Origin of the sequence: Rhizobium sp. CFBP 8752, from assembly GCF_014842035.1 — a bacterium.
GTDB classification, from domain to species: Bacteria; Pseudomonadota; Alphaproteobacteria; order Rhizobiales; family Rhizobiaceae; genus Neorhizobium; species Neorhizobium soli.
In genome coordinates, this window is sequence record NZ_JACYUZ010000004.1 from 168403 (window position 1) to 225874 (window position 57472).

General features: G+C 59.9%; 50 protein-coding genes (1 of these 50 cut by a window edge). 21 read left to right on the forward strand and 29 right to left on the reverse strand.

Features of this window, described 5'->3' with window-relative positions:
• From IFT59_RS19365 to IFT59_RS19390, 6 genes are all read right to left on the reverse strand, one after another.
• On the reverse strand, positions 1-572 hold the 5' portion of the coding sequence (locus tag IFT59_RS19365) for an ABC transporter ATP-binding protein (protein ID WP_192087871.1). The gene continues 130 nt to the left of window position 1, outside the view; the window shows 572 of its 702 coding nt (coding positions 1-572); it begins with the start codon at positions 570-572; its stop codon lies beyond the left edge, outside the window.
• A complete protein-coding gene (locus IFT59_RS19370) occupies positions 565-1311 on the reverse strand; it encodes an ATP-binding cassette domain-containing protein (protein WP_174197880.1) in 747 nt (248 codons plus the stop codon). The genes IFT59_RS19365 and IFT59_RS19370 overlap by 8 nt, the downstream gene beginning before the upstream one ends.
• An 11-nt stretch (positions 1312-1322) precedes the next feature.
• Positions 1323-2297 carry a branched-chain amino acid ABC transporter permease gene (locus IFT59_RS19375; protein WP_192087872.1) on the reverse strand — a complete coding sequence of 325 codons (975 nt, stop codon included), beginning with the start codon at positions 2295-2297 and terminating at the stop codon, positions 1323-1325.
• Positions 2294-3166, reverse strand: a complete 873-nt coding sequence (locus IFT59_RS19380; RefSeq protein WP_192087873.1) for a branched-chain amino acid ABC transporter permease — start codon at positions 3164-3166, stop codon at positions 2294-2296. The genes IFT59_RS19375 and IFT59_RS19380 overlap by 4 nt, the downstream gene beginning before the upstream one ends.
• A gap of 82 nt (positions 3167-3248) precedes the next feature.
• Complete coding sequence (locus tag IFT59_RS19385) at positions 3249-4475, reverse strand: ABC transporter substrate-binding protein (protein ID WP_092664423.1); 1227 nt, start codon at positions 4473-4475, stop codon at positions 3249-3251.
• Positions 4472-5272 (reverse strand): GntR family transcriptional regulator, encoded by an 801-nt coding sequence (locus IFT59_RS19390; RefSeq protein WP_244473911.1) that lies wholly within the window; start codon positions 5270-5272, stop codon positions 4472-4474. Before IFT59_RS19390 ends, IFT59_RS19385 begins: the two co-directional genes overlap by 4 nt.
• Before the next feature lie 150 nt (positions 5273-5422).
• Here IFT59_RS19390 and IFT59_RS19395 point away from each other — a divergent pair, with 150 nt between their 5' ends.
• Both IFT59_RS19395 and IFT59_RS19400 read left to right on the forward strand, forming a co-directional pair.
• Positions 5423-7408, forward strand: a complete 1986-nt coding sequence (locus tag IFT59_RS19395; RefSeq protein WP_192087874.1) for an oxidoreductase — start codon at positions 5423-5425, stop codon at positions 7406-7408.
• Between the two features lie 22 nt (positions 7409-7430).
• On the forward strand, positions 7431-8402 hold the full coding sequence (locus IFT59_RS19400; protein ID WP_192087875.1) for an NAD-dependent epimerase/dehydratase family protein: 972 nt from the start codon (positions 7431-7433) through the stop codon (positions 8400-8402).
• 1 nt (position 8403) lies between these two features.
• Here IFT59_RS19400 and IFT59_RS19405 read toward each other — a convergent pair whose 3' ends face one another.
• Entirely contained in the window at positions 8404-9150 is a 747-nt protein-coding gene (locus IFT59_RS19405) for an SDR family NAD(P)-dependent oxidoreductase (protein WP_192087876.1), read from the reverse strand.
• 125 nt (positions 9151-9275) lie between these two features.
• Here IFT59_RS19405 and leuC point away from each other — a divergent pair, with 125 nt between their 5' ends.
• Both leuC and leuD read left to right on the forward strand, forming a co-directional pair.
• Positions 9276-10694: a 3-isopropylmalate dehydratase large subunit gene (gene leuC, locus IFT59_RS19410; protein WP_192087877.1), complete on the forward strand. Its 1419-nt coding sequence runs from the start codon at positions 9276-9278 to the stop codon at positions 10692-10694.
• A complete protein-coding gene (gene leuD, locus IFT59_RS19415) occupies positions 10691-11311 on the forward strand; it encodes a 3-isopropylmalate dehydratase small subunit (protein ID WP_192087878.1) in 621 nt (206 codons plus the stop codon). Before leuC ends, leuD begins: the two co-directional genes overlap by 4 nt.
• Positions 11312-11367: 56 nt before the next feature.
• Here the strand turns inward: leuD and mce are convergent, their stop codons facing one another.
• From mce to denD, 4 genes are all read right to left on the reverse strand, one after another.
• Positions 11368-11769 (reverse strand): methylmalonyl-CoA epimerase, encoded by a 402-nt coding sequence (mce, locus tag IFT59_RS19420; protein ID WP_192087879.1) that lies wholly within the window; start codon positions 11767-11769, stop codon positions 11368-11370.
• Positions 11770-11775: 6 nt separating this feature from the next.
• Positions 11776-13920, reverse strand: a complete 2145-nt coding sequence (gene scpA / locus IFT59_RS19425) for a methylmalonyl-CoA mutase (protein WP_249407655.1) — start codon at positions 13918-13920, stop codon at positions 11776-11778.
• Positions 13921-14002: 82 nt separating this feature from the next.
• Positions 14003-14887: an NAD(P)-dependent oxidoreductase gene (locus IFT59_RS19430; RefSeq protein ID WP_192087881.1), complete on the reverse strand. Its 885-nt coding sequence runs from the start codon at positions 14885-14887 to the stop codon at positions 14003-14005.
• Positions 14884-15867, reverse strand: coding sequence for a D-erythronate dehydrogenase (gene denD / locus IFT59_RS19435; protein WP_192087882.1), 984 nt, complete (start codon positions 15865-15867; stop codon positions 14884-14886). Before denD ends, IFT59_RS19430 begins: the two co-directional genes overlap by 4 nt.
• Positions 15868-16040: 173 nt before the next feature.
• On the opposite strand from denD, the gene IFT59_RS19440 reads away from it, so the two are divergent.
• The gene (locus IFT59_RS19440; RefSeq protein ID WP_192087883.1) at positions 16041-17477 is read left to right on the forward strand and encodes an FAD-binding oxidoreductase; all 1437 of its coding nucleotides are present in this window, start codon (positions 16041-16043) and stop codon (positions 17475-17477) included.
• Between the two features lie 26 nt (positions 17478-17503).
• A complete protein-coding gene (locus tag IFT59_RS19445) occupies positions 17504-18223 on the forward strand; it encodes a FadR/GntR family transcriptional regulator (RefSeq protein ID WP_113165028.1) in 720 nt (239 codons plus the stop codon).
• A gap of 56 nt (positions 18224-18279) precedes the next feature.
• Here IFT59_RS19445 and IFT59_RS19450 read toward each other — a convergent pair whose 3' ends face one another.
• From IFT59_RS19450 to repA, 10 genes are all read right to left on the reverse strand, one after another.
• Complete coding sequence (locus tag IFT59_RS19450) at positions 18280-19194, reverse strand: TIM barrel protein (protein WP_192087884.1); 915 nt, start codon at positions 19192-19194, stop codon at positions 18280-18282.
• A 14-nt stretch (positions 19195-19208) separates the two neighbouring features.
• A complete protein-coding gene (locus IFT59_RS19455; RefSeq protein WP_192087885.1) occupies positions 19209-19967 on the reverse strand; it encodes a glycerophosphodiester phosphodiesterase family protein in 759 nt (252 codons plus the stop codon).
• Between the two features lie 20 nt (positions 19968-19987).
• Positions 19988-20869: an ABC transporter permease gene (locus IFT59_RS19460; protein WP_192087886.1), complete on the reverse strand. Its 882-nt coding sequence runs from the start codon at positions 20867-20869 to the stop codon at positions 19988-19990.
• Positions 20870-20883: 14 nt separating this feature from the next.
• Positions 20884-21810, reverse strand: coding sequence for an ABC transporter permease (locus IFT59_RS19465; RefSeq protein ID WP_062458560.1), 927 nt, complete (start codon positions 21808-21810; stop codon positions 20884-20886).
• Between the two features lie 11 nt (positions 21811-21821).
• Positions 21822-22820: an ABC transporter ATP-binding protein gene (locus IFT59_RS19470; RefSeq protein WP_192087887.1), complete on the reverse strand. Its 999-nt coding sequence runs from the start codon at positions 22818-22820 to the stop codon at positions 21822-21824.
• Entirely contained in the window at positions 22817-23830 is a 1014-nt protein-coding gene (locus IFT59_RS19475) for an ABC transporter ATP-binding protein (RefSeq protein ID WP_192087888.1), read from the reverse strand. The genes IFT59_RS19470 and IFT59_RS19475 overlap by 4 nt, the downstream gene beginning before the upstream one ends.
• Before the next feature lie 72 nt (positions 23831-23902).
• Positions 23903-25537 carry an ABC transporter substrate-binding protein gene (locus IFT59_RS19480; RefSeq protein WP_113110141.1) on the reverse strand — a complete coding sequence of 545 codons (1635 nt, stop codon included), beginning with the start codon at positions 25535-25537 and terminating at the stop codon, positions 23903-23905.
• A gap of 332 nt (positions 25538-25869) precedes the next feature.
• Complete coding sequence (gene repC, locus IFT59_RS19485) at positions 25870-27198, reverse strand: plasmid replication protein RepC (protein WP_192087889.1); 1329 nt, start codon at positions 27196-27198, stop codon at positions 25870-25872.
• 157 nt (positions 27199-27355) lie between these two features.
• On the reverse strand, positions 27356-28381 hold the full coding sequence (repB, locus tag IFT59_RS19490) for a plasmid partitioning protein RepB (RefSeq protein ID WP_192087890.1): 1026 nt from the start codon (positions 28379-28381) through the stop codon (positions 27356-27358).
• A 3-nt stretch (positions 28382-28384) separates the two neighbouring features.
• The gene (gene repA / locus IFT59_RS19495; RefSeq protein ID WP_062458574.1) at positions 28385-29581 is read right to left on the reverse strand and encodes a plasmid partitioning protein RepA; all 1197 of its coding nucleotides are present in this window, start codon (positions 29579-29581) and stop codon (positions 28385-28387) included.
• A gap of 385 nt (positions 29582-29966) precedes the next feature.
• On the opposite strand from repA, the gene IFT59_RS19500 reads away from it, so the two are divergent.
• From IFT59_RS19500 to IFT59_RS19510, 3 genes are all read left to right on the forward strand, one after another.
• The gene (locus IFT59_RS19500; protein WP_192087891.1) at positions 29967-31055 is read left to right on the forward strand and encodes an RHE_PE00001 family protein; all 1089 of its coding nucleotides are present in this window, start codon (positions 29967-29969) and stop codon (positions 31053-31055) included.
• A gap of 127 nt (positions 31056-31182) precedes the next feature.
• Positions 31183-32385 carry a mandelate racemase/muconate lactonizing enzyme family protein gene (locus IFT59_RS19505; RefSeq protein ID WP_113165038.1) on the forward strand — a complete coding sequence of 401 codons (1203 nt, stop codon included), beginning with the start codon at positions 31183-31185 and terminating at the stop codon, positions 32383-32385.
• 11 nt (positions 32386-32396) lie between these two features.
• Positions 32397-33311: a DMT family transporter gene (locus IFT59_RS19510; protein WP_249407656.1), complete on the forward strand. Its 915-nt coding sequence runs from the start codon at positions 32397-32399 to the stop codon at positions 33309-33311.
• Between the two features lie 56 nt (positions 33312-33367).
• Here IFT59_RS19510 and IFT59_RS19515 read toward each other — a convergent pair whose 3' ends face one another.
• From IFT59_RS19515 to IFT59_RS19530, 4 genes are read right to left on the reverse strand one after another with little or no spacing between them, the layout of a single operon-like run.
• Complete coding sequence (locus tag IFT59_RS19515) at positions 33368-34372, reverse strand: TRAP transporter substrate-binding protein (protein WP_062458586.1); 1005 nt, start codon at positions 34370-34372, stop codon at positions 33368-33370.
• A 50-nt stretch (positions 34373-34422) separates the two neighbouring features.
• Positions 34423-35700 (reverse strand): TRAP transporter large permease subunit, encoded by a 1278-nt coding sequence (locus tag IFT59_RS19520; protein WP_062458589.1) that lies wholly within the window; start codon positions 35698-35700, stop codon positions 34423-34425.
• Positions 35701-36234, reverse strand: a complete 534-nt coding sequence (locus tag IFT59_RS19525; RefSeq protein ID WP_192087892.1) for a TRAP transporter small permease — start codon at positions 36232-36234, stop codon at positions 35701-35703.
• Positions 36235-36263: 29 nt separating this feature from the next.
• On the reverse strand, positions 36264-37424 hold the full coding sequence (locus IFT59_RS19530) for a fumarylacetoacetate hydrolase family protein (protein ID WP_062576644.1): 1161 nt from the start codon (positions 37422-37424) through the stop codon (positions 36264-36266).
• A 397-nt stretch (positions 37425-37821) separates the two neighbouring features.
• Here IFT59_RS19530 and mdoH point away from each other — a divergent pair, with 397 nt between their 5' ends.
• The 5 genes from mdoH to IFT59_RS19555 are packed head-to-tail and all read left to right on the forward strand — an operon-like array spanning position 37822 to position 42962.
• Positions 37822-39726, forward strand: coding sequence for a glucans biosynthesis glucosyltransferase MdoH (gene mdoH / locus IFT59_RS19535; protein WP_192087893.1), 1905 nt, complete (start codon positions 37822-37824; stop codon positions 39724-39726).
• Positions 39723-40700 carry a zinc-dependent alcohol dehydrogenase gene (locus IFT59_RS19540; protein WP_192087894.1) on the forward strand — a complete coding sequence of 326 codons (978 nt, stop codon included), beginning with the start codon at positions 39723-39725 and terminating at the stop codon, positions 40698-40700. Before mdoH ends, IFT59_RS19540 begins: the two co-directional genes overlap by 4 nt.
• Positions 40701-40720: 20 nt before the next feature.
• On the forward strand, positions 40721-41119 hold the full coding sequence (locus IFT59_RS19545; protein ID WP_062458601.1) for a 6-pyruvoyl trahydropterin synthase family protein: 399 nt from the start codon (positions 40721-40723) through the stop codon (positions 41117-41119).
• Positions 41116-42180, forward strand: coding sequence for a glycosyltransferase family 4 protein (locus IFT59_RS19550; protein ID WP_249407657.1), 1065 nt, complete (start codon positions 41116-41118; stop codon positions 42178-42180). The genes IFT59_RS19545 and IFT59_RS19550 overlap by 4 nt, the downstream gene beginning before the upstream one ends.
• Positions 42177-42962, forward strand: coding sequence for a class I SAM-dependent methyltransferase (locus IFT59_RS19555; protein WP_192087895.1), 786 nt, complete (start codon positions 42177-42179; stop codon positions 42960-42962). The genes IFT59_RS19550 and IFT59_RS19555 overlap by 4 nt, the downstream gene beginning before the upstream one ends.
• 16 nt (positions 42963-42978) lie before the next feature.
• Here IFT59_RS19555 and IFT59_RS19560 read toward each other — a convergent pair whose 3' ends face one another.
• The gene (locus IFT59_RS19560) at positions 42979-44364 is read right to left on the reverse strand and encodes a hypothetical protein (protein ID WP_192087896.1); all 1386 of its coding nucleotides are present in this window, start codon (positions 44362-44364) and stop codon (positions 42979-42981) included.
• A gap of 314 nt (positions 44365-44678) precedes the next feature.
• On the opposite strand from IFT59_RS19560, the gene IFT59_RS19565 reads away from it, so the two are divergent.
• The 5 genes from IFT59_RS19565 to IFT59_RS19585 all read left to right on the forward strand — a co-directional run bounded on the left by IFT59_RS19565 (position 44679) and on the right by IFT59_RS19585 (position 49371).
• Positions 44679-45986: an ABC transporter substrate-binding protein gene (locus IFT59_RS19565; RefSeq protein WP_192087897.1), complete on the forward strand. Its 1308-nt coding sequence runs from the start codon at positions 44679-44681 to the stop codon at positions 45984-45986.
• A gap of 122 nt (positions 45987-46108) precedes the next feature.
• Entirely contained in the window at positions 46109-46990 is an 882-nt protein-coding gene (locus IFT59_RS19570) for a branched-chain amino acid ABC transporter permease (RefSeq protein ID WP_062458623.1), read from the forward strand.
• On the forward strand, positions 46987-47949 hold the full coding sequence (locus IFT59_RS19575) for a branched-chain amino acid ABC transporter permease (protein ID WP_192087898.1): 963 nt from the start codon (positions 46987-46989) through the stop codon (positions 47947-47949). Before IFT59_RS19570 ends, IFT59_RS19575 begins: the two co-directional genes overlap by 4 nt.
• Complete coding sequence (locus tag IFT59_RS19580) at positions 47937-48671, forward strand: ABC transporter ATP-binding protein (protein ID WP_192087899.1); 735 nt, start codon at positions 47937-47939, stop codon at positions 48669-48671. The genes IFT59_RS19575 and IFT59_RS19580 overlap by 13 nt, the downstream gene beginning before the upstream one ends.
• A gap of 1 nt (position 48672) precedes the next feature.
• Complete coding sequence (locus tag IFT59_RS19585; RefSeq protein WP_192087900.1) at positions 48673-49371, forward strand: ABC transporter ATP-binding protein; 699 nt, start codon at positions 48673-48675, stop codon at positions 49369-49371.
• Positions 49372-49409: 38 nt separating this feature from the next.
• On the opposite strand, the gene IFT59_RS19590 is transcribed toward IFT59_RS19585, so the two are convergent.
• The 3 genes from IFT59_RS19590 to IFT59_RS19600 all read right to left on the reverse strand — a co-directional run bounded on the left by IFT59_RS19590 (position 49410) and on the right by IFT59_RS19600 (position 54177).
• Positions 49410-51128: an ABC transporter ATP-binding protein gene (locus tag IFT59_RS19590; protein WP_192087901.1), complete on the reverse strand. Its 1719-nt coding sequence runs from the start codon at positions 51126-51128 to the stop codon at positions 49410-49412.
• Positions 51129-51285: 157 nt separating this feature from the next.
• Positions 51286-52713 carry a mannose-1-phosphate guanylyltransferase/mannose-6-phosphate isomerase gene (locus tag IFT59_RS19595; RefSeq protein WP_192087902.1) on the reverse strand — a complete coding sequence of 476 codons (1428 nt, stop codon included), beginning with the start codon at positions 52711-52713 and terminating at the stop codon, positions 51286-51288.
• A gap of 39 nt (positions 52714-52752) precedes the next feature.
• The gene (locus tag IFT59_RS19600; RefSeq protein WP_192087904.1) at positions 52753-54177 is read right to left on the reverse strand and encodes a phosphomannomutase; all 1425 of its coding nucleotides are present in this window, start codon (positions 54175-54177) and stop codon (positions 52753-52755) included.
• Between the two features lie 244 nt (positions 54178-54421).
• Between IFT59_RS19600 and IFT59_RS23385 the strand changes: the two genes are divergently transcribed.
• Both IFT59_RS23385 and IFT59_RS19610 read left to right on the forward strand, forming a co-directional pair.
• Entirely contained in the window at positions 54422-55960 is a 1539-nt protein-coding gene (locus IFT59_RS23385) for an O-antigen ligase family protein (RefSeq protein ID WP_192087906.1), read from the forward strand.
• Between the two features lie 225 nt (positions 55961-56185).
• Positions 56186-57388, forward strand: a complete 1203-nt coding sequence (locus IFT59_RS19610) for a polysaccharide biosynthesis/export family protein (protein WP_174197882.1) — start codon at positions 56186-56188, stop codon at positions 57386-57388.
• Positions 57389-57472: the final 84 nt, after the last annotated feature.

The following is a 57472-nucleotide window of genomic DNA, read 5'->3' on the forward strand; positions in this document are numbered from 1 at the left end:
TGCTCCACCAGCATGATCGGCAGGCCATCGTCGCTCAGGCGGCGGATGAGCGAAAACATCTCTTCGACCAGAAGCGGCGACAGGCCGAGCGAAGGCTCGTCGAGGATCAGAAGCTTCGGTTCGCTCATCAGGCCACGACCGATCGCCAGCATCTGCTGCTCGCCGCCCGAAAGCGTGCCGGCGAACTGCCGGGTCCGCTCCTTCAGCCGCGGAAAGATCGAGAACACCTTTTCGATATTGGCGGCCCGGCCCCGCTTCGGCCGGCAATAGCCGCCGAGTTCGAGATTTTCGAGAATGGTGAGGTTGGGGAAGATCTTGCGACCTTCCGGCACGTGGATCAGACCGGATGCGACGATATCGCGGGCGCTGGTGCCCAGTATCTCACGGCCGTCGAAACGCACCGAGCCGCTGCGGGCGGGCTGCACTCCTGACAGCACCTTGTTGAGCGTGGTCTTGCCGACGCCGTTCGAGCCGAGCACGGCGACCACCTCGCCCTTGCCGACGGAAAGGCTGAGGCCGCGAAGGACTTCGGTTCCGCCATAGCCGGCGCGCAGGTCTGCGATCTCAAGCATGGGCTGCCCCTTCCGCCTTGATGCGCGCTGCAGCGCCGTGGCCGAGATAGGCCTCGATGACAGCCGTATCGGTGCACACCACCCGCGGCTCGCCGCTTGCGATCATCTTGCCCTGAGAGAGCACGTAGACGGTGTCGCAGAGGTTCATCACCGCCTGCATGATGTGTTCGATCATCAGGATCGTGACACCCTCTTCGCGGATCTGCCGGATGATCGGCAAAACGTCACGGATTTCGGATGGGTTGAGCCCCGCCAGCACCTCATCGAGTAGCAACAGCTTCGGCTGCGTCGCGAGTGCCCTTGCCAGTTCGAGCCGCTTGCGGCCGGCAATCGTGAGGCCCGAGGCAAGCTTGTCGAGTTCGTGGCCAAGACCGACTTTCTCAGCCGTCAGGGTCGCAAGACGCCTCGCCTCGGCCGGATCCTTGGTGTGCAGGAAGGCACCGACGGCGATGTTGTCGCGAACGTCGAGACCCGCAAAAGGCTGGACGATCTGGAACGTCCGCGCCAGTCCGCGACGCGCCCTCAGGTGCGGTTTCTCGCCGGTAATGTCCTCATTCTGAAACGTGACGGTTCCCGCATTGGGGCTGAGGAAGCCGGCGATCATTGCAAACAGCGTCGTCTTGCCGGCCCCGTTTGGACCGATCAGCCCGGTGATCGAACCCTCCGCCACGTCGATCGTTGCATCGTCGACGGCGAGAAGCCCGGAAAATCGCTTGGTGAGATTGTGCGCTTTCAACATGGTCATGCCCCTCACATCGCCTTGCCGCGGCTCTTGCGCCGATACCAGAGATCCGCCACGAAGCCTCTGATCCCGTTCGGTGCGAAAGCGACGCAGAGAATGAGAATGATGCCGAAGACGACGAGATCGACGCCGGCGATGCCGCCCGAAAACGACTTGGTGATTTCGCCGAGACCCAAAAGCAGGACCGAGCCGATCAGCGGACCGAGCATCGTGCCTGCGCCACCGACGATCGCCGCAAACAGCGCCTCGATGGAGATCCACGAGCCGTAGGCGACATTGGCATCGATGAAGAGGAAGTTCTGCACGTAGAGGCAGCCGGCAAGCGCGGTGATTGCGGCAGACAGCGTGATCGCCTGCATCTTGATCTTGAAGATATCGACGCCGAGCGCCTGCGCCGCCTGATCGTTTTCACGAAGCGCGATGAGATAGGCGCCAAAGGCGGATCGTTCCAGCCAGCGGGTCAGAAGCAGGCCGCCTGCCACGAAGCCGATGAGGATCAGCAGGAACCAGCGGCGGTCGGAAAATTGCAGATAGGCAAAGCCGTTGTTGATCGAGACCATCATGCCGGCAGCGCCACCGGTGAAATCCCAGCTGTTGGCAAGGATGCGCAGCACTTCCGCAAATGCCAGCGTGATTAGCGCGAAATACGACCCTTTGAGGCCTGCCCGGAAACTCAGAAAGCCGATCAGGGCGCCGACGGCCGCACCGAGAATGACGCCGCAGACGAGGCCGACCCAGGCATTGATACCGAAGCTGGTCTGCAGGATCGTCGTCGTATAGGCGCCGGTACCGAAAAAGGCCGCGTGTCCGAAGGAGGAGAGCCCGCCATAGCCGCCGAGAACATTCCAGCCCTGCGCTGTGAGCGCGATGATCATCATGAAGATCAGGAGGTTGAGAATATTGCCCGGCAGCCCGGCAATGGCGGCGATGCCGACCACGCCGAGAAAGGCAAGGGCCGCGATAAATTCGAAGTTCTTCTTCATGCGCGTGCTCCAAACAGGCCGGTGGGCTTCACCAGAAGCACGAGAATGAAAATGAGGAAGATGCCGATCTGGCCGAGGCTATCGCCGAGGAAAAGGCTGGAGATGGCTTCGACGACGCCGATCAGCAGGCCGCCGATCAGTGCGCCGGGGATCGATCCCATGCCGCCGAGAACGACAATGGTGAAAGCGACCAGAACGAAGGCCGCCCCTGTGGTGGGGCTGACATAGAACGAGGGCATCAGCAGGCCGCCTGCAATCGCCAGACAGGCGGTGCCGATTGCAAACGTCATGGCATAGACATGCGCGACATTGATCCCGACAAGGCTGGCGCCGAGTTTTTCCTTGGCAACGGCGCGGATCGCCTTGCCGATATCGGTGCGGTTGAGGATCGCCCAGAGCAGGATGGCGGTCACGAGCGAGACTCCGAGCCCGATCACCCTCGGCAGTGAGAGGAGGAGCGAACCGAGCGGCACGATCTCGAACGCGTAATCTGTCGCAATCGTGCGGGTGTCGGAATTGAACCCGGCGAGAAGCAGGTTCTGGATGACGATCGACAGACCAAGGGTGGCAAGCAATATGCCGTTGTCGGAGCCGCGGCTGGCCGGACCGATGATGAAGCGCTGCAGACAATAGCCGATCGCGAACATCATAGGCGTGACGACGAGGATGGCCACGTATGGATCAAGGCCGAACCTGTCTGAGGCCAGCCAGACGAGATACATCGCGACCGTCAGCAACGCGCCGTGGGCGAAGTTGACGATGTGCAGCACGCCATAGATGAGGGTAAGCCCGAGGGCGATCAGCGCATAGACGGCACCGAGCATCAGGCCGTTCATCAACGCTTCGAAAATGATTGTCGGCGAATACATGATGTTCCTTCGAAGAAGGGCTTGCCGGAGTGGCCCGGGACAAAAACGCCGCCCCGGGCCTGCCGCACTCGCTGGGTATGGATTAGCCGTTGGCCGGGAACTTGGGCTTGGCCTGGGCGAACTGGTCCGGATAGATGACCTTGATCTGGCCACCCTGAACCTGGGTATTGAGCGGAAGCGCGTTGACGTTCTGGCCGGTAGCATCGAACTTCGACTTGCCGTAGGGCATCACACCGCTGTCGAACTCGTTCTTCTGCAAGGCTTCGATGATCGCGCCGCTTTCGGCACTCTTCGCAAATTCCAGCGCCTGCGCTGCGACCTTGACGACCGAGTAATTGATCGGCGCGTTGTAGGCGTAGAACTTGCCGGCGGCCTGAACGGCCTGCATCAGCTTGTCGTTGGTCGGGTTCTTGGGATCGCCCCAGTGGTTGACGTCCATCACGCCTTCAGCCGCTTCCGGGAACTCCTTGACGAACCGGTAGCTGGAAGCCGCACCACCGAAGAGAGCATAGATACCGCCCTTCGGCTTGACCCGCTGCTGTTGCAGGGTCCGGGCGAACAGCACGAATTCGTTGAAGTAATGCGAGGGAATGATGAGGTCGGGCTGCAGCGAACGCAGGCGGAGCACCACATTCGACATGTCGCGTGCCGGTGTCGGGTGCGAAATCGCCTCGACCACTTCGAAGCCGAGGGCAGGCAGGCGAGCCTGCATCAGCTTGGCGAGACCCGAGCCGAGAAGACCGTCTTCATGGACGATCGCCACAGTCTTTGCGGCCTTGCCGGAAGCGTCGTTGATAGTTACGAGGTTCTTCAGCGCGACGTCGGCCGCCATCGAGAAGCTCGGGTTGAAACGGAAGACGTTTTTAAGGTTGCGGGTCATCAGCGCGTCGGAGACGGCGCAATCGATGATGAAGGGAAGCTCGTAGCGGGCCGCGGCCTGGGTGGCGGTCATCGAGATGCCGCTGGCAAAACCACCGACGACGATCGCAGCGCCATCCGCCTTCAGCTGTTCGGTCGCCTGGGCGCCGGCTTCGGCATTCGAACGGCTGTCGCCGATCAGAAGTTCAAGCTTGGCGCCGCCGAGCGACTTGATGCCGCCGGCATCGTTGATTTCCTTGATCGCATATTCCGCGCCGATCCGTGCCAGATCGCCGTCTCCGGCAAAGCCACCGGTCATCGGCTGCAGCAGACCGATCTTGACCGTCGGTGCCTGTGCCCGGCTGAGACCGGGTGCCGCAAGGACCATCGCCGAGACACCGCCAACTTTCAGCACCGTGCGCCGGGAGACCGAGTTCGTGAGCTTCTTCATTCCTTCACCACCCTCTTAGGATTGCGGGGGCCGGATGCCCGCTCGTTACGGTAGACCTCGGACGTAGGGCTCCAGTGCCGGCTCCCTTCAGTGCCCTTGCGTACGAGGTTCATTTGCAGGCTGTATCTATCGGGACGGTAGAGCGCTTGGAGATACTCCATGCCGCGCCCTCCCTTGCCGTAGACGACGCGGGTCAGCGCGATGAGGGGCGAGCCCACACCGATACCCAGCGCCTCGGCCACTTCCGGATTGGCAAGAACCGCACCCACTTCCTGCCACGCCGTTTCAGCACGCAGGCCGGCTCTCTCCATCAGCTCAAGGAGAGCCATATGGGCAAGGTCTTCACGCGAATATTCTCGACCGACACGTTCGGGCACGTAGGCTGTCAGGTACGAGAAGGGAAGGTCGTCGAAGGAGCGCACGCGCACCGACTTCTGAACCCGCTCGTCGTCTTCGAGATGCAAGGCCTCGGCAACCTTCTCGGGCGCCTCGATATAGTCAAAAGAGATCAGCTTGACCGCCGTTGTCCGCCCCATTTCAATGAGGTGCGCAAAGGCATTCGACAGGTCGGCCGTGGCCATCTGGGCAAAGTTGGAGCCCCGCACATAGGTGCCGGATCCGACCCGCTTGTCGACGAGGTCTTCTGCGGAAAGCAGATCGAGCGCGAGCCGGACCGTGACCCGCGAAACCCCGTATTGTTCAGCCAGCGCAAGCTCGCTCGGCAGGCGCATGCCGGCCTTCAGCTCGCCCGAAACGATCTTGTCCCGCAGCAGAAGATAGACCTTCTGAGTCTTCAAGGGTTCGGTCGCCGGCCTCAACGTGAGCTCCCAATCTATCTTATTTTTAATACAGGTTTTGTATAAAACGGCTGACAGATCTCGTCAATGCCCATATAACACTCAGCAGACGTATTTGCCTATATGCAGTGCAACATGCGAGATTGTGCGATGCAAGATAGATCTGCCGAAACTGATTTTTCACACGCAATGACGCCGCTTGCCGTCGGCAATCTCACGTTTCGCAACCGCATTATCGTTCCGGCGCACACGACCAATTTCGGCGAAAACCACCTGCCAAGCGAGCGCCACCTTGCCTACCACCGCGAACGTGCCAGAGGCGGCGTCGGTGCGATCATCTTTGAATCCATCCGCGTTCACGCGAACTCGCTCGGCCGGCCGCAGGCCGTCTGTGGCTTCGACCCTGTCTGTATCGAACCGTTCCGCAGGATTACCGATGCTGTCAAAGCGGAAGGCACGCGGATCCTTGGCCAGATCATCCATCTCGGCCGGCAGGTTGAGGGCGATTTCGAGCGGACCGTCTCCTGGGGCCCATCGCCGATCCCGTGGGCGACATCGGCCCTGCCGCCGCGCCCGATGGATCGCGCCGACATGGATGCGGTCATCGAAGGGCATGTGCTGACTGCGCGCCATCTCGTGGCTGCGGGCTTTGAGGGGATCGAGCTGCAGATGGCGCATGGGCACCTTCTGCAGCAGTTCCTGTCCCCGCTTTCGAACAAACGTGACGACGAGTTCGGCGGCTCTGCGGAAAACCGGACGCGCTTTCCGCTGGAGGTGCTTCAGGCTGTCCGCGCGGAAGTGGGTCGCGAATTCTGTCTGGGTATTCGCCTCAGTGGCGATGAGTATGTCGAGGGCGGGATCACAATCGATCAGGCCGAGAGGACTGCGGTGTCACTTGCGGCGGCCGAGAAGATCGACTTCTTCAATGTCTCGCATTCCGCCTATCACGCCTCCTATTCGCTCGCTTCGCAGATGGCCGACATGGCAATCGATCCCGAACCATTCCGGTCGTTACCGGCGCGGATCCGCGTCGCTCTGCGTAGCGAGGGCTACGATATTCCCGTCTTCGCCGTCTGTCGGTTCAACACACTGGCGGAGGCCGACGCGATCATTTCGGCCGGTGGTGCGGATGCGGTGGGTATGGCGCGCGCCCATCTTGCCGAGCCGGCCATCGTCAACAAGACGGTCGAGGGACGGATGAACGAAATCCGCACCTGCATTGCCTGCAACCAGGGCTGCGCCGGGATGCTGGAAAAGAACCTGCCGATCCGATGTCTGGTCAATCCGCGCGCCGGGCTGGAAGGCGAATGGGCGGAACTTGCCGCGACAGGCGCACAACAACCCAAACGTTTGCTCGTGATCGGCGGCGGACCGGCCGGGTTGGAGGCGGCGCGTACGGCAGCGGAGCGCGGCCATATCGTGACGCTGTGGGAGAAGCACCAAAACCTCGGCGGTCAGTTTCGCGACGCGATCAAGATGCCGAAGCGGGCCGAATTCCGGACGCTGATGGAAGAGCAGATTGCCGATCTTGGTCGCTTCGGTGTGACGGTGGTAACAGGCAAACACGCCGATGCCGCATCGATTGACGATTTTGCCGCCGATGCAGTGTTTCTGGCGACCGGTTCGATGCCGGTTCGCGCAGAACTTTCCGGTGGAGGAAAGGCCTTCACAATCGTGGAGGCGCTTGACGATCCGGCAGCCCTTGAAAGCGACGTGGCCCTGTTCGACCGCACCGGCGAATGGGCCGCACTGACGCTTGCGGAACATCTTGCCGACCTCGGCAAAAAGGTGACGTTCTTTTCGCCGGCTGGCGGCATCGCCTGGCGCACGACCATCTATTCGACACTCGCAAACCTGAAACGGCTGCGCGAGAAAAAGGTGAGGATCGCCACGCTCCGGAAGGTTACAGCCTTCGACGGCAAGACCCTGACGGTCGAGGATCTTTCGACCGGCGAGAGCGAGCTGCATATGGGGTTCACCGGTCTCGTTGCAGCCGAGCACAATTTCGCGGACCAGTCCCTGTTCCAGCAGCTCCGTCATCTTGACGTGCCCGTCCGACAGATCGGCGACAACCTTGCGCCCCGCACGGCCCTTGAAGCCGTCTATCACGGCCATCTTGCCGCTCGAGACCTATGAGATCTGGAAGGAGTAAAACTCGATGAGCATTCTGATAACGGGTGCCGCCGGCTTCCTCGGGTTGAACCTGATCGAGGTGCTGAATGCCTTGGGCGAACCGGTGGTTGCCCTCAACGATCGCGCCCTTCCCGCAGCCTTTGCCGCAAAGCCGGGTGTCACGGTCGAATTGGCGGACGTGCGTGATCGCGTGGCGATCGCCGACATTCTTTCGCGCCACGACATTACCTCCATCATCCATGCCGCCGCGATTACCCTTGGGCCAAAGAGTGCCATCGCATCGGCAAGCGACGCCTTCGACGTCAATACGGTCTCGGTCGCGATCCTGCTTGAGGAGGGTCGAAAAGCCGGCATCCGCCGCTTCGTCTACCCGAGTTCATCCGCCGTCTACGGCACGGCGCCCTTCGATGGCGCAGCCGTGACCGAAGAGACGAACCCGATGCCAACAACGCTTTACGGCTTTACCAAGCTTGCCAGCGAAAGACTGGTTGTCGAGGCGGGGAAAAGCTTTGGCATGTCCACTGTGCGGGCGCGCATCACGGCGGTGTTCGGGCCGCATGAGCATGAGACCGGCGTGCGCGAGACGATGAGCCCGCCGTTTCAGATCGCCGCCAAGGCCGTCGCGGGTGAGGATGTTCTCCTGCCTATAGGCGGTGCCCGCGACTGGACGAGCAGCCGAGACATAGCAAAAGCCCTGGCGCTGCTTGCAACGCGAGAAAGCCTGCCGTCAGATCTCTACAATCTCAGTGTTGGCGAAACCTGGCATGTGAACCGCCTCAGCGTTCATCTGGCAAAAGCCTATCCCGGCTGGCGCTTTGCTGACGGAAAGGCCGATGGCAGCGACAGCGCGATCGCCTTCAACGACGATCTTTCTCGACGTCGCCATGCGGTCTCGGCCACGAAATTCGAAACGGATTTCGGCTTCCGCTTCATGGCGCCGGACGAGGCCTGCGCAGATTATGTCGGCTGGCTTGCCGATCAGACCCATGCCTCGTGAACTACCGCGCCGTATAGCCGCCATCGGCCAGCACGTCGGTACCGGTGATGAAGCTTGCATCATCCGAGACGAGGAAAAGCGCCGTCGCAGCAATTTCCTGCGGTGTGCCGATCCGGCCGATCGGATGAAGCGGAGCGAGCATTTCGATGACCGCCGCCTCGCTGCCGGCCTGTCGGGTGACGCGGCTCGTCAGCACCGCACCCGGCGAAAGACTGACGGCACGAATGCCCTGGTCAGCATGATCGAGCGCGAGACTGCGGGTGAGCGAAAGCAGCCCAGCTTTGCTGGCCGAATAGGCGGCACGCCCGGGCGTCGTCACATGGCCGAGCTGGGACGCGATATTGAGGATGACCCCGCCCTGTTTTCCGAGATGCGGCACGCCGTATTTGCAGATCAGGAAAGCGCCCGTGAGATTGACATCCAGCGTCTTGCGCCAGCTTTCGAACGGTATGTCGCAGACGGTGCCAAGCGGCGTCTCGGTTGCCGCGTTGTTGACGAGAATGTCGATACGGCCGAAGCGGCTGGCGACCGCGTCGATGCAGGCCTCGACCGAAGCCGGATCGGCAACATCGCATGGCATTGCAAGGCAGCGATCCGGGTCGAAGCCATCGGTCGGAACGGCGTCGAGATCGAGCATCGCGACGCTCGCACCCGCCCCGGCGAACCTCTTGGCGATCGCTCGCCCGATGTCGCCGCCGGCTCCGGTGATGATGGCGACACGGCCTTCGAGGCATTGAGGAGAGAACATGCATCACCCTTCACGAGAATTCGAACACTTCGGATCGTCTGTCATCATCGCTTGATTTGCAAACTGAATCTGTCTTAATCTCAATACAGGTTTTGAGGGCGTTCGCGGGCCTTGAGGAGTTGATAATGCCGAGGGAACACCGTCCACAGACACTGTTCGACAGGATCTGGCAGAACCACGTGATCGCATCGCAGACCGATGGTCAGCAGTTGCTGTTCATCGACCGGCACCTGGTTCACGAAGGGTCGTTCCACGGTTTCAACAAACTGAAGGACAAGAATGCGCGGGTCTCCCGGCCAGACCTCACCTTTGGTATCGTTGATCATTACGCGCCCACGCGGGTACGCGACATTACCCGGATCGATGCCGCCATTGCGGGGATGATCACCCAGCTGGAGGAGAACTGTCGTGCCAATGATGTGCGCATCTTCGGGCTGAACGACCCGCGCCAGGGCATCGTCCATGTGGTCGGCCCGGAGCAGGCGATCACGCTGCCCGGCGCCACGATTGTTTGCGGCGACAGCCACACCTCGACGCATGGCGCTTTCGGCGCAATCGCGTTCGGCATCGGCGCATCGGAAGTGGCGCATGTCCTGATGACCCAGACGCTGTGGCAGAAAAAGCCGAAATCGATGCGGGTGCGCTTCGATGGCAAGCTTGGGCCTGGTATCACCGCCAAGGACATGGCTCTGGCGATGATCGCCGCGATCGGTGCCGATGGCGCCCAGGGCCATGCGATCGAATATACCGGCTCGGCGGTCGAGGGGTTGTCGATGGAAGGTCGCCTGACACTCTGCAACCTTTCGATCGAGAGCGGCGCGCGCTGCGGCCTTATCGCCCCCGACATGACGACGGTGAACTTCCTGCGCCACCGGCCGCTCGCACCGAAAGGTGATCTCTTCGAGCGTGCAGCCGAAGCCTGGCTTTCCCTGCGCGGCGATGACGACACCCCCTTCGAGCGCGAGCTGGTGATTGACGGCAGCGAGATTGCACCTGTCGTCACTTGGGGTATCAGCCCCGAGGACGCGCTGCCGATCACATCCGCGGTACCCATGCCGGACGCGATGACCGACGAGTCACGCGCGGCCCATACGCGCGAAGCGATCGACTATATGGGTCTGAAACCCGGCATGCCGCTGACGGATATTCCGGTCGACCGCGTCTTCATCGGCTCTTGCACCAATAGCCGCATCGAAGACCTGAGAGCCGCCGCCGCCGTGCTTTCCGGCCGCAAATCTGCCGTTCCAGGCCTGGTATCACCCGGATCGTCGCTTGTGAAACACCAGGCCGAGCAAGAGGGCCTCGGCCGGATTTTCGTGGATGCCGGATTGGAATGGGTTGATTCCGGCTGTTCGATGTGTGTCGGCATGAATGGTGATCTCGTTCCGCCCGGCGAACGCTGCGCCTCGACCACCAACCGCAATTTCAAAGGCCGACAGGGGCCGAAGTCGCGCACGCACCTGATGTCGCCGGCCATGGTCGCTGCGGCCGCGGTGACCGGTCACCTGACCGATGTTAGAGATCTGATGGGAGGCCGCAGTTGAGACCGTTCAAGACCCTCGACGCAAAAGCCGCGCCGCTGCCTTTTGCAAGCGTCGATACCGATCAGCTGATCCCAGCGCGCTTCATGAAGCGCTCGCGATCGGAGGGATACGGCCAGTACCTGCTCTACGACATGCGCTTCGACGGAGAAAGAAATCCAATCCAGGATTTCCCGTTGAACAACCCCATCCGCGACGGCGCGGAAATCCTTGTGGGACGCCGGAATTTTGGCGCAGGCTCCTCGCGGGAGGCGGCCGTTTACGCGCTTGTCGACTACGGTTTTCGCTGTGTCATCGCACCGAGCTTCGGCGATATTTTCGCATCGAACTCCGTCAACAACGGCCTCTTGCCGGCGCAGGTGACCGAAGAGGATGCGGAGACCATTCTTTCCCTGCTGGAAAATGGGCAGGACCATGCCTTTGTCGATCTCGACACCTGCGAGATCCGGCTCGCCAACCATGTCTTTCGCTTCGAGATCGAGCCCGTTTGGCGCACCAAGCTCCTCAACGGCTGGGATGATCTCGACCTGACGGCGAGCTATGCCGACGACATTGCCCGCTACGTGGTCTCGGACAAGGACCGTCACCCGTGGCTTCAGGAGATCCCGGTTTCGGTATGAGCGACTAGATTGGTTGCTTTGACACGGAAAGCCTCGTGCTCCGTGTCTCTCGCCCGTCACGCCTGCTCGAACTCAATCAGCGCGCCCTGAAAGTCCTTTGGGTGAACAAAGATCACCGGTTTGCCGTGGGCACCGATCTTCGGCTGACCGTCACCCAGGATCCGTGCGCCCGCCTCGACGATCCTTGCCGAGGCGGCTTTGATGTCGTCGACTTCGAAGCACAGGTGGTGAATGCCGCCGGACGGGTTCTTGTCTAGGAAGCTCGTGATCGGTGACGTCTCGCCGAAGGGGTGGAGAAGCTCGATCTTGGTATTGGGCAGTTCAACGAAGACCACGGTCACGCCGTGCTCGGCCAAATCCTGCGGTGCGGAAACAGACGCGCCGAGGCCGCGATACTGATCGGCTGCCGCCATCAGATCCGGTACCGCGATCGCGACGTGATTGAGCTTCCCGATCATCGTGCGTCACACATTTCTGCGCTTCCCTTCAAGGAGATCGATCACGGCGTTGGCGGCATCGAGGACGTTTGTGCCGGGCCCGAACACGGCAGCAACGCCGTTTTCGAGAAGATAGTCGTAGTCCTGCCGCGGAATGACGCCGCCGACCACGACGATGATGTCGTTTGCGCCCTTGCGCCTGAGCGCCTCGACCAGTTGCGGGGCAAGCGTCCTGTGACCGGCTGCCAGCGACGACATGCCGACCACCTGAACCTTCTGCTGGATTGCCAGATCGGCGGCCTCATCCGGCGTCTGGAACAGCGGGCCGGCCAGAACCTTAAAGCCGATATCGCCGAAGGCCGAGGCGATGACCTTGGCGCCACGATCGTGGCCGTCCTGGCCGAGCTTTGCGACCATGATCCTCGGCTTGGCCTTAGCCGATGTGTATTCGGCAAGACGCCTAGTCAGCGTTTCGTATTCCGGGTCGCCCTCGTAGGCAGGGCCGTAGATATCGCTGACCACATCCGGCATGGCCGCATGATCGCCGAATGCCTTGCGCATCGCATCCGACATCTCGCCGACCGTGGCACGCGCGCGCGCCGCCTCGACGGCCGCCGCCAGAAGATTTCCTCGTCCCGACGTCGCCACCTCGCCAAGGGCTGCGAGAGTCGCTGCTACCTCTTGCGGATTGCGCTTGCGGCGCACCTCTTCCAGCCGCTCGATCTGGCCGTTGCGCACGGCCGTATTGTCGATGGCAAGGATGTCGATTTCGTCTTCTGTCTCAAGCCGGTACTTGTTGACGCCGACGATGATCTCCTCGCCGCGGTCGACCTTGACCTGGCGCAGCGTCGCCGCCTCCTCGATCAGCCGTTTCGGCAGACCGTCGGCCACAGCCTTGGTCATGCCGCCGAGCGCCTCGATCTCCTCGATCAGCGCCCAGGCCTTTTCCGCGAGCTCGCTGGTCAGGCTTTCCACATAATAGGAGCCGGCCAGCGGATCGACGACTTTGGTGACGCCGGTTTCGTGGGCGAGGATCAGCTGCGTGTTGCGGGCGATGCGGGCGGAAAATTCGGTCGGCAGCGCCATCGCCTCGTCGAGCGCGTTGGTGTGCAGCGACTGGGTGCCGCCAAGCACGGCCGACATCGCCTCGTATGCCGTGCGGATGACGTTGTTGTAGGGATCCTGCTCGGCCAGCGAGACGCCTGAGGTCTGACAATGGGTGCGCAGCATCAGCGATCCCGGCTTCTTTGGTTCAAACTCCTCCATGATCCTCGACCACAGAAGACGGGCGGCGCGCAGCTTGGATGCCTCCATAAAGAAGTTCATGCCGATGGCGAAGAAAAAGGACAGGCGTCCGGCAAACTCGTCGACATCAAGACCCTTGGCGATCGCGGCGCGCACATATTCGCGACCGTCGGCCAGCGTGAAGGCCAGTTCCTGCACCAGCGTCGCCCCCGCCTCCTGCATGTGATAGCCGGAGATCGAGATCGAGTTGAAGCGCGGCATTTCTCTTGCGGTGTATTCGATGATGTCCGCAACGATCCGCATCGAGGGTTCGGGCGGATAGATATAGGTGTTGCGGACCATGAACTCCTTGAGGATGTCGTTCTGGATCGTGCCCGAAAGCTCCGCGCGCGAGCACCCCTGCTCCTCGCCGGCAACGATGAAAGCGGCAAGGATCGGGATCACCGCACCGTTCATGGTCATCGACACGGACATGTCTTTCAGCGGAATGCCGTCGAACAGGATCTTCATGTCCTCGACCGAGTCGATTGCCACGCCGGCCTTGCCGACATCGCCCTCGACGCGCGGGTGGTCGCTGTCATAACCGCGGTGGGTGGCAAGGTCGAAGGCGACGGACAGGCCCTTCTGGCCGGCGGCAAGGTTGCGCCGGTAAAAGGCATTCGAGGCCTGCGCCGTCGAGAACCCGGCATATTGACGAATCGTCCAGGGTCGACCGGCATACATCGTTGCCCGCGGACCGCGCACGAAAGGCTTGATGCCCGGCATCGTATCGAGATGCGAGATCCCCTCGAGATCGTCTGCCGTATAAAGCGGCTTGACGTCGATCCCTTCCGCCGTGTGCCAGACCAGCGTGTCAGGTGAAGCCTTCAGCTCCCGTTCCGCAAGCGCTTTCCAGGCCTGCGTCTTTTCCCCGGCATCTTTTGACAAAAGCATCCCCCTCAGCGCTTCGTTTCAATCGACAGCCTATCAGGTATCGCCTCAGCCAGCCGGGTCAAGCCTTTCCAAGGAACTACGGGTTCAGCTTTTCGAGATGAAGAAGCAATCCGCTGTGATCGAGCGGCCCGCCACCGTCCTCAACGAAATCCGTGAACTCCGCCCTGACCCCGCTGGTCAGTGGCAGCGTGAGGGAAAGGGCGTCGGCAACATCCATCACGGCGTTAAGATCCTTCAACTGGTTCTTTGCCGTGCCACCGGGGTCGAACGTCCGCTCCACCATGCGGCGACCATGAATGTCGAGGATGCGACTGTCGGCGAAACCGCCGCGGATCGCGTTGCGGAAGGCTTCGCGCGAGGCGCCACCGGCCTCGACAAGGATCATGGCCTCGGCTACTGCACCGATCGTGACTGCAACGATCTGCTGGTTGGCGAGCTTGCAGATCTGTCCCGCGCCGCTCGGGCCCACATGCGTCACCCGGCCCATTGCCGAAAACACATCGTGGAGGCTTGCGACCACATCCGCATCACCGCCCGCCATGATCGCCAGCGTGCCAGCCTCCGCTCCGACGACACCACCAGACACCGGCGCGTCCACATGGGCAATTCCCATTTCCTCAAGCTTTGCTGAATGCTCCTTGGCAATGGCCGGCGCAATCGAACTCATGTCGATCACGATGACGCCCTTGGCCAGACGCTCGGCACAACCGCTCCCGAACAGGACGTTGCCAACGGCCTTGCCATCCGTCAGCATGGTGATGACGATATCGGCGCCATCGACGGCCTCTACCGGTGATGCCGCGACGGTAGCCCCATCGCTCTCGAGCGCCTTGGCCTTATCCGTATTACGGTTCCAGACGGTGAGAGAACATCCCGCGTGAAGCAGCCGGCGCGCCATCGGCGCACCCATCAGACCTGTTCCGAGGAAGGCGATCTTTTTCGAGGGGTTTGCGACAGTCATGGCAGCTTCCCCCCAAGTTCATCCTCGATATGGACCTGGATGATCTCGTCGAAGTTGTTCTCTGCCGTAAACCCCAGTTCGATTGCGCGTTTTGCCTCGAAACCCGGAGCCCAGCCTGCGACCATCTTCATGATCATCTCGTTCGGCTCGCGCCGGATGAGGCTGACCGCCTTGTCGCCCGCAATGCGCCGCAATGCTTCGATCTGCTCGCCGACCGTGGCGCTGACGCCGGGCATGGAAAGGCTTCTCCGCGCCCCGAGCTGCGCCAGATCGAGATCCGCCGCATGGACAAGATACCCGACCGCCGAGCGCGGCGATGTGTGCCAATGGCGGGTGCTTTCCGGCACCGGCAGAACGGCCTCCTCGCCGATCAGCGGTTCGCGCAGGATGTTGGAAAAGAAGCCGGATGCGGCCTTGTTCGGCTTGCCCGGCCGGATGCAGACGGTGGGCAGGCGAATGCCGATGCCGTCGAAGAAGCCCCGGCGCGAATAGTCTGCCAGCAGCAGTTCGGATATCGCCTTCTGGGTACCGTAGCTGGTGAGTGGCGTCAGGTGGAAATCATCAGGGATCGACAGCGGCAAGGGCGCGCCGACCACGGCAATGGACGATGTGAAGACCACGCGCGGCTTGTAGCCGTCAGCCTGGTGGGCCAGGCGGATCGCATCGAACAGATAGCGCGTGCCGTCGAGATTGATCCGGTAACCCTTGTCGAAATCGAGTTCGGCTTCGGCCGAGACGATGGCCGCGAGATGGTAGATCAGATCCGGGCGACCTTCGACCAGGGTTTCGGCGACGCCCGGCGTCGACAGATCCACCGCGAAACTGTCGATCGCCACAGTGGTTTCGGGTTTTTCCGGACTGACCACATCGACCAGCGTCAATTTTTCGATCGCGGCGCCACCGACCGCTCCCTCCCGAAGCAGCCGCGTCGTCAGTTTGCGCCCGACCATTCCGGCCGCGCCGATAATCAAGATATGCATGGAACCTCCCTTTTCCGAAGAGTTCGCAGAGCGTTGCGAACCCGGCATAATTTTTCTTGTACGGTTGTCTGATAACCTTATATGGTTTGTCCAGCCCTAGCGGGTGCAAAAGAGGTTATCAAGAAGCCGCACCTTTCCAAAGAGCGGACGGATGAGCCCAAGGGAGAGACATCATGGCATTGGATCTTGAGGATAGCCCCGCTCTTTCGCTGGCCGCCTCGTTGGGCAGCGACATCGTGATCCGCGACGAGACCGAGATTGCCCGCTACTGCCGCGACTGGCACGGCGACGTTTCCAGCAGCGCCGTTGCCGTTCTTCGGCCCCGCTCGACGCAGGAGGTCGCCGCCTGTGTAAAGGCCTGTCGTGCGCTGAACCTGGCAATCGTTCCGCAGGGCGGCAATACCGGCCTCGTGCTCGGCGGTACGCCTGATGATCCGGCCCATCAGGTCGTGATCAGCCTTGAGCGGATGAATGCGATCCGCAATATCGACGCTGACGATTTTTCCGCCGTGGTGGAGGCCGGGTGCATCCTCTCCGAACTCAAGGACGCGATCGCCGACAGGGCGATGTTCTTCCCGCTCGCACTCGGCGCACAGGGCAGTTGCCGGATCGGCGGCAACGTCTCAACCAATGCCGGCGGCATCAACGTGCTGCGCTACGGCATGACCCGCGAGCTTGTGCTCGGGCTTGAAGTGGTGCTGCCCGACGGCTCGATCCTCAACGGGCTCTCGACCCTGCGCAAGGACAACCGCGGCATAGACCTCAAGCAGTTGTTCATCGGTGCCGAGGGCACGCTCGGGATCATCACCGCCGTTTCGGTCAAGCTTTCCCCCTACCCCGATCAGGTTGCGACTGCGCTGCTCGGCCTCACCTCACTCGAAGACGTCATTACTCTTTATCGGCGGGCGCGCCGGGATTGCTGCGATCTGATGTCGGCCTTCGAATTCATGCCTCCGCTCGCCTTGACGCTCGCGAGAGAAGCGATCCCCGACCTGCCATTGCCGATGTCGGGCGACTATCCAGCCTATGTCCTGATGGAAATATCCGGATGCGGCCTTGTCGACATCCAGGACCTGATGGAGCGTTTTCTGGAAGGCGTGATGGAGGACGGTCTCGTTCTTGACGGGACGCTCCCATCCTCTCAGGCACAGGCGAAGAACCTCTGGCTGATCCGCGAGGGCATGAACGAGGGACAGGCAAAGCGCGGCGCGCACATGCGAAGCGATGTCTCTGTGCCACTTTCGCAACTGCCGGCCTTCGTCCGTGATGCGGAAGATGCGATCCATGCCGCCCTGCCCGATTGCATCTGCGTGTCCTACGGACATGTCGGCGATGGCAATGTTCATCTCAACTGTTTGCCGCCTTCGGATCTTTCGGCAGCGGACAAGGCTGAACGGATCTATCGGTCGAAGACCGTGCTCAATGAGGTGGTGGACCAATATGCCGGCAGCATCAGCGCCGAACACGGCATCGGCCGCCTGAAGCAGATGGATTTCGATACCAGACTGCCCGAGGTAAAACGCAGGTTGCTGACTGCGATCAAGCGGGCGATCGATCCCGACCTCGTGATGAACCCGGGATGCCAGTTGAATTTATCGGCAGAGTCGTAGAAACCATCCGGAACAGGAAGGCGGCCTTGGCTTTGACGGACTTCAACCAGATCAGGCGCAACGCGCATCTACCGGCCCGGATCGCCGCGGAAATCGGACGAGAGATCGTCGAGGGGCGGATCGCGTCCGGAGAAAAGCTGCCGACCGAACATCTCCTTGCCCAGACATTCGGCGTCAGCCGGTCGGTCGTGCGCGAAGCCATTGCACAGTTGCGCAACGAGGGACTGGTGGAGACACGCCAGGGCGTCGGTGCCTTTGCAACGGAAAAGGATCGTCGACAGATGATCCGCGTCGAGCCCGCCGACCTCTCCGATCCCGAGAATTTCCGCGACCTGTTCCAGCTGCGTCTGGCGCTTGAAGTCGAGGCGGCAGCGCTTGCGGCCGTCAGCCATACGCCTGACGATCTGAAGCGCCTCGACGAGGTTCTGGCGCAGATGACCGGTGCCGCCAAATGGACCGAGGAAGGCATCGCTGCCGATCTCGCCTTCCATCGCGCTGTCGCGGCTGCGACCCGCAACGATTATTTCATCCAGTTCATCGGCTTCATCGCCGAGCGCATCCAGCTCACCATCAACGCCGCGAGGGCCAAGGCCGTGCTTGAAGAGATCGTGGAAGTGACGATCGCCGAGCATGTGGCAATCCGCGATGCGATTGCGGCCCGCGACGCATCCCGGGCACGCAGCGCCATGCGCGATCATCTCGATGGGGCGTCCGGCCGTCTCAATCTGGAACTTACCGTTCCCTGAGGGCAGACCTCAAAAGGCCAGAGCGGGGAAGTGTCCCTCCCCCGCCCCTTTCGACGTTATTCTGCCGCGATAGCTGCGGTGCGGTCGTTTAGGGCCATAAGGCCTTTCGCCCGTTCCAGACTCGCAGGCTGTTCGGCATGGTAGCGGCGTCCGATTTCCATCATCAGCACGGTGCCGGGAAGGAACGTCAGTTCCGAGAAGATGTCTTCCCAGTCGATGTCGCCCCAGCCGAGCGGCATGTGCAGATCGCCGATGCCGAGCGCAGTGTTTTCCTGCACGTGGTAACCCTTGTAGAAAGCCTGCGGGCGGCCGAAGCTGTCATGGACATGCAGATGGCCAGCAACCGGCGCCATGGCGCGCAGCTCCTCGCGGAAGTTCAGGCCGCGATAGGTCGATTCGATATAGGCGTGGCTGAAGTCGATCAGCGCCACGAGGTTCGGATGCCCGATGGTTTTGACCGTTTCGGCGATCTGGGTGGGCGTCTGGCGATACTGGCCGGGCTCCGTGGTGAAGATGTTTTCAAACGCGACCCTAACACCGTAAGGCTTGCAGAATTCGGCGAGTTCGAACAGCGCTTCGCGTTCGCGGGCGTCGGCCTCGGCACGCTCCATGATCTGTTCGGCGCGGAGATTGCCGCCGTGCTGCACCAGGATGCCGGCACCGATCCGATCGCAGATCTGCGCAAGCGCCTTGGCGGCGTCGAGCTGGTAGCGGCAGGTTTCCGGCTCCATGAAGTTCGAGGAGACAAGGCCATGAACCGTGTAGCGGAAGTCGAACTGCTTCGTCAGCGCCACGAGCCGCTCGGCGCGTTCTTCGATGATCCGGCCGCCCGAGATCAGATCGAGGCTGGTCAGACCGAGTTCGACGGTATCGACGCCGATCTCGCTCAGGATGCGAAGTTCCTTTTCTAGGCTTTCAAGTTCTCCATTGGTGGAGCCGGCATTGAAGCCTGTGCCGATGATGTTGCTCATTGGCGTATTCCCTTTCAGGCAGGTTCGGATTGGAACTGGGTTTCGCGTCGCAGATCGAGCGCGAGGTCCGGGCTGTCGGAGGTCAGGTGACCGATGCCGCGGTCAAGCCAGCGCCGGATCAATGCTTCGTCGTTCAGTGTCCAGACACAAAGGTTTTCGAGCGGAAGTTTGCCGGTGATAAGCGCCCATTCGGCATCCATCAGCTCGTGGTGGATGGCAACGATATCGGCGAGGCCGTCGACCTTCTCGAGGAAGCGTTCGAGACCGCCCTCTTTGTCAGCCCATTCCGTATTGACGGACACGAGGCGCGCAATATGCGGAGCAATGCGCTGGCATTCGTCGAGAACGGAGAGGTCGAAGGAGGTCAGATGGCAGCGATCTGCCAGACCGAACTGCTCGATCTCCGCCACGACTTTTTCGGCAATGCCCGGATAGGGTTGCTTCGCCTCATCCGACTTGATTTCCACATGCAGTTGCTTGCCCTCGGATGTCGCAAGGACAGCGAGGACGTCAGCCAGCGTCGGTACCGTGTCATCGGAACCGTCGAGAAGCGTTTCGCCACGCATCTCCGGCGTCAGCGAGCGGACCGGGCCGGTCTTGTCCGTCGTGCGATCGAGCGTCGCGTCGTGGATGACGACCAGTTCGCCGGTATCGGTCAGGTGCACGTCGAATTCGATCGCATCCACACCCAGATCCAGCACGTTGCGAAAGCCGGTCATGGAGTTTTCAGGCCAGAGATTGCGGGCTCCCCGGTGGCCGGTGATCTTCGTCATTGTCGTCTCCTGAAGTGTCATCAGCGAAGTGTCGGATCGAGCTTGTCGCGCAGCCAGTCACCGACGAGCGAGATGGAAAGCGTCGTCACCATGATGACGAAGGCCGGCGCCAGCATGATCCACGGCGCCCGTGTCAGGTATTCGCGGCCGAAGCCCACCATGTTGCCAAGGCTGGTTTCCGGCGGCTGCACACCGAGGCCCAAAAACGAGAGCCCGCTTTCCATCAGGATGATTTCCGGAAAGGTCAGCGTCATCGAGACGATCAGCGTCGAGGCCACGTTCGGCAGGATGTGGTGAAGATAGACGCGGCCAGGCGTGGCGCCGAGCTGCACAACGGTAGACGCATAGCCTTGCGCACTGGCCGAGATCGCGAGGCCTCGGGCGATGCGGGCATAGCGCTCCCAGCCGTAAAAACCCATCAAACCGATCAAAAGCGGCATCGACGAACCGAAGAAGGCCAGCACGGCGAGCGACATGATGAGGAACGGGAGGGCTGCCTGGAAATCGGCGAGCACCAGGACGAGATGCTCGACCACCCCCCGGAACTTTGCCGCGGCAAAGCCGAGCACGGTACCGAACACGGCGGAGATGATCGTTGCACCAAAGGCGATCGCCAGCGACACGCGGATCGACTGAAGCAGGCGCGACAGGACATCGCGGCCGAGTTCGTCAGTTCCGAGAAGATGCGCGGGATTGCCCGGCAGCGACAGACGGGCGCGCAGATCCATGGCGGTAATGCCATAGGGGCGGATGACGTCTGCAAAAACGGCAACCACCACCATCCCGACCAGCCAGACGATGCCGAAGGTAACGGAGAACGGAACCTTGCGGACCTGCTTGATGAAGCGGGTGAAGAGAGACAAGTTGGGTGATTGTGGGCGGGCGATATCGGTAACAGTCATGACCGGCCTCCTCTCTAGTGAGCGCTCTGGGCGCGAAGCCGTGGATCGAGAAAGCCGTAGAGCAGGTCGACGATGAGGTTCGACACGACCATGGTGGCGGCGACCAGGAGCAGGATGCACTGGACGACAGCGAGATCCCGGTTGCTGACAGAGACGACGAGCAGGCGTCCGATGCCTGGCCAGGAGAAGATCGATTCCACCACCACGGCGCCGGCGATCAGCGTGCCGACCATGAACCCGACGATGGTGACGATCGGAACAGCGGCATTCGGCAGCGCATGCTTCCAGACGACATCCTGCCACTTCATCCCCTTGGCAGAAGCCGTGCGGATATAGGGCTGGCCCATCACCTCGATCATCGCACTTCTCGAAAAGCGCGCGAGAATGCCGATACCGCCGATGCTCATCGTCAGCGTCGGCAGGATGCCGTGCTGCCACGTGTCCTGCCCACCGGATGGAAGCAGCCCGAGCGTGATCGAAAAGATCAGCACCAGAAGCAGGCCCATGACGAAGGACGGAATGGTGAAGCCGAAAATGGCAGCCAGAATAACGCCGCGATCGATCGCGCTCTGGCGATGCAGGGCCGCATAGACGCCGGCCGGGATGCCGATCACGACCTTCAGGAACAGCGCCGGGATCGTCAGCTGAAGGGTTGCCGGAATGCGCTCGATCACCAGCTGCATGGCCGAGGCCTTGTCACGCATGGAGACGCCGAAATCGCCGGTGAAGATCGCCCGGATATAGGAGAGGTACTGGATCCACAGCGGCTGATCGAGGCCCCAGGCCTTGCGGAAGGCATCGACGGATTCTTGCGGAACATCGGGACCAAGCATGACCTGGGCCGGATCACCCGACAGCCGCAACACGACGAAGGCAAAGGTGATGACGGCAAGGATGGTGATGAGCGCGCGAAGAAGGCGGATGGAAGCGAAACGAAACATCGGGAAATCCTTTAGGCCGCGACCGACGCCTCGGCGCGGGTCACCATGTGACAGGCCGCGGTTCGGCCGTCGGCAACCGACAGAAGCTGCGGCACGCTGGTGCGGCAGATATCGGCGGCGAGCGGGCAGCGGGGATGGAAGGCACAGCCGGATGGGCGGTTGGCAGGGTTCGGCGGCTCTCCCTGCAGGATGACACGGCCTTGAAGCAGCTTGCCCGGCACCGGCACACTGGAAACCAGCGCCTTGGTATAGGGATGCAGCGGCGTCTTGAAGATGACGTCCGAGGACGCCTCCTCGACGATGCGGCCGAGATACATGACGGCGACGCGGTCGGCGATATTGCGGACCACTTTCAGGTCATGGCTGATGAACACCATGGCGATCTGGTTTTTCTCCTGCAGGTCGCGCAGCATGTTGACCACTTGCGCCTGGATCGACACGTCGAGCGCCGAAACGGGTTCGTCGCAGACCAGAAGCTTTGGCCGCGACGCAAGCGCCCTCGCAATGACGGCGCGCTGACGCTGACCACCCGAAAGCTCATGCGGATAGCGACCCGCCTGATCCGGCCTCAGCCCAACGGCCGACATCAGCTCCGCGACGCGCGTTTCCCGATGGGGCTTCGGCACGAGACTATGGATGGCGAGCGGCTCGCCGATCTGCTGGGCAATCGTCAGACGGCGGTCGAGCGCTGCCAGCGGATCCTGATAGACGAATTGCATTTTTGCCCGCAATGCACGCCATTCCGGCGTTGCGAGCTTCGGCATCGGCTTGCCTTCGAAGAGAGCCTGCCCTTCCTGCGGCGGATCGATGCCGAGCAGCATGCGGCCGAGCGTGGATTTGCCGGAGCCGGATTCGCCGACGATCCCGAGCGTCTCTCCGGGCATGACCTTGAGATCAATGCCATCGACGGCACGCACCGGTGTCGCCCATCCGAACATGCCCTGGCGAACCTCGTAGGTTCGGACCAGACCTTTCGCTTCGATGAGCGGCGTTTTGAGACGGTCGCTCATGACAGCGCCTCCAGAACGCGAGCCTCGACCGGATGCGTGACGCCGATCGGTTGATGGTTACCCACGGGATGGTGACAGGACAAAAGCCGCCCATCATCCATGGACTGAAGAGCCGGCATGCGGGTCCGACAGTCGATTGCGGCATGCGAACAGCGCGGCGAGAAAGCGCAGCCTTCCGGCAGCTCACGTGGATTGGGAACGGTTCCCGGAATGGGGATCAATCGTTCGCGCGGACCATCCAGACGCGGAATGGCATCGAAGAGACCGCGCGTATAAGGATGGCGCGGGTTGTCGAACAGGGCCTGGATTGTCCCCTGCTCCACGATACGGCCGGCATACATGACGCAGGCGCGCTCGCAGACCTGCGAGACGGCGCCCAGATCATGGCTGATAAAAATCGTCGCCATGCCGGTTTCGGCGCGCAATGCGATCAGAAGATCGAGGATCTGCGCCTGGATCGTGGCATCGAGAGCCGTTGTCGGCTCGTCCGCGACGAGAAGATCCGGCTCGCCGGCAAGTGCCATGGCGATCATCACGCGCTGACACTGGCCGCCGGAGAATTCGTGGGGAAAGAGATCGATGCGCCGGCGTGCATCCGGAATACCGACCATGTCGAGCAGCCGCAGCGCTTCGGCTTTTGCCGCCTCCCCGTGAAGGCCGCGATGGATCGCCAGTGCTTCTGTGATCTGGCGACCGACGCGCAGAACCGGATTGAGCGAGCTGGACGGATCCTGGAAGATCATTGCGATCCGCTTGCCGCGCACGCCTTCGAGCACGTGTCGTGGCTGTGCCAGGATTTCCTGTCCGTCGACGCGGACTGATCCGCTGACCGTTGCTTTTCCGGGCAGAAGCCCGAGTGCCGCGAGCCAGGTGACGGACTTGCCGCAACCGGATTCACCGACAAGGCCAATCGCCTCGCCGCGGGCGATATCGAGATCGATACCATGCAGTACCTGAACGCCGTCGAAAGCGACCTTCAGGCCGCGCAGTTCCACAAGGTTTTTCACCATGGAACGCACCTCCATTTTATAAGCAGATGCGCCGGCCGCGAATTCCGCGGCCGGCGTGAGACATCAGAACGATCAGGCGTTCCAGTTGGCTGTGCGGAAGTCCATGGCGAAGGCAGGTGCTGCCTTCCACTTCAGAGACTTCTTCATGCCGGTAAAGACGGCGTTCTGGTGCAGGACCTGATAGGCGGGGTCTTCGCGTTCGCAGATTTCCAGCATGCGGGCAAAAGCCTTGTGGCGCTGGGCGCGGTCAGTCGAGGTTTCCATGATGACGGAAAGCTTGTTGACCTCTTCGTTCGTCCAGTCCTTCTTCTGCTGCGCTTCGCCGTTTGGTCCGAACTGGACGACGAGTGGCGTGATCGGATCGTTGATCGAGTTGGAAGCGGACCAGTCGCGAACACCCTTGACGCCTGCCGGATCGTGGATCTGCGCCCAGTTTTCCTTCATCTGGATTTCGACGTTGAGGCCGACCTGCTTCCACATCTCGACCATGATCTGCGCGTTCGCAGTCTGGTTGGTGTAGTAGTTGTTGAGAAGGCGATACGGGATGGCGTCGCCCTTGTAGTTGGCTTCCTTGAGAAGCTTGCGAGCAAGCTCCGGGTTGAATTCCGGCGCAGCCCAGCCTTCGACATACATGTTGGATGTCTTGAAGGAGTCGAACTGAAGTCCGGCCGGAACGACTGTCTGGCCAGCCCACAGTGCTTCCACGATCGCCTGACGGTCGATCGAATGCGTCATCGCGCGACGGACCAGCGGGTTGGCAAGAACCGGGTTCTGCGTGTTGAATGTGGAAATGCGGTGGTTCCAGATGGTCGAGCTCTGCACTTCGAGGCCAGGAGCCGCTTTGATCGCCGAGATCTGGTCTGGCGGCAGGTCGCAGGCAAAGTCGTATTCACCTGAGAGCAGGCCGTTGACGCGGGAAGCGACTTCCGGAACCTCGACGAAGCGGATCTGCTGCAGCGGCGGACGGCCACCCCAGTATTCGTCGAAAGCGACGAGCGTCAGCGACACGTCTGGCTTGAATTCCGAGACCATGTAAGGACCGGTCGTGACCGGCTTGCGGGCCCAATCCGTATAGCTCTTGGCTTCGTCCCAGGCGCGGCGGTTGGTGATCTGGCTGCCGAACGAGTAAAGGCGGCCTTCGAGCGTGATGTCAGGCGTTGCATTGTGGAAACGCACGGTGTGCTTGTCGACGACTTCGACACCGGCCAGTGCCGGCCAGAGGCGACGAGCGACACCGGGAACGATCGCCGGCAGTTCCTTGACCGTGGTCGGCTTGTTGTCGGCTTCAAAGACGGTCTTGCCGCCCTTTGGCTCGGTATTGCCGAACAGGCGTTCCTTGGAGAAGGAGAACGCAACATCTTCAGCCGTCAGTTCGTCGCCGTTGTGGAATTTCACGCCCTGACGGAGCTTCAATTCAAGCGTCTTGTCGTCGATGCGCTTCCATTCGGTGGCGAGACTGGCAACAGGCCCCTGATTGCCCATCCAGTCGCGGCCGATCAGGCCTTCCCAGAGGTTGGGGAAGAACACGCGTTCGCCAACGTTCGACTGTTCGTTCCAGACGTCCAACGTGTTGTTGTTGGTGATCTTCTGAACGGCAATCGTCACCGATGGGCGTGTCGACTGGCTAAAGGACATGCGTGGAAGGACAATGGTGCCTGCTGCAGCTGACATCAGCCCCAAAGCGTGGCGACGGTTGATAGAAAGCATTGGATCTCTCCTGTGGGCGAGTGAATGCGTTCACGGAAAACACAATGGTTTCCGCGTCAGGTGCCACTCGAAATCGACAAACAAGTTTGAGCCAGCTGGCCGCGTGTTTCGGGAGGACCTCAACCGCGCCGCTGACTTGGCGTAGCTCTAGGGGACCAATGTTACGCGGATGTGACGTTTGTCTGTGTGTTCGATTTCCACTCGTTGACGCGATCTCCAGACGCGCTGGCTGTCAGGAAGGATAGGTTTCTCTTTGTTTCACAAACTCCGAACGATGGTTCCGCGGACCTCTTTGTCGACGGGGATCGACCGAAAATTCCCTGATGTCATCATCAGCAAACCCAAGCGGTTTTGGTCGGGCCTTGTCGGGGTGAGGTCGTGCCGGGGTATGTTTCAGGCTTCGATCGACTGCCTCTCATCAGAGCCATCAGCATCGGCGCGGTCGCGAATTCACCCTTCTGTGCCCGGCGGGTCAGGTCTCTCAGATAGCCTCCAGCAGACGTGATTTGCTCAGCGCGTTCGAGCATGCAGGCAAGCACTGTTGCGGCGTTCTCAGGCCCCATCACGATTGCTGCGCGTTCATAGACAGCTGGCGTGATGTCGAGAGTGGAACGAACAACATAGGCTGCCGTAATCAGATCCCTCCAGGACGTGATCCCGGCTCTTGGCCCATAATCGTTGATCTGGGTGCAGGCTTGCAGGACGAATGGGAGTGGTAGAGCTTTGTGTGTGGTGATCGAGCTCAAACGAGGGCGCCTTTGTCGAGTATCGCGTTGATCGTCAATCTCTTCGATTGCTGTGCCGTGCGCCAAAGTGTGTTCCGGTGCTTGTTCGGATGAAAGCCCTTTCGACACCGGTTCAGATTCAGAGATGATATTTGTTTTTGAATCCTGTATGTGGCGCTCACTTTGAGATTCATTGGCGCTCATCTCTGGTGATTTCATATTTAATTTCAACTGGTTGACGACTTCTTCACGAAGTACCGAGAGTTTTGTGAGGAGCGGCTCTGCGATATCGAGAGTGAGGACGCGCGGAATTGCCTGTAGGACGCACTGAAGATTTGTCTGTGCCTGCTCCCAGTCACCGGAAATCTTTTCATCCACGGCAAAAGTAATCAGCTTTGCGAGATCTCTTCGGCAAAGAGTAATTCTCTCTTTTGCAGCCTTGAGTTGTTCACGATTAAGAGCGATCTCCGCTGCCATCGTTTCGATCTCTCGTGCGCGTGCCAGAAGTGGTGCGAGACTGAAGCCGAAAGCATCATCGAGTTTGCCACCTGAACTGCGGCGCGCATAGCGTTTGCCGTTCGGGCTGTCCTTGCGCAGGATCAGTCCGGTTTCCACCAGCACCGAGAGATGGCGCCGAAGGGTTGCCGGTGCCATTCCACGCGCTCGAAGCGACAACTGGGCATTGGACGGGAAGACAATGAGATTGCCATCTTCGCAAAGTTCATCGCCTGGATAGAAGGTCAGGAGAGCGTCGAGCACGGTCAGTGCCCGGTCACTGATCCCAAGGGACGACCGTGATTCGCATATCGACCGAAACAGTTTCCACTTCGACCGCTTGATTCCGGATGCAATTTCGCTGGCTTTTTGGTGGTTTGCCAACAGCCCATACGACATCGTCCGCCGCCCAAAGGGCGTCGTTACAGTTCCACTCTCCATTTTCTCTCACCTTTTTTCAGGCAAAAGAAAGCCGCTCACCAAAACGGTGCCAAAGACTATTGACTGTGATTCGTGGAAATGCGATTCTCGATCTTGCTAGAAATCGGAGAGAGGCTTCCACGACCTTGGTCGTTCGGGGGCCTTTTTCTTTTGCTGATCAAACTCCCTTGTTGCGTTTAAATTCTGCGAAAAGCTCTGTGAGCCGTTCGCTGACGAAGTCGTCAAAACCCGGCGCGCTTTTCGCATCGAACACGAATGTCGACCGGTTTCCCGATTTGCGTATGACAACGGGCAGACCCCTCAGCTGTGCTTGAGCCGGCTTGCCACTATCCTCAGGTTTCACGGACAACTGTGTAAACGCGAGCTGGAAACGCTCGTCGCTTGTCTTTCCCTCTGCCCTGCCCTTCTGAAGGCACGAGAGCAGCCTTGGAATGTTTCCGGCATTGAGCTTTTCCGACAGCTCCGTCCACCGCCTGCGGCCAACCTCAGGTGCCGGACCGATCGCATCGATGATTTCCATCGGAATGGCCCGGACCAGGCTGATCATTTTTGACAAGGCTGCCTTGTCGACGCCAAGCGCTGCCATGATGATATCGCGCGTGAACGAACGATCCTCAAGACGGGTGGCGAACAAGGCGCGTTCGATATGCGAGAGGTTCGTTCGGGCGTTGTTTTCCTGGCCCTGGCTGACGACCAGCTGGTCATCGGTCAGAACGCGGACAACCGCCTTGACCTTGAGGCCCAGCTGTCTGACGGCTGCAAGTCGGCGGTGACCGTAGGCGACCTGGAACCTGCCCGACTGGTCGGGATGAGGCCGCACGAGGATCGGCACCTGCTGTCCATGCTCGCGAACCTGCTCGACCAGTTGGGAAAGCGCTTCGCCATCGATCAGCATACGGTCGGAAACAAAGGAACTGTCGATCAGCGATGGATCCAGTTCAACGACGGAAAGACCTTCCGAAAGCTGCCGCTCGAGATCCTGCGCCCTTTCCATCTTCTGCGTGATGCTGCCAAGCGTTCTCGTGATGCCACCAACTGGGACACCGCTGCGCACGGCCGGTGCCATTCCGGCCAAAGGGCGTGACGATTGAGCAGCCGGGGGTGCGGCAGGTGTCGGCGCTAGTGCTGAACTGTTGTCCGGCGCCGGAGGTTCGAAGATGCCGATCAGGTTTTTACGTGCCATCTGTTAGCGCCTCCCCCACACGGACCGGATCAATTCTTCAATCTCGAGGTTCACGGCATTGAGCGAGTCCATCGCCCGGTCATAGGTGCCGCGGGTGAACTGGTTGCGCTCGACCTCATACAGTGTCTGTTTCGTGACGCCGGCATCGGAGATCGCCGTCGACTTCAACATAGCGTTGTGAAGCATACGATTGCCGAAGATGGCGCGCATAAAACCCGTCATCTGGCTCTGTGGGCCGTCATTGGGTTCAAACCGCGTCACAAGATAACGCATCCAGTCATAGCTTGTCCGCCCCCCTGCCCGCTCGACAACCGACATCAGTTCGCTGGTCATCGAGAGAAACTGCGACATCGACATGACGTCGAGCATTTGCGGGTGAACGGTAATCAAGGTCGATGTCGAGGCGCAAAGCGCCGACATGGTCAGGAAGCCGAGCTGCGGCGGGCAATCGATGACGACGACATCGTAAAGGTCTTCGATATCGGCAAGAACTTCGCCGATGCGGGCAAAGAACATCGTCGCAACCTGTCCCGACGCCATGGCCTTGGGCGTTTCGTGCTCGAACTCCATCAGTTCGAGGTTGCCCGGCAGGATATGCAGGTTCGGTGTGTAGGTGGAGCGGACAATTTCCGAAATAGGGCGCGGATCCTCATAGCGGATCGCACCATAGAGCGTCTCGCCTTCGCCCACATCGAGCTCGGGTTGATGCCCGAACAACGCCGACAGAGACGCCTGCGGATCGAGATCGATCGCGAGCGTCTTGTAGCCACGAAGGGCAAGATATTGAGACAGGTGCGCGGACGTCGTCGTCTTGCCGCTTCCGCCCTTGAAGTTCATGACGGAAATGACCTGCAGCTTTTCGCCAGGACGGCGGGCCGGTACGTATTTCGCTACGCCGTTCTTTTCGTCGAGAACCTGACGAATACGATCCATGTCGGTCGGTAGGTAAACACGCCGGCCGTTCGCCAGCGGCTCGGGCCCGTATCCTTCTGCGGCAACCTGACGGAGATAGCCTTCTCCGATCCCGATGAAGCTCGCGGCTTCGGCTGGCTGGAAGGGCCGGATCGTCTTTTGAGATGTCGGTGCGAAAATTTTCGCTTGATGCATCTGAAGTTGATGCGCAAGCTCCTGGGCATCTGTTGCCAGAGTCGTTGGCAAGTGCTCCTGAGGTTCGTCGACTTTCAAGCTTGGCTGCGGCATCTTTCTCTCCAACTGCGCAATTGGCGAAGTTCTTCGGAAAACTGCGCAGTTGAATATGCCCCGATTCGCACGAGTTGTACAAATGATTCAATGCAGATGAATTTTGCGCCTGTGGAGAGCAAAAGTCGCGCTCGTTGTCCGCGGACAACGAGAAGTGGGGCGGGGGTAAGGTATCAGATTTTGCTGAGTGGATCGCTAAACGTTTGCCATCTTTAACCTGTCTATAAGCGTTTATGGTGCTTGCTTATCTCCATACAGATGCTAGCTTGATCCATCACGCCAGAGGCTAAACGGTTCCATCTCACGGACGCATCCATCTTGTGTCCGGTAGCGAAACCGAACGTGACGCTAGCTTTCACAACGGCATTGAACTATAACGCTTTCAATGCGTTACGATCTCTCAAAAATAGACTTTGGTGAGTTGTTCGGACCGATCTCCGCAGCGACTGCCGGCGTTGTACGACTCGATGAGCGGATCGCTAGTTCCCCCGTACGGCAAGGCTGGATCGATCGCGCCCAATTCTTGGAAGCCTGCTCGTCCCTGTGGATCGATGGGGAACTTGTCCATATCGAAGACCTTGTTCTTCATGACGCAGGGATGGCAGTTCGAGCCTCCACTCACGAATTGACAGTTGCCCATGACGTACTGCGAACGCGCCGGCGAATTGCGGCGAGCGAACCGGAATGGGCCTTGAGCGCCGCTGGTCTTGCCGCGCTGAGGTCCGGTCGTCATGACGAGGCTCAAGACATTGAGATCAAGGCGGCACCGAGAGGGCTCGCAACGCTCTCGCGTGACGATGATTTCGAGGATCCCTTGGCCGCTATCGATGCTGTTCTCGCGCGAAGCCAGGCGTTGCTTGCGGACGCCGTAAGCGTTCGTTCGATGAAGATACCAGGCCGGGACGCTCTCATCTATGACGAGGACTGGGACGAGGACGCTCGTCTGTCGGAATGGCGGGTGGTGTTGGACGAAACGCAGTCCATGCCGCCCCTCCTCAGGGCCGCCGTTGCGTGGGACGCTTGGTCTAACCTGCAGGTGTCGAAGCATGCGCCATGGCTTGGACGTTTGCTGGCGAGCGCGGTGTTGCGCGAAGCCGGGTTAACCGAAACGCAGTTGTCCGCGGTCAACTTCGGTCTCCGGCAGGTGTCGCGGGAGCGCAGAATGACCAGGAACCGCATGGTGAGGCTTCTCGCGTTCACGGAAGCAATTGCGCTCGCGTCCGAGCATGGCATGAAAGAGCACCAGCGGTTGTTGCTTGCTAAGCAGCAACTCGAGCGCCGTCTGGTGGGTCGGCGACAGTCGTCGCGGCTTCCCCAGCTAATCGAACTTGTCTTGTCGCGCCCGCTTGTTTCGAGCGGGATGATTGCCGACGCACTGGAGATAACCCCGCAGGGCGCGCTGAAGATTGCTGCCGAACTCAATCTTCGTGAATTTACCGGGCGAGGGCGCTTTCGCGCCTGGGGAATACTTTGATCTGACGGGTTAACGCGTTGCAAATAAAGACAAAAGCGAACTGAAACGAGTGTTCCCGGCCTTTCTATCGTCCAAACGATCCCTTAATGATGAGGGTATGTCGTGGAGGACATTAAGGGAGGTATCAATGAAGATCACGAAACTCGAAACCGTGCGAGTTGCAGAGCGCGCAAACCTGATCTGGGTTCTGGTTCATACGGATGAAGGTCTGACCGGTCTCGGCGAGACGTTCTTCGGGGCAGAGACGGTCGAAAGCTACATTCACGAATATGTTGCACCGCGGGTGCTCGGCCGCGATCCGCTTGCCATCGATCTTCTCGCACAGGACCTCGTGGGCTATGTCGGGTTCCGATCCTCGGGTGCCGAGGTGCGTGGCAACTCGGCTTTCGACATCGCGTTGTGGGATCTGTTCGGCAAGGTCACGGGCCAGCCGATCGCGCAGTTGTTGGGCGGCTTCAGCCGCAAGGAAATCCGCACCTACAATACCTGCGCCGGCACCGAGTATATCAAGAAATCCACTGGCCAGACCACGGGCAACTATGGCCTGTCGACCGGCTCGGACTACGACGATCTCAACGGGTTTCTCAACCGGGCGGACGAATTGGCACATTCGCTGCTGGAGGAGGGGATCACGGCGATGAAGATCTGGCCATTCGATGCCGCCGCCGAAAAGACGAGGGGACAGTATATTTCGCCTTCCGATCTCAACGCAGCGCTTCAGCCATTCGAAAAGATCCGCAACGCTGTCGGCGACAAGATCGACATCATGGTGGAGTTTCACTCCATGTGGCAGCTCCTGCCCGCGATGCAGATCGCCAAGGCGCTAACGCCCTACAGCACGTTCTGGCATGAAGACCCGATCAAGATGGATAGCCTGTCGAGTCTGCGTCGTTATGCCGACGTATCGCCCGCACCAATCTCGGCATCTGAGACCTTGGCAACGCGCTGGGGTTTCCGGGATTATCTCGAAACGGGCGTCGCTGGCATCGTCATGCTGGACATCTCCTGGTGCGGCGGGCTGTCGGAAGCACGCAAGATCGCATCGATGGCGGAGGCTTGGCATTTGCCGATCGCTCCGCACGATTGCACAGGCCCGGTTGTCCTCGGCGCATCGACGCACCTGTCGCTTAACGCACCCAATGCGCTGGTGCAGGAAAGTGTGCGCGCCTTCTACAAGACGTGGTACCGCGATCTCGTCACCGCACTGCCTGAGGTGAAGAACGGCATGATCACGGTTCCGCCTGGTCCTGGCCTCGGAATGGACCTCAATCCAGACCTGGACAAGGTCTTCACCGTAACACGGCGTTTCTCAAACCTCGCAGACATGTAGGGCATCGCGGCATGATCGCATCCATCTCCAAGCAAATCGTCTCGGCGCGCATGGCCGGGCCCCTCATCATGCTGCTCGGCATGGTCATGTTTGCGCTTAACGACGCCATGGGGAAGTGGCTCGTTTCGAGCTACGGCCTTGGACAGGTCGTGCTTCTGCGCAGCCTCGCCGCGCTTGTCATCTTGCTGCCTTTCCTGTTCTTTCAGGGATTCGGCTCGCTGCTGAAGGTCGAACGACCCGGCATGCAGGCGCTTCGGGTGTTCTGCTCCACCGCCGAGGTTTTCTGCTTCTACTATGCCGTGATGTATCTTCCGCTCGCAGACGTCATGACCTACTGGCTCGCAGCACCGATCTATGTCGCCGCGGCCTCGCCACTGCTACTGGGCGAAAAAGTCGGCTGGCGTCGGTGGACTGCTATCGGCATCGGCTTTATCGGTGTCGTCATCACGCTCAAACCGTCGAGCGCGATGATCAGTCCGCCAGCGATCGTATCCATCTTCGGCAGTGCCGCCTTCGCGTTCATGATGATTTCAGGTCGTTTCCTGAGGGCCACCCCAGACCGGACGCTTGTCTTTTTCCAGATCGTCGGTGCGGCACTTGCAGGCCTTGCTTTCGCGCCTTTCGACTGGTCGCCGATCGCTTCTACCCGCGATTTTGGCCTGCTTGCATTGCTCGGTATAGTGGCAATGGCAGCTCATGTTCTCGTTAACAGAGCATTGAAGATCTCGGATGCGGCAACGGTCGCTCCCCTACAGTACACGCTTTTGCTCTGGGCGGTTCTGTTCGGCTGGCTGTTCTTTGGCGATATGCCGAGATTCGGAATGCTGATCGGTGCAGCACTGATCGTCGGTTCCGGCGTCTTCATCTTCCTGCGCGAGCAGACGCTGAAGAAGCGCCAAAGGGTGCAGCCGATCGCGATCGAATAGCCATGAAAAAAGCCCGCGACGGTAACGTCGCGGGCTCGTCTGTCGAAGGCTGATGCTTACTTACGGACTTCCTTAAGTTCCGCCAGGATGCCATCAACCACATCGGCACCAATCTGGTCCTTGTGCTTTTCATAGACAGCAAGCGACTTTTCACGAATGCGAGCCTGCTCCTCAGGCGACAGCGTGTTCACCTCCAGGCCGGCGGCCTTGATCTTTTCCAGCGACTTCTTGTTGAGATCGCCGATCACCTGGCGCTCCACATCGCGACCGACCACTGCGCATTCACGCAGTGCAGTCTGTTCTTCCGGCGAATAGGTGTTGAAGATCGCCTTGGAGAAGAGGAAGAGGAAAGGCGTATATGCGTGGTTGGTCTCGGTGACGTATTTCTGCACTTCGAAGAACTTCGAGGTGTCGATCGTCACATAGGGGTTTTCCTGCGCGTCGATCGCGTTGGTTTCCAGAGCCGAATAGACTTCGCCGAAGGCCATCGGGGTCGCGTTTGCACCAAGGTTCTGGAAGGTGTCGAGGAAGATGTTGTTCTGCATGACGCGAACCTTCATCCCCGAGAAATCTTCCCACTTGGTGACGGCGCGCTTGGAGTTCGACAGGTTGCGGAAGCCGTTTTCCCAATAGGCAAGATTGACCAGACCGGCGCCGTCGAGCTTCTTGTTCATCTCGTCGCCGAATTTGCCATCGAGCACCTTGTAGGCCTCAGGCGCATCGCGGAACAGGAACGGCAGGTCGAAGACGCCGAGTGCCGGAATGATGCCGACGAGCGGAGACGAGGATGTGACGACGGCTTCCTGAACGCCCGAGCGCAGCGCCTGGGTTGCCTGAAGGTCGCCGCCAAGAGCGCCGCCCCAGAAAGCGGTCAGTTTCAGCTTGCCGCCGGACTTCTGGTCCAGGCATTCCTGCATGGCCTTGATGCCGTTACCGACGGGATGGTCGGCATTGATGCCGTTCGAAACGCGAATGTTGCGGCTCTTGAATTCGGCGAAGGCCGGTGCTGCTGTGGAGCAGGCAAGCGCGATCGCTGTAGTGGCAAGAAGCAGTCTCTTCATAGTAGTCCTCCCAGTTGGACGTTGATGTGAACAGGTTGAATGGCAGGCCGTCAATGCAACCAACGTGCGGGCACGATCACAAGATCGGGAAACAGCACGAGCAGGAAAAGCACGAGCGACTGCGCAAGAAGGAACGGCCACACGCCGGCCGTCACCTTGCCAAGCGGTATTCTCCCGACACCGCTGACAACGTTGAGCACAACACCGACCGGCGGCGTGATGAGGCCGATCGAGTTGTTGATGATAAAGAGCACGCCGAAATAAACCGGATCGATCCCCGCCTGCTTGATGATCGGCATGAGAACCGGCGTCAGGATCAGGATGGTCGGCGTCAGATCGAGTGCCGTACCGACAACCAGAACCAGGATCATGATGACGAACATCAACAGCGTCGGGCGATCGATCAACGGTTCGATATAGCCGGCGATTTCTGCAGGAATGTTCGCAGCCGTGATGAGCCATGCCGATACGAGTGCCGCGCAGACGAGGAACATGATGACCGAAGTCGTCTTGGCGGCCTGCAGAATGACGTGCGGAAGGTCTCTCGGCTTCAGTTCCTTGTAGATTACCATGCCGACGAACATCGCATAGACGGCGGCAACGACGGCAGCTTCGGTCGGCGTCACGATGCCAATCTTGATGCCGCCGAGGATGATCACAGGCATGCCGAGCGCCCAGGCAGCGCGTCCGGTTGCGTGCAGGCGTTCCTTGTAGGTGGTTTTTGGAAGCGCCTGGACGTTATCTTTGCGCACCACGATCAGCCAGGTGATGATCAGTGAGACGGCCATCAGGATGCCGGGAAAAATGCCAGCCATGAAGAGCTGGGTGATCGACACATTCGCGGCAACGCCGAATACGATAAACGCCATCGACGGCGGAATGACCGGGGCGATGATACCGCCGGCAGCGATCAGACCACCGGAGCGGGGAATATTATAGCCGGCCTTGGCCATCATCGGGATGAGGATGGCGGCAAGGGCGGCCGTATCGGCAGCGGCCGAACCCGAAATGCTGGCCATGATGAGCGCTGCAAAAATCGCAACGATCCCGAGACCACCTCTGATGTGACCGACGCAGGCGATCGCGAAATCGATGATACGCTTCGACAAACCGCCGGAATTCATCAATTCGCCGGCGAGAATGAAGAAGGGGATGGCGAGCAGGGTGAATGTATCTGCACCGGCAATCATGTTCTGCGCGATGATCTGGCTGTTGAACATGTCCATGTACCACATGAGCACGACGCCGCAGAAAATCAGCGAGAACGCGACGGGGACGCCAACGGCCATCGCGCCGAGCAGCGATCCAACAAAGACGAAAAGAGTCATTTAGGTCCGCTCCGCCAGTTGTTCGATCGTCATGTTTTCACCCGTGAACGCTGCTATTTCCGCGTCGGTGACACGACCCGTGATCAGGCGGAACAGCCGTTCAAGCGCGATCAGCACGCATCCTCCACCGGTGAAGAAGCCGATGCCGTATACCCACGCCATGGAAAGCCCGGTCACAGGCGCGACCATGCTGGCGTTGATCGGCAACTGGACCCATGTGCCCCAGAAGAAAATCGCCGAACACAGGATGATCAGCAGGTTCGAAATGATCATGCAGGCGATACGGCCCGAGCGGCCGAGCGTGGCGACCAGCGACTCCACACCAAGGTGGGAATGTTCGCGAAACGCCACGACTGCACCGATAAAGGTCAGCCAGACGAAGAAGTAGCGCGATAGCTCTTCCGATATGTTGAGGCCGGAGTTGAAACCGTAGCGCAGCACCACGTTGAGGAACACCATGATTGCCATGCCTGCCAAAAGCAGGATCAGCAGCAGTTCCAGAAAGCGGTAAAAGAGATCGTTTATTCGTTGCATCGGGTTCCTCCTCCCATCAACCGCGGCGGCTACAAGAGCTTGCGCTTCGCGAGGTTCTTCATCAAAGCCGTCAGCCCGAAGTCCCAGGGCGGGCAGGCTTCACTATTTTCCACCCAATTCACCAGGCGCCCGAGCCTTGGCGACGATATCTCGACGCGGTCGCCGATCTCGTGGGTAAAGCCCAGACCCTTGCCGCGCCGATCCTTGACCGGCGCAAACATGGTGCCGAGAAACAATACGGCGCCATCAGGGTATTGATGGTTGCGGTTGAGAAGCTGCGACACGAGATCTTCCGGCGTACGGCTGATGGCCTGCATCGGGCTAACGCCCGTCATCTCGAAACCTTCAGGGCCCTCGACCACAAGCGAGATCTCCGATTTCTTGACGTCTTCGAGCGAAAATTCGCCGTCGAACAGTCGGATGAAGGGACCGAGAGAACAGGATGCGTTGTTGTCTTTTGCCTTGCTGAGAAGGAGGGCGGACCGTCCTTCGAAATCGCGAAGATTGACGTCATTGCCAAGCGTCGCACCGACAATCGCACCCGTGGATGTGACAGCAAGCACCACTTCCGGTTCGGGATTGTTCCAATCCGACTTCGGGTGAATCCCGACCAGCGACCCGCAGCCGACGGCCGACATGGGCTGGGCCTTGGTGAAGATTTCCGCATCCGGACCGATCCCGACTTCGAGATACTGCGACCAAAGCCCCATATCCTGCAACAGCGCCTTCACGCTTGCTGCCTTTTCCGAGCCGGCCACAAGCCCCTTGAGGCTGTCGCCCAGTACCGGCGCCAAGCGACCACGGATCTCCTGGGCCCGAAGCGGATCGCCCTTGGCCTGTTCCTCGATGACCCGTTCCAGCATGCTGTCTGCGAAAGTTACGCCTGCGGCTTTGATCGCCTGCAGGTCAACAGGCGCCAGCAGCGTTCCGGCAGTGCCGTCTAGGAAGTCATTGAGAGAGCCGAGATCCGTCCAATCGGTAGCGGCCGTCAGGCGCTCCACCAGGCCGTCGATCTCAAGTAGTGCTGACAGCGTCGCAGCGAGCGACGAAAGATCCAGAAGCCTGCCATTCCGGTAAAGGACAGGGCAGGGGCCGTCCGCAGCCTTCGACCAGACACGACCAACCAGAGTGGCGGTCTCGGAATCCTGCGGCAAAATCAGTTCGGGCGTCAGCCCGCCATGTATAGTCATTATGATCCTCCAAGCGGCCGATCGATCAGGCCTCCACCCGTCAATCTGTTGTCCGATGTCTGACAACGTCGCTTGAGCTTTCTACTGAGTGTTTTTCTTTGTGTCCAGTACTGCAACCCTGTCAATTCTGGGGATCATCTATACAATATACGCGGGCAAAGAACGCCGACGCACGGTGTCGTTCCGGTGCGCCTCAATGAAGTCGATGCAAGCTGACCGGGCGACGGATGAAGGATCATCCTACCTCGAGCGGTGACGGACGATCCAAAAGGATCTCGATAAAACCTGCGGCTGTTTGCGCACTGGCGCGGATATGGAGCGGGGCAACGGCGTCGGTAAACTTCATTTGAAATCGCTCGGCGCTTGCTAGGACGGAGGTTCAGCCTAAGTGTTGCGCATGGGCAATTTAAAAGAAGGCGTTCTCAACGCGATGGCTGCCGACCAAAGTGCAACGGGCTGGCAGTCGGATCCCGAACGAAGTCCCGACTTCCAGTATTCCGGACTTCCAGTCCGGTGGCGCCGTCGTATTGTTCTGGCGCTCAATCTCGCAACGATCGCGGGGCTTGGGTATGTCGTCTACCGACTTCTTTCCCCAGATGGCATTGATGGTGCGGAAGCCGTCATGCTGATCGGGTTCATGCTGGCAACGCCGTGGACGGTGCTTGGGTTCTGGAACGCCGTGATCGGGGTCGTCCTCCAGCACGGCCCCGGCGACCCCTCCAAAAGCATCTACCCCTTCTATCCGCAGGGTCAGGGAAGCCAGCCGATCGCTTTGTCGTCGCGGACAGCGCTGACGATATTCCTGCGCAACGAAGATCCGCGGCCCGTCTTTGCCCGGATAGAGGCGATGCAGAAGAGCCTTCAGGCGACCGGCCTTCAACGCCACTTTCGGTTCTTCGTCCTCAGCGACACGTCCGAGCCCGACATCATCCAGTTGGAAGAAGCGGGCTTCGATCTCGTTGCCGCTCATGTCGTGGCGGATGGCGGTAACCGGCCGGTCTATCGTCGTCGTGCTGACAATGCCGGTTACAAGGCGGGCAATATTCAGGACTTCCTGAAGGAACACGGAAGCCGCTACGACTTTTTCCTGCCGCTGGATTCCGACAGCGTCATGTCCGGCGACGTGATGATACGGCTGGTGGCTGCCATGGAGGCACGACCTGAGCTCGGGATTCTGCAGACCCTGGTCGTCGGAGTGCCCGCCGAAAGCGGCTTTGCCCGGATGTTCCAGTTCGGTATGCGTCACGGAATGCGGTCTTTCACGCTCGGCTCCGCATGGTGGAGCGCTGATTGCGGGCCTTACTGGGGGCACAACGCACTGATCCGCGCCGCGGCATTTGAGGCCCACTGTAATCTGCCCGTTCTCCCGGGATCGCCGCCATTGGGCGGCCATGTGCTGAGCCACGATCAGCTGGAAGCGACCTATATGCGTCGGGGCGGCTACGAAGTTCGTGTGCTGCCGATCGAGACACAGAGCTTCGAAGCCAACCCACCGACATTGCTGGAGTTTGCCAAGCGAGATCTGAGATGGTGCCAGGGCAACATGCAGTATTGGCGTTTCCTTTTTGAGCCGGGCCTCAAGCCGCTGAGCAGGTTCCAGCTTTTTCAGGCGGTCCTGATGTATGTCGCACCGCCGGCCTGGATCGTCGCGACGTTTGCCGCCGCATGGAAGGGTGTGACCGGCGGCTTTGATGCGACCTATATCGAACTCGGCTTCTGGTCGTTCATCACCATCTTTCTTCTGTCGGTCACCCCCAAGATCGCCGGCGTCGTCGATGTGCTGCTTACCCCCGGCGCGATCCGCTCCTATGGCGGACCATTGCGCTTCGGTCTGTCGGCGGTGATCGAACTCCTGGCCTCGATGATCATGGCGCCCATCGTTGCCGTCTATGTCTCGGTGTTCCTGATCGGTCTTCTGTTCGGACGTTCGGTCACCTGGAGCGGTCAGAACCGCGACCGGCTCGGCGTTACGCTTGGCACAGCCATCAAGGCGATGGGCCTTCAGACATTGATCGGCGTTGTCCTCGCTACGATCATCACGGGCCTGATCGGTGGGTACGCGATCTTCTGGGCTCTGCCTGTGGTCGCCGGTCTCTGTCTGGCGATCCCGTTCACGGTCTTCACGGCCTCGCAGCGGTTCGGTTACTGGACGACCCGTCTCGGACTGTTCGCAATTCCCGAGGAGGGCTGTCTTCCGCGGGTCCTCACCCGCCTCGTTCCGCATGAAGCCCGTCTCTGGCGTCGTCCGTCCGCCAGAGTTGAAGGCAAGTTTCCCAAGCCGGCACGCGATGGCCAGGCATGACGATAGCGCAAGCATTGTGGCTGGTGCGAGAAAACCAGCCTGAAGTGCGGGAGACGCCGCTTGGTCCGCTCGGGCACGGCGATGTCCTGGTGGAAAGCCTGTTCGGCGCCATCAGCCGCGGTACCGAGTCCCTGGTGGCAGCCGGCTCGGTCCCCGAAAGCGAATACGACAGCATGCGGGCGCCGTTGCAGGATGGAGAATTCCCGTTTCCGATCAAGTACGGCTACGCGGTGGTCGGAACCGCAAAGGACGGCCCGGAAGCGCTTGCCGGCCGGACAGTATTCTGCCTCTATCCGCATCAGGATGCCTTCCACGCCCCCGCTGAGATGGTCGTGCCGGTTCCAGCAGGCGTGCCCGCCTCGCGCGCCGTCCTTGCAGCCAATATGGAGACGGCCCTCAACGGCGTTTGGGATGCCGGCATTCTTCCCGGAGACAAGGTCGCGGTCGTCGGTGCAGGGCTCGTCGGGCTTCTGATTGCCTATCTCGCCGCAAGGATCCCGGGCACCGAAGTCACCGTCGTGGACGTCAATGGCGATCGCCGTGGTCTTGCCGAAGATTTCGGATGCCGGTTTGCATCACCCGAACAGGCGAACGACGGTGACGGCGGATGCGATGTGGTGATCCACACGTCGGCCACGGCCGCAGGTCTTGCCACATCCATTGCGCTCGCCGGCTTCGAGGCGCGGATCGTCGAGATGTCGTGGTATGGCGAAGGCAGCGTGAAGATTCCGCTGGGCGGTCGTTTCCACAGTCAACGCCTGTCGATCGTCGCTTCGCAGGTCGGCAACGTACCGGTTCAAAGGCGCGCAAGGTGGCCGTTTTCGCGACGTCTGGCCGCGGCACTTGCATTGCTTGCGGATGACCGCCTCGACAAACTCTTCTCCGGCGAGACGGACTTTCCCGACCTTGCCCAAGACTATTGCCAAATTCTCGCCGATCCCGGCACCCTTTGCCACCGTATCCGATACCGTTAGTCTGAAAGGACATTCCCCGCATGTTTGCAGTTGAAGTTCGCGACCACATGATGATTGCCCATAGCTTGCCACGGGAGGTATTCGGCCCGGCCCAGGCGATGCATGGCGCGACCTTTATTGTCGATGCCGCCTTCATGACCGAAGATCTCGACGAAAACGGGCTCGGCGTCGATATCGGCCTTGCAACGACGGTGCTGAAAGCAATCGTTGCGCCGCTCAACTACCAGAACCTCGACGAACTCGAAATCTTTCGCGGCAAGGTCACCACGACGGAGGTGCTCGCCAAGCACGTCTTCGATCAGCTGAAAGCCGGTATCGCTGCCGGCGATCTTGGTCCGGGTGGCGTGCGCATCCGCCGCCTCAAGGTAACCCTGCATGAAAGCCATGTGGCCCGAGCCTGGTACGAGGCTGCGATTTGAACGCCGCATCAAGGGAGCGACGGCTGGTATTCGCCATCCCCGGCGATATCGACACCCGCAGCGGCGGGTATGGCTATGACCGGCGGATGATCGAGGAGCTTAGGGCAATCGGCTGGACAGTCGAGCACCTGCAGCTTCCCGGCGGCTTTCCGGAACCGAGCGAAAGCGAGCTTGCCGAAACAGCCGAAAAACTCGCAGCCCTCGCCGACGATAGTCTCGTTCTGATCGATGGCCTTGCGTTTGGGGCAATGCCGGCAATTGCCATGCAGGAGGCGACCCGCCTCCGCATGATTGCGCTCGTCCATCATCCGTTGGCACTCGAAAGCGGCATTCCGGCCGGCGTTGCCGAGCGGTTGCGAAAAAGCGAGATGACAGCGCTAGGTGCAGCCAAAGGTGTCGTCGTCACAAGCCCCAGCACGGCGCGAACTCTGGTATCGCAATTCCGCGTGGCGCCGGATCTCGTGCGTGTCGCCGTGCCTGGAACGGAGCAGGCAAAGCCTGCATCGGGCAGCACGGCCGGGGACGGGGTGATAATCCTGTCGGTCGGATCGCTGACGCAGCGCAAGGATCATGCGGCGTTGATTTCAGCGCTCGAGCGCATCTCCGATCGCCCATGGCAGTGCCGGATAGCAGGCAGCGATGACATGGATCGTCAATGCGCTGCCGATCTGCGACGACAGATCGAGGCGTGCGGGCTCTCCGACCGGGTGACTTTGACGGGCGCGCTTGATGATGTGGCAGTCGAATATGCCCAAGCGGATATTTTTGCACTCGCCAGCCAATATGAAGGCTACGGCATGGCCTTTGCGGAAGCCATGGTGCGCGGCCTGCCGATCGTCGGCTGCCGCGGCGGGGCGATACCCGATCTGGTGACTGACGATGCCGGGATACTCGTGGAACCGGGTGACATCGCCGGGCTCGCCGAAGCTCTGGCGCTGCTGATCGACCAGCCCGAGACGCGACAAGCTTATTCTGCGGGCGCGCTTGCCGTGGGCCAGCAGCTGCCCGATTGGCCCGCAACGGCAAAGGTGCTTTCCGACTTCCTGGAGGAAATGCGATGAGTGGTTTCGACACGGTCTGGCTCGATCTGCGCGAGCCCGCGGACAACGCTGCCCGCGATCCCAAACTCCGGCGGTCTGCCATGGAAAGTGTGACCGCAGACGGGAACGGCGCGACGGTCGTCGATCTCGGCTGCGGAACCGGCTCCACTGTCCGCGCACTTGCGCCCCAGAGCTCGTCCTGGCACTGGCGGCTTGTCGACAACGATCCGCAACTGCTCGAAGAAGCGGCAAACAGGCTCGGCATGCCCGACCAAGTGAAATGCCTGCAGGCCGACCTTAGCCAGTTGGCGCCTGAGCTCTTCACGTATGCGAGGCTGGTGACAGCGTCGGCGCTTTTCGACCTCGTCTCCGCCGAATTTCTGGAGCGTCTCCTGCATCTCCTCGCGAAGCGTGACATCGGCCTCTATACGGCGCTCAACTACGATGGCGTCTGCAGCTGGGAAATCGCGCACGAAGCGGATGGCTTGGTTGTCGAAGCGTTCAACGCCCACCAACGCCGCGACAAGGGCTTTGGACCGGCGCTTGGTCCAACGGCGGAACCGGTCTTAGCCAGACTGGCGCAGCAGGCGGGCTTCAAGGTTCTTACCGGTCAGAGCCCCTGGCATCTCGCCGGAGATCAAGCGGAATTGCAGCGGCAGTTCATTGACGGCATGGCAAACGCTGCGTCTGAGACGGACCGAATAGAGAAGGCGATGCTGGACGACTGGCGACGGATGCGTCTCGAGATGGCATCGCGTTCGGCCTGCGAAGTCGGGCACTGGGATATGCTTCTCCTCCGCTGATTGGTTGCCACCCCGATCATCCCGCTGTCGGGGTGGAAAGAAGCCAGAGGCCGAAGACGGTATAGCCTATCATCGCAAGGGCCAGAAAAGCCTCACTGATGGTGGCGCTTGCCGGTTTCACGAAGTGCTTGAGCGCAATCATGTGGGCGATCAGAATGCCGATGCAGTGCCCGGCCACGATGATCGCGGTCTGTGCGATCCAGAGCTTTTCGACACTGTTGATGTCGATCAGCATCGATGCCGTGACGTGGCGATCGGCGGTGCCGAACAGATCCCAGCCAAGCGCAAAGGGATCCGAGATCGCAGAGTAGAGATATTGCCCGTTGATCAGAAGCAGGCTGAGATAGTGGGCTGCATGGAAGGCAACCGCTATCGGAATGATCGAATAGACCAAATGCGTGATCAGCCCTCGATCAGCGACTAATCGTGCCTCTCTGGCAAGCCGGGCTCCTGATATGACAGCCGTAAAATAGATCACTGCGAGCACCGCCGGAGCGGCGATCAAGCCGAACGTATTCGGCAGGGTCACAGCGCTGCGGCCGGGAAATTCCAGCGGGTTCACCCCGATCATCCAGAGCCAGGTAAAGGTCTCTGCAAAGCCATCGAAGGACGCCGTTCCGAGCGTCAGCAGCAGGAATACGGCCGCGCTGATCGGCGGCGGCTCCGCCGCGACGCAGTCTTGCCCCGGCCAGCGGAACCGGACACTCGCCCATATTCCGGATTTCGGCGGCGTGATTTCAAAGGGCGCGATCATGCCGATCATGCGGAAATACACCGAGAAGGGTTCGCCCCGCTCTGTCCAATCTCGCTCTCCGAAAACCAGCATGGCGATGAAATTGAGAATCCAGTAGGCCGACACGGCGATGGCGAGACGGGGAGGCTCTTCCGGGGCAAGCGAAACCAGCTCGTACCAGGCAAACATCAAAAACAGGAGGATCGCCGGGATGTAACCGACGGCCTCCGGCAGCTTCAACAGGGGAGCTTCGCCAAGCCTGCCGCCTGTCGCTCGCCGCAGGATACGAAGAGGACCCGTCCAGGGATTGAGCCATGGCCACAGGTTCCCGACCAGCGCCTGCAGCAAGGTCAGGCCGACCCAGAACAGCGTCCAGACGACAAGCGGCAAAGGATTTTCAAGCGGGTCGGCTGTCGAATAGCGGCCGGCGGCGATCAGTACCAGCAGAAGCAGGGAGCTCAGCGTGCTGACGATCGCGATCGGCGGCACCGGCCGGCGATCGAGCGTGATGGAGGCACTGCCGGCCTGTGTGAACCAGCGCGACGGAACCAGCAGCAATGCGACGAAGGTAACTGCGACGACGATCGCGCCGCCTGTCAGGTAATATTCGGTCGGCAGCAGCATCACCAGCCCGCGTTCCGTCCCGTGCGCGATGGCCGTGCAGGGCATGAGCGTCCACAAGAGAGCTGCCGTCGCCGATGGACAGGCCGGCAACCGGTGTTTTCGGGGAAATGACGGCAACGGGTTCATCCTGCGTCTGGTGGCGTAATCGGCTGAAACATCATGCCGGGATGGAGAAGCGTATTCCATACCACGACATCATCGCTCAGACTGGGCCTCGTGCCGCTCCTGTCAGGTCTCCTGAACAGCGGAATTCTTTGCTATAGGACATGGTAGGGCTCTTATTGTCGGTGGCACCTGGTAGACCATCGACTATCGCATCAGCATGATGGGCGTCAGTACCGTTGAGAGGAAAATTTCGAATGACCGACAAGACTTCAGCACCGAAATCCTCGGTGACCCGCCGGACGACCCTTCTTGGAATGGGCGCGGCAACGGGTGCGGGCATTCTTTCTTCCGTCTCGCCGGGCTTCGTCCGATACTCGCACGCCCAGACCTCCGCCCCGATCAAGCTCGGCTTTGAATGCCACCGCACCGGTATCGGCGCATCCTATGGTCGCTGGTACGAGCGCGTCGCACGCGCTGCCGTCAAGATCATCAACGATGAGGGCGGCATCAACGGTCGTCCCGTGGAACTGATCGTTGAAGACGATGGCACGGATCCGAAACGAGGCGCCGAAGTCGTTGAGAAATTCGCGACCCAGCATAAGGTCGATGCTGTGTTCGGGACGCTGTTTTCACACGTCGTCGTCGCCGCCGCGCCGCGGGCGGGCGAATTGAAAATGCCCTATCTCGTGGTGTCGGAAGGCACCCACGTGTCTTCGGGCAGCCTCAACCGCTACTGCTTCCAGCCCGGCATCACCGACGTTCGCAGCCAGGTCACGTCAGTGGCACCTTGGATCACGCAAAACCTCGGCAAGAAAGTCACGATGATCTTCCCGGACTACGCCTTCGGCTATGACCACCGCGATAATCTTCCGCCCGCAATCAAGGCGCAGGGTGGTGAGGTCGTCGAGATGATTGCGGTGCCACCGACGGAAACATCGTTTACGCGCTACCTGCCGCGAATTCCCGCAGACACCGACGTGCTCTACCACATCATGGTCGGTCCGGCGGTTCTCACCTTCGTCACCGAGCTCGGTCAGTTCTACGGCTCGCAGCGACCCCAGATCTTCGGCTTCACCGATAGCGTCGAGGCCGTCGATCTTTCGACGCCGCAACTGAGCTTCCTCGATGGGACCTATTTCTGGGAGGGCATGCCCCGCTACGCCCAGAAGGACCAGAGCGAATGGGACAAGTTCTATCGCACGGCAGTCGGCGTCAACGAGAATGGTGCAAGCATCGCCGATCCGAAGGACATCGCCACCTACGCCCATATGTACGGGGTCTGGGAAACGCTGTTCACCATCAAGCAGGCGATGCAGGCATCCGGATATAGCGGCCCGCAGGACAAGGCCAAATTCATCGAAGCCCTGGAAGCGATCGAGACATTCCAGGAAGGCCGCGACCATCCGCAGGGCAACAAGATCTTCAACGGCAAGAACCATCAGGTCTACGGCCATCAGAACATCTCGAAGGTCGAAGGCGGCCGGATGGATGTCGTGCACCGGACCTCGATCGAAGACGGGATGTACGAGGTGACGGCGGACTACACGAAGATGTCGCTCTGACCCCTGCTTTCGGAAGGGATCGGTTGACCGGTCCCTTCGCTCTTCACCCCGCGTCGTTTTTCCTGTCTAACCGCAGCAAATCAGGCAAGGGGACAGTCGTGTCCGTGCATAGGAGCTAGGGTTTGGCGTTCGGTCCGTTTCTGCTGTTGGCGACACTGGAAGGACTGCTCCAGGCCGCGGTCCTCACATTGACGGCGCTTGGCCTTTCTCTGGTGTTCGGCGTCATGCGCGTCGTCAATGTCGCCCATGGCGAATTCTATATGCTCGGCGCCGTTGTCGCTTGGTGGGTGGCGTCGATGTTCTCGCTGCATCCGGCAGTCGGCTTTTTCGCGGCGCTCGTCATCAGCCCGTTGATTGTCGGGGCGATCGCTTTTGCCAGCGAGCGGCTGATCCTGAAGCGGCTGAACTACGATCCGGAATCCACCATCGTCGCCACGATCGGCATGCTCTACATCATCCAGCAGACGGTGCTTCTGACCTATGGTCCGGATGCGCGGCCGGTGTCCGCGCCGTTCTATTACCGCATCCAGCTGCCGTGGTTCGGCTATTCCGGTTACAACCTGTTCGTCATCGCAGCGGCGATCGTGTTGCTGCTGGCGGTCTGGTTCGTGCTCAGCCGTACACGGCTCGGGCTCATCATGCGTGCCACGCAGTTCGACCGCGAGATGGCGCAGGCCTTCGGGATACCGATCGAACGCGTCTATGCCTTCGTTTTTGCCGCCGGGGCCATGCTGGCGGCGATTGCTGCGGTGCTGATCGTGCCGATCCGTCAGGCCCATTACCTGATGGGGCTCGATCCGCTGCTTCTCTCCTTCATCGTCGTCATCCTTGGCGGCCTTGGCAGTCTGCGAGGCACCGTTATCGCCGCGCTGCTGATAGGATTGAGCGACGGCATCATTTCGGTGTTCTTCTCACCGACGCTTGCGAAGATCATCTCGACCCTGCTTGTCACCCTTGTTCTGGTGTTTAAGCCGGAAGGTCTGTTCGGGGCGAAGGCGCGATGAGAAGCGAAAACACCATCCGCGTCATCGCGCTTCACGTCGGCGTGCTGGCAGCCCTCTTTCTTGTCCAGTTCGTGCTGCCCGATTATCACCACCTCGCCCTGACCCGCGTCATGCTGTTGGCGATCTATGCCATGGGCTACAACATGCTGTTCGGCTATACGGGCCTGCTGAGCCTCGGACATGCGATGTTCTTTGCCGCCGGTCTCTACGGCGCCGGCATGACGGCCTATTACACCGATCTCGGCGTGCCGCTCGCGTTTGTCATCGGAATTATCTGTGGCGCAGCCCTGTCGCTCGTCATCGGCGTGATCGCGCTGCGCACGACCGGCGTGGCCTTCATGATTGTCACGATGATGTTCGGCCAGGTTGCCTATCTCACGATCACCTACTTCACCGACTATACCCGCGGCGAAGAAGGCCTGACGATGCCGGCAGCCGCCCGCAGTTTCGATCTCCTCGGTTTCCACGTCGACCTGACCAACGCCGTCCAGCGCTACAATCTGGCGCTTGGCCTTCTGGCTTTGACACTGCTCGTCATCTTCCTCGTCGTGCGGGGACCAATCGGCAGGGTGTTGATCGCAATCCGCGAAAACGAGACACGCACGCTGATGCTGGGCTTCGACACATTCCGGCTGAAACTCGGTGCGCTCGTCCTGTCAGGCACGATATCTGCGATGGCCGGTGCCGCCTACGGGCTAATGTTCGCCTATGTCGGCGCGACCTTTGCCACCGTCCAGTATTCGATCGAGGCGCTGCTCTTCACCTTGCTTGGCGGTGCCGGAACGATTCTCGGTCCGCTGCTCGGCTCAATCCTGATGTTCTACATGATCGACATCACCAGCGAATACACGCAGGCCTATCTGCTCGTGACCGGCGTGGCACTTGTGGTTCTGGTCCTCTTCTTTCCGAAAGGCATTCTCGGGACGATCCGCGAAAGGTGGCTGTCATGGCTTCCGTGAGCCTGCTTTCGACAAAAGGTCTCAGCCGCCATTTTGGAGGGCTGAAAGCCGTCGACAATGTCGATTTTACCGTGAGAGAAGGCGAGATCCGCGCGCTGATCGGTCCGAACGGTGCCGGAAAGACGACTTTTGTCTCGCTGCTCGCCGGCCGTATCGCGCCGAGTGCCGGATCGATCGAATTCCTGGGCAAGGACATCACCAACCTACCGGCGCATAAGCGCGTGCGCGACGGCATTGCCTATACGTTCCAGATCACCAGCATCTATCCGACGCTGACTGTGTTCGACAACGTGGCGCTGTCGGCACAAAGCGCGCTGAGGCGTCACCCCCGGTCGAACCAGTCTGATATTGCCGAGAAGGTGCATGAAGCTCTAGGCCGCGTTGGACTTGAGGATCGCAAGGGAGAGAAGGCCGGGACCATGGCCTATGGGCACCAGAGGCTTCTTGAAGTCGCGATGGGACTGGCGCTGGAGCCGAAACTCCTGATCCTGGATGAGCCGACGCAAGGCTTGTCGGATAGCGAGATCGAAAGTTTCTGCCGGCTGGTCAAGGAAATCGCGACGTCTGCAACGGTCCTTTTGATCGAGCACAACATGCCCGTCGTCATGCAGCTCGCCGACACGATCACGGTGCTCAACCACGGTCAAATCCTCGCCGAGGGGTCGCCCAGTGACATCCGTGCCAACGCAGCCGTGCAGGCCGCCTATCTGGGAACCGGTTGATATGCTCGAAGTCTCGGATCTCGATGTCTACCACGGCAGCAGCAAGACGCTGCAGGGTATGTCGCTGACTGTGGAGAAGGGCGAGGTTCTCTGCCTGCTCGGCCGAAACGGCGCGGGCAAGACGACGACCCTGCGTGCCATCATGGGTCTCGCAACGGCCGGTGCCGGTAGTATCCGGCTGGATGGTACCGAAATTTCGGCGCTGCCGGCGCATGAAAGGCCACGCCTCGGCATCGGCTATGTGCCGCAGGGCCGCCGGTTGTTCTCCGAGCTGACCGTGCGGGAAAATCTCGAAATCGGCATGATGACACGACGCAGTCCGCAGCGCGTGCTCGACGAAACGCTTTCGCTGTTTCCCCGGCTGCAGGAGCGCCTCGGCCAGGTTTCCGGAACGCTGTCCGGCGGCGAACAGCAGATGCTGGCGACCGCGCGCGCCTTATGTCTCGATCCGAAGGTCATCCTGCTCGACGAGCCGACCGAAGGGCTGATGCCCTCGATGATCGCGACGATCCGTGATGTCGTGGTGACGCTGCGCAATCAGGGAAAAGCAATCCTGCTGGTCGAGCAGCGGGTCGAGGCCGTGTTATCGATCGCCGACCGCGTCTGTTTCGTCGAGAACGGCAAGGCGCAGGCAGTCATGCCGGTTGAGGCGCTGAGGGCCGATCCGTCTCTTCTGTCCCGCTACGTCGGTGTCGGCTAAAGTCGGGCGATCTTGCGCGGCTCGATCCTGATCACCGATCAGACCATGCCGACCTGGCCGGAATGCAGCTGGTTATACGCGCCCCTGCGTTCGATCAGGTCCTGATGGGTGCCCTGTTCGGCAATACCAGAATCATCAATGACGACGATTCGATCGGCGCCCTGGATCGTGGCGAGCCGGTGGGCGATGATCAGCGTGGTCCGCCCCTGCGATAGTTCGGCAAGCGAACGCTGTATCGCACGCTCGGTTTCCGTATCGAGCGCGGAGGTCGCTTCGTCGAGGATCAGGATCGGTGGGTTTTTGAGGAACATGCGGGCAATCGCCACCCGCTGCTTCTGGCCGCCGGACAATTTCACGCCACGCTCACCGATGACCGTATCGAGACCCTCCGGCAGGTTTGCCAGCATGTCCTCCAGACGTGCGCGGTGCGCCGCTTCGACAATGTCGGCCTCGGAAGCACCCAGTCTCCCATAGGCGATATTCTCCCGCAGCGTGCCACCGAACAGGAAGACATCCTGCTGCACGATGCCGATCTGCTGGCGAAGGGATTCCTTCGTCATCTTGCGGATGTCGATCCTGTCGATCGTAATGCTGCCCGACACGACTTCATAAAAGCGCGGAAGAAGCGAGCATATGGTCGTCTTGCCGGCGCCAGAGGGGCCGACGAACGCAATCGTCTCGCCAGCACGGATGTCGAGGTTGATCTCTTCGAAGACAGTCTTTGCCGCGGTGTATCCGAAGGTCACGGACCGGTACGCGATCTCGCCTTTCAGGTGATCAACTGCGACCGCATCCGGTGCATCGGCAATATCCGGCTCCGTGTCGATCAGCTCGGTAAACCGTCTGAAGCCTGCGATCCCCTTTGGATAGGTCTCGATCACCGAATTGATCTTTTCCACCGGACGAAAGAAGATGCCGACGAGAAGCAGGAAACCGATGAAGCCGCCCGCCGTCAGCTCGCCGGCCAGCACGAAATAGGCGCCGGTCACCATCACCACCATCTGGGTCAGCCGCATGCTGAGGTAACTCATCGAGCTGGTGGCGGCCATCAGCTTGTAGGCTTCCAGCTTTACGCGGCGATAGCTTTGATTATCCTTTTCGAACAGCGCGCGCTCGTGACCCTCGTTGGCGAAAGCCTGCACGACACGCATACCACCGACATTTTCCTCAATGCGTGCGTTGAATTCGCCGATCCGGCTGAAAAGGCGATGGAAATTTTCAGTCATGCGGCCGCCAAAATGGCTGGTTGCCCAGGCGGTCACAGGAACGATAGTCGCAGTGATGACCGCCATCTGCCAATTGACTGAAAACATCAGCAGCAGAGCGCCGATAAAGGTCATCAGCGCAATGAACAGGTCTTCAGGCCCGTGATGCGCGACTTCGCCGATTTCCTCCAGGTCCTTGGTGAGGCGCCCAACGATATGGCCGGTTTTCTGGTTGTCGAAATAGCCGAACGACAGCTTCTGCAGGTGGTTGAACGCCGCCCGCCGCATGTCTGTCTCGATATTGATGCCGAGCATATGGCCCCAATAGGTGACGACGGCCATCAACCCGGTATTGAGGACATAGATGACGAGAAGGCCAGCGGACGCGAGGATGATCAGCAGCCATTCCTGGCTCAGCAGAAGTCTGTCCACAAACAGCTTCACCGCCATGGGAAATCCAAGCTCGAGGAGGCCGGACACGATGGCGCAGCCGAAGTCGAGGAGGAAAAGGGTCTTATAAGGCTGGTAATAGGAGAAGAAGCGGCGAAGCATGCTGACCTGCAGACGATGTCACATCTGGCCTGCAGCTATGCAGGCCAGAGGAGAGAACATGAGTAGACCTCTCATATTCGAAAAGCCGCCGGAAAGGATAGTGCCGTTATGCCACGGCACGCCATTCACTTCGCTCAGGCGGTCTGCACAGTTGTGATCAACCCCGTCCGAACTCGTCGACGATGCGGATGATGTCGTCTTCGCCGAGATAGGAACCGGTCTGGACCTCGATCATTTCAAGCATGATCTTGCCGGGGTTGGCCAGGCGATGGACTTCACCCTGTGGAATGTACACGCTCTCGTTCTCGCGGACCGTCTGCACGGTGTCACCGATCGTCACCTCGGCCGTGCCCTTGACGCAGATCCAGTGCTCGGAGCGGTGGTGATGCTTTTGCAGAGAGAGCTTCTTGCCTGGCGTGACGAACAGCCGCTTCACCTGGAACCGATCACCGTTGAGGATCGAGGTATAGCCACCCCAGGGACGGTAGGAGGTTGGATGTGTTTCGGTGAGAGCCAAAGTCGCCTTGGCGGCGGCGAGTTGCTTGACGATGTTGCCGACGTTCTGACTGTCGTCGAGGCGGCCGACATAGACAGCGTCCTCGCTGGCGATGACGGCAATGCCATCCAGACCCTGCACGGCCATATGACCGTGGCGCGACAGGACGAGCGAGTTCTTCGTGTTGATCAGCGTCGCGTTGCCGAGCGCGACATTGCCATCGGCATCCTGCTCGCCCAGCTTCCAGACCGCATCCCAGCTGCCCATGTCTGACCAAGTGAAGGACGCCGGCACGACAGCAGCGTTTGCTGTCTTTTCCATGATCGCATAGTCGACCGAGATGTTCGGGCTGGCCGAAAACGATGCCTCGTCGAGGCGCAAGAAATCGAGGTCACCGGATGCCTTTGCAACGGCAGCGCTTGCAGCTTCAGCAACAGCGGGCGCAAAGCGGGCGAACTCGCTGAGAACCACGCCGGCCTGGAACATGAAGATGCCGGAGTTCCAGACAAAACCACCGCTCGCCAGCATCTTTTCAGCGTCCGGCAGGGCAGGCTTTTCGACGAAGCGCTTTACTGTGTTCGCACCGCTTGAGAGCTGGTCACCGATCTCGATATAGCCATAGCCGGTCGAAGGCTCGGTCGGTGTAATGCCGAAGGTGACGAGCTTGCCGCTTGCTGCCGTCTTGCGTGCGGTCTGAATGGCATCGAAATAGGCCTTGCCCGCTTCGATTTCGTGGTCGGAGGCCAGCACCTGCAAGATCGCGTCGTCGCCGAACTTCTCGGCGACGAAGGCAGCGGCTGCGGCAACGGCCGGTGCCGTGTTGCGTGCGGAAGGCTCCAGCATGATCGCCGTGAGTGGCAGGCCAAGCTCACGTGCCTGTTCGGCGGCAAGGAAGCGGAAATCTTCGTTGGTGATGACGATTGCAGGCTCATAGAGCGTCTCGTCGGCAACACGCGCAAGCGTGGACTGGAACAGCGTCTGGTCGCCGACGAACTGTATAAACTGCTTTGGTGCAGAAGACCGTGACAACGGCCACAGCCGCGTGCCCTTGCCGCCTGCCATGATTACGGGAATGATCTTGCCAACCATAGTCTCAGTCTCCACTGACGCTTTTGCTTTTGAGATTTGTCATCGGTTACGTTCTGCCGCCCAACGCCGAATGAGATCAAGCCCTTGAGCCAACAATTCCAAGGCGGCCCGTTCATCCGGCGCTTCGACGTAGCAGCGCATTTCCGGAGCATTGCCAGACGGACGAAGATGAATGATCCGCCCGTCTTCGAGTGTCGCGCGAAGCCCGTCGATGTCGCTTTTCGCAGTGACCGAGCCGATGGGCGCGAGGAAAGCGGAAAGATTGTCGTCGGATGCCCGCAGATGCGACATCAGCGCTGCACTTGTTTCTACGGGGAAGTTTTCCAGCCGGTCTGCCGCTGCAAATGCCAGCGGATAATCGGCAACGATGCGCGATAGGGGTTGCTTGGCATTCGCGAGAAGCGAAAGCGTTGCCAAGGCCGGCAGGAAGCTGTCACGGGTCGGCAGCGCCTGCAATGTGCCTCCAGAAACTGTGAAATCGGAGCCGGTCAGCGTGCCGCCATTGGCCTCGAACCCGACGATCGCCGTTTTGCCATCCTTGGCTGCCGCCTGCATGGCGGCAATGACGAATGGTGAGCCGACCTTTGTTCTCACAACCGTATAGTCGCCGGCAGCCTCAATCCGTGAATTGGACGTGACTGGAGTGGCGACCACTTCGGCATGGAGGAAGTTTGCCGTGATCAGGCCCAACAGATCGCCTCTGAGCGGCTGCCCCTTTTCGTCTGCGACGAGCGGGCGGTCGCCATCACCATCCGCGGAGACGATCGCGTCGAGATGATATTGTGGGGCCCAACCCTGCAGCAGCGCAATCGTCTCGGCAGAGACGGCTTCCGTATCGACGGGAATGAAACGCTCAGAGCGTCCGAGCGGCACGACCTGCGCCCCCAGCTTTTCAAGAACCTGAACGAAGAGATCGCGCGCAACTGTGGAATGCTGATAGACACCGATAGTCAATCCGGCCAATGCATCCGGAGCAAGCAGCATGACGTTCCGTTCGACGAAAAGTGCTTCGGCCTCCACGTGCTGATCAGAAGCTTCGCCCGGAGTGTCGTCGATCTTTTCATCTGCCATGGCGCCGGCGATCGCCGTGATCCGGATCTCGTCCTGTTTGTCGATCTCACCATCGGCACGGTAGAATTTGATGCCGTTGCGATCATCCGGGATATGCGATCCTGTGATCATCAGGCAGGCAGCCGAGAGCTTCATACCGTATAGTGCAAGCGCGGGTGTGGGAACGGCACCGCAGTCGATCGCGCAGAGTCCTGCTCGCTGCAGGGCGCCGATACATGTTGCCGATATACCGGGGCTCGAAGCGCGAAAGTCACGACCAACCAAGACCGGATCACCCGGTTTCGCAAGCCCGGCCTCAAGAAGATGGCGCGCAAACGCCGTCGCATAGAGCGCCGAGGCTCTCCCCTCGAGGTCAACGACAAGACCGCGAAGGCCGCTTGTTCCAAATTTCATGATGCGTCTGTTTCGATTGGATGGATCAATGGTTGCGGGAGCCAATACCATAAAAATATGGGAGGTAGCTATAGATGCCCGCTTGTTAAAAGCGAGAGTATATAATTAAATATAGTTAACGCTGATGGAGTGCGAAATCCCGTGGTTCATTCAATACTGATCAATTTCTAAAGTATAGTCTATCTCGTGTGCCGTATGTTTTCGAGCGTTAACCAATATCGAAAATCTAGGATTAGGAGAGATCGTGCAAGATCGTCAAGAAAATTTGCTCCAAAAAGATTTAAGCTGTCGATCCATTCTAGTTTTGCACTGGTCAGCATTCGCGTTGGTGCTTTTGAATTTTGGCGCCGTGCAAATTTCCACTCTCGCGATCTACGGATTAGCAAGTGCTCTCCTGCTTTGTATCGCCGTCTTCGTCCGAGGGATCCCCAAGGCAGGGGAGCCGGCAGTGAAAGCGGCTATCGTATTGGCTCTGGTCGCCTTCGCATGGGTAATGTTCCAGACTACTCCGCTGCCTGAAGCAATCTTTAGTCAACCGTCGTGGAGAGACCTGGCCAAGTTTCAGCTCGATGCTTCCCCGGTGATATCCTTGACGCCTGCGGATGACTGGGCATCTTTGCTTCGTTTCCTCGTGCCGGTTGAGGTCTTTCTGCTCGGGATTATTTTGTGCGACAGCGACGAACGAGCTATCGCCACCCTCAAAGGCCTGGCGATAGCAGGAGCCGTTGTCGCTCTTCTCTCCATCGCCCAATTCCTGATCGCGCCCAATACACTCCTCTTCATCGCAAAGACGGCTTACCTCGACAGCCTAACCGGCTTCTTTGTCAATCGGAACACCGCCGCAACCTATTTCGGGATTGTCGCCATCCTGAACTATGGAATCCTTTCGTCTCACCTGCGGTGTGTTGGGGTCCGGCGAATTCTCACGTCGCTGGATCAAGGCAGGGGTCTTCCATTCGATCAACGAAAGGCAGTTCGAGGAGCACTAAGCTTTGCGATACTGTTTATGGTATCGGTCACGGCTCTTGTGCTGACGAAGTCCCGGGCCGGGGTTGCGGCAAGTTTTGCCGCGCTTCTGTTGATGACCCTGTTGTTCGTGTTCAGATCTTCGCAGAACAAGCATCCTGTCCCTGCGCTTCGGAGTACCGGCCTTAGATCCATTCGCGTTGGCGCATTTCTGATAGCGATTGCTTTAACCGGCCTATTCGCAGCAGGCTTCCTGTCGTTTTCTGGCAGAGCTTTGCTCCGAGCAGAAGTGCAGGGCGCAAGCGACGGCCGCTTTTGCATCATGCCGGGATTGGGCTCGGGGGTATCCGATCATTTTCCGTTCGGGACCGGACTGGCAAGTTTCGAAACCGCTTTTACAGCGTATCGCGATCCGGACTGCGGCGTCTATACGGTTTGGAATCGTGCCCACGATGTCTATTTCGAAGCAGTCTTCGCGTTGGGCGTCGCCGGCATATTCATTATCGCGTTTGGACTGGCCTTTGTCTTATCGTGCCTCGTCAGAGGAATGGCAGCGAGGCGTCGCCTTCGTTATGTCCCGGAATCCGGCTTCGCGGTGGTGTTGCTGCTTCTCGTTCACTCCGCCTTCGACTTCTCAATCCAGATCTCCGGCCTCGCCATTTTCGTGGCTGCGACTTTGGCGCCGATCGTCGTTGTCTGCGTTGCCGATCCAAAAGTCGGGTCGAAAAACAGGCGAAATCGAACGATCCAAACAAGTGTGGCAGGGCAATTGCCGTCGGCGGCCAGCCTGCGAGATAAACAGTTGTCTCCTGCTTGAGATATGAATTTTATCCAAAGCATCTACATTAGTAAGATAAATTCGATTGTAATATTTTATAGCTTAGGCACAAATAATATATATGATTATTAATTAAATCTGTGATTTATCAGCAACAAAGCTTCGTTTCGTTCTGGATTCATTTGTTACTTTCCAATCTAAACTAGAAATAAATAATCTCGTGTGCAAGTTTCGCTTGGGGCTTCTAAGGGGACACACGTGAAAATCAAAACCGCATCGACTTTTGTTCTTGTGGCGACGTCATTCCTGTCGGGATGCACGGCGCTGCCAAACTCTGGACCAGATTCTCGGCAGGTGGAGGCGCAGGCAACTGCAAAGGTTACATCAGCCAAAAAGGCACAGGCCGTCGGGATCGACTATGCTCTGGTCGACATTAGTAAATCTGTGCTTGCTTATGTAGAGGATACTAAGGCGACATCCCTTAAAGGGGGGTTCGGCGGCGGTCGTGGCGGAGCCCCGAGCTTGCCGCTCGGCGTTGGTGACGTCGTTCAGGTCTCCGTCTTTGAATCTCAGTCCGGCGGCCTGTTTATTCCCAACGACGCCGGGAGTCGTCCTGGTAACTACGTGTCGCTACCGAACCAGACAATCGATCGGGAGGGTACGATCAGCGTCCCTTACGCCGGTCGTATCCCGGCCGCCGGGCGTCCGGTGGAGGACGTCCAGCGACAAGTTGAGGATGCACTCGCCAATCGCGCGATTGAGCCGCAGGTGTTGATCACGAAGGTCAGCAGCCGATCTGCTCAGGTCGCGGTTCTGGGCGACGTACGCTCGCCTGCGAAGATAGAGTTGACGGAAGCTGGTGAGCGCGTGCTTGACGTCGTTTCAGAAGCCGGCGGCCTGAGCTCGCCCGGCATCGAAACCTATATTACGCTGCAAAGACGCGGAAAATCGGCGACTGTCCTTTACGATTATCTGGTCGCCACGCCGTCTGAAAACATCTATGTCGCACCTGGCGACACCATTCTGGTCGATCGTGAACGTCGAACCTACCTTGCATTTGGCGCCTCAGGTCTCAATGGCAGGTTTGACTTCGAGGAATCGAAGCTGACCCTTGGTGAAGCACTGGGGAAGGCGGGCGGATTGCTGGACTCGCGTGCAAATCCGGCGCAGGTCATGCTCTACCGTACAGTCAAAAAAGACTTCCTGGCTAAGCTGGGCGTGGATACCAGTCGGTTCAGCGGCGAAATGGTTCCCGTCATTTTCAGAGCCAATATGAGAGATCCTTCGGCTCTCTTCGCTGTCCAGAAGTTCCCGATGCAGGATAAGGACACGATCTATGTGTCCAACTCCGACTCCGTCGAAACGCTGAAGTTCCTCAACATCCTGAATTCTGTGACTTCGACTGTCGCTGGTGTTCCGTCGGATGCCATCGCCACCCGCGATGCTGTTCGAGAACTCGCACCGTGAGTTTTGGCCTCAAATTCACAAGTTAACAGTAATTTAATCTCTCTATTGAAGATTTTTTACTTCTGTGCGATGGATTGATTAGTT

What these genes read in the sequence shown, in the direction of transcription:
- IFT59_RS19455 (WP_192087885.1), bottom strand. Translation starts at nt 19,967, where the DNA reads ATGACGAAGATCACCGGCCACCGGGGAGCCCGCAATCTCTGGCCTGAA.
- denD (WP_192087882.1), bottom strand. Translation starts at nt 15,867, where the DNA reads ATGCATATCTTGATTATCGGCGCGGCCGGAATGGTCGGGCGCAAACTG.
- IFT59_RS19600 (WP_192087904.1), bottom strand. Translation starts at nt 54,177, where the DNA reads ATGAAATTTGGAACAAGCGGCCTTCGCGGTCTTGTCGTTGACCTCGAG.
- IFT59_RS19515 (WP_062458586.1), bottom strand. Translation starts at nt 34,372, where the DNA reads ATGAAGAGACTGCTTCTTGCCACTACAGCGATCGCGCTTGCCTGCTCC.
- mdoH (WP_192087893.1), top strand. Translation starts at nt 37,822, where the DNA reads ATGGGCAATTTAAAAGAAGGCGTTCTCAACGCGATGGCTGCCGACCAA.
- IFT59_RS19470 (WP_192087887.1), bottom strand. Translation starts at nt 22,820, where the DNA reads ATGAGCGACCGTCTCAAAACGCCGCTCATCGAAGCGAAAGGTCTGGTC.
- IFT59_RS19405 (WP_192087876.1), bottom strand. Translation starts at nt 9,150, where the DNA reads ATGTTCTCTCCTCAATGCCTCGAAGGCCGTGTCGCCATCATCACCGGA.
- repB (WP_192087890.1), bottom strand. Translation starts at nt 28,381, where the DNA reads ATGGCACGTAAAAACCTGATCGGCATCTTCGAACCTCCGGCGCCGGAC.
- IFT59_RS19460 (WP_192087886.1), bottom strand. Translation starts at nt 20,869, where the DNA reads ATGACTGTTACCGATATCGCCCGCCCACAATCACCCAACTTGTCTCTC.
- IFT59_RS19545 (WP_062458601.1), top strand. Translation starts at nt 40,721, where the DNA reads ATGTTTGCAGTTGAAGTTCGCGACCACATGATGATTGCCCATAGCTTG.
- repA (WP_062458574.1), bottom strand. Translation starts at nt 29,581, where the DNA reads ATGCCGCAGCCAAGCTTGAAAGTCGACGAACCTCAGGAGCACTTGCCA.
- IFT59_RS19540 (WP_192087894.1), top strand. Translation starts at nt 39,723, where the DNA reads ATGACGATAGCGCAAGCATTGTGGCTGGTGCGAGAAAACCAGCCTGAA.
- IFT59_RS19370 (WP_174197880.1), bottom strand. Translation starts at nt 1,311, where the DNA reads ATGTTGAAAGCGCACAATCTCACCAAGCGATTTTCCGGGCTTCTCGCC.
- IFT59_RS19475 (WP_192087888.1), bottom strand. Translation starts at nt 23,830, where the DNA reads ATGGTGAAAAACCTTGTGGAACTGCGCGGCCTGAAGGTCGCTTTCGAC.
- IFT59_RS19440 (WP_192087883.1), top strand. Translation starts at nt 16,041, where the DNA reads ATGGCATTGGATCTTGAGGATAGCCCCGCTCTTTCGCTGGCCGCCTCG.
- leuC (WP_192087877.1), top strand. Translation starts at nt 9,276, where the DNA reads ATGCCGAGGGAACACCGTCCACAGACACTGTTCGACAGGATCTGGCAG.
- IFT59_RS19480 (WP_113110141.1), bottom strand. Translation starts at nt 25,537, where the DNA reads ATGCTTTCTATCAACCGTCGCCACGCTTTGGGGCTGATGTCAGCTGCA.
- IFT59_RS19565 (WP_192087897.1), top strand. Translation starts at nt 44,679, where the DNA reads ATGACCGACAAGACTTCAGCACCGAAATCCTCGGTGACCCGCCGGACG.
- IFT59_RS19555 (WP_192087895.1), top strand. Translation starts at nt 42,177, where the DNA reads ATGAGTGGTTTCGACACGGTCTGGCTCGATCTGCGCGAGCCCGCGGAC.
- IFT59_RS19560 (WP_192087896.1), bottom strand. Translation starts at nt 44,364, where the DNA reads ATGCCCTGCACGGCCATCGCGCACGGGACGGAACGCGGGCTGGTGATG.
- IFT59_RS19520 (WP_062458589.1), bottom strand. Translation starts at nt 35,700, where the DNA reads ATGACTCTTTTCGTCTTTGTTGGATCGCTGCTCGGCGCGATGGCCGTT.
- repC (WP_192087889.1), bottom strand. Translation starts at nt 27,198, where the DNA reads ATGGAGAGTGGAACTGTAACGACGCCCTTTGGGCGGCGGACGATGTCG.
- IFT59_RS19380 (WP_192087873.1), bottom strand. Translation starts at nt 3,166, where the DNA reads ATGTATTCGCCGACAATCATTTTCGAAGCGTTGATGAACGGCCTGATG.
- IFT59_RS19575 (WP_192087898.1), top strand. Translation starts at nt 46,987, where the DNA reads ATGAGAAGCGAAAACACCATCCGCGTCATCGCGCTTCACGTCGGCGTG.
- IFT59_RS19500 (WP_192087891.1), top strand. Translation starts at nt 29,967, where the DNA reads ATGCGTTACGATCTCTCAAAAATAGACTTTGGTGAGTTGTTCGGACCG.
- IFT59_RS19505 (WP_113165038.1), top strand. Translation starts at nt 31,183, where the DNA reads ATGAAGATCACGAAACTCGAAACCGTGCGAGTTGCAGAGCGCGCAAAC.
- IFT59_RS19450 (WP_192087884.1), bottom strand. Translation starts at nt 19,194, where the DNA reads ATGAGCAACATCATCGGCACAGGCTTCAATGCCGGCTCCACCAATGGA.
- IFT59_RS19395 (WP_192087874.1), top strand. Translation starts at nt 5,423, where the DNA reads ATGCAAGATAGATCTGCCGAAACTGATTTTTCACACGCAATGACGCCG.
- IFT59_RS19580 (WP_192087899.1), top strand. Translation starts at nt 47,937, where the DNA reads ATGGCTTCCGTGAGCCTGCTTTCGACAAAAGGTCTCAGCCGCCATTTT.
- IFT59_RS19400 (WP_192087875.1), top strand. Translation starts at nt 7,431, where the DNA reads ATGAGCATTCTGATAACGGGTGCCGCCGGCTTCCTCGGGTTGAACCTG.
- IFT59_RS19510 (WP_249407656.1), top strand. Translation starts at nt 32,397, where the DNA reads ATGATCGCATCCATCTCCAAGCAAATCGTCTCGGCGCGCATGGCCGGG.
- IFT59_RS19465 (WP_062458560.1), bottom strand. Translation starts at nt 21,810, where the DNA reads ATGTTTCGTTTCGCTTCCATCCGCCTTCTTCGCGCGCTCATCACCATC.
- IFT59_RS19585 (WP_192087900.1), top strand. Translation starts at nt 48,673, where the DNA reads ATGCTCGAAGTCTCGGATCTCGATGTCTACCACGGCAGCAGCAAGACG.
- IFT59_RS19430 (WP_192087881.1), bottom strand. Translation starts at nt 14,887, where the DNA reads ATGACTGTCGCAAACCCCTCGAAAAAGATCGCCTTCCTCGGAACAGGT.
- IFT59_RS19590 (WP_192087901.1), bottom strand. Translation starts at nt 51,128, where the DNA reads ATGCTTCGCCGCTTCTTCTCCTATTACCAGCCTTATAAGACCCTTTTC.
- IFT59_RS19375 (WP_192087872.1), bottom strand. Translation starts at nt 2,297, where the DNA reads ATGAAGAAGAACTTCGAATTTATCGCGGCCCTTGCCTTTCTCGGCGTG.
- IFT59_RS19530 (WP_062576644.1), bottom strand. Translation starts at nt 37,424, where the DNA reads ATGACTATACATGGCGGGCTGACGCCCGAACTGATTTTGCCGCAGGAT.
- IFT59_RS19595 (WP_192087902.1), bottom strand. Translation starts at nt 52,713, where the DNA reads ATGGTTGGCAAGATCATTCCCGTAATCATGGCAGGCGGCAAGGGCACG.
- IFT59_RS19525 (WP_192087892.1), bottom strand. Translation starts at nt 36,234, where the DNA reads ATGCAACGAATAAACGATCTCTTTTACCGCTTTCTGGAACTGCTGCTG.
- mce (WP_192087879.1), bottom strand. Translation starts at nt 11,769, where the DNA reads ATGATCGGGAAGCTCAATCACGTCGCGATCGCGGTACCGGATCTGATG.
- IFT59_RS19385 (WP_092664423.1), bottom strand. Translation starts at nt 4,475, where the DNA reads ATGAAGAAGCTCACGAACTCGGTCTCCCGGCGCACGGTGCTGAAAGTT.